The organism is Chlamydophila parapsittaci, from assembly GCF_006385615.1.
Lineage (GTDB): Bacteria > Chlamydiota > Chlamydiia > Chlamydiales > Chlamydiaceae > Chlamydia > Chlamydia psittaci.
The window spans coordinates 230,686-288,356 of sequence record NZ_CP041038.1 but is presented as its reverse complement, the minus strand read 5'-3'; the positions used below and the strand labels follow the sequence as shown (position 1 = coordinate 288,356).

The following is a 57,671-nucleotide window of genomic DNA, read 5'->3' as shown; positions in this document are numbered from 1 at the left end:
ATGAGGATCTGCATAGCATTTTCTATAGTTTTTACAGATCCTTTTTCTAGAAATCCTTCCCAATAAGGGTAGACAGTTTGCCAAGCTTCACTTTCAGAGAAGCCGAGTTGTTGAAATCCTTCTATTGTTTTCTGGAGCCACACTGTTTGTGTTAGTGCTTCAGCTCCTTCTAGTAACGTGTCATCAAGATCAAATATTAACCAGAAATCCTGATCATCATACAGGATATCACCAGCAATCTCGTGAATAGATTTTACCTCTACATAACGCGTGGTTTCTGTACAGTCACTAAGCGTAGGAAAAAGAAAAAAGAAAAATAGCCAGTACTTTTGCATGGGAGGAAGAATAAAAAATTTCGAGAAGCATAAAGCAAAATAGAAATTTTTTACATAGCGTTAATAATATTTTCTACGCTCAGACGGAATTGTTCTCTATTCTCTTGAGAGAGTTTATCTGGGAACCATAAGGAAAATTGCAGGAGAGCTTGCTCAGCAAACATTTCATAGCCGTAAAGAATCTGACAACCTCGCTCCTTAGCTTTTTTCGTATAGAGGGATTCTTTAGGTAGTGTGTTAATATCGATAATCACAGGAGGGTAGATTTCAGGTATTTCTACATCGGGAGGCAGACATAAAATGAGAATATCGATGTTGTGGTTTTCTGATAAGGCATTTAGGGGAAAAGCTTGACCATGACATAGCACAGAGAGTTTTTCAGCGTGAGTTTTCGTACGGTTGAAAATGCTGATCTGCGCTCCTGAATCAGCGAATGTAGTGGCTATGGCTTTTGCTGAACCTCCAGATCCCACTATACCCACATGCTTGTTTTGTAAAAGGATGTTCTTGCGTTTTAAAAGGTTTAATAGCCCTAAGCCATCTGTGTTGTATCCTGCGATCTTATTATCACGGAAAACTAAGGTGTTGCAAGACTGACACTGTTGTACAGAGGGATCAAGAATATCGATATATTCAAGAACATCGGTTTTAAAAGGCATAGTCACACTCAGACCACCAAAAGGAAGATCACGAGTTAGAGAGAAAAATTCGTTAAGTTCATAGGGGGTGAGTAGAATTTTTATGTAGCTCATGTTGAGCTGTAGCTCTGAAAATAATTTATTATGGGAAAGATGACTGATGCTACGGTCTACCGGGTTACCAATCAGACCATAGATACGGGATTCTGAAGAGAGATTCGTATAGTTGTAGGCGAGTAAATCTTCTATAGAGAGCTGTCCTTGGGCTACTTTGGGAGCATTGATTCCAGAGGCATAATTAATGGCATTTTTCATTAATGGTGAAAGAATGCGTGAGGCTATACCTGCATTTCCCATACAAAGTAGTGTAGTATTTTCGGGAAGGTGTTGTTTTATTTGTATGCAGCGGAGGGTGTCTATAGACTTCGTTGATGTAATAGCAATTTTATAATGATGTGCTTGTCGCCTAAGCATTTCATTACAGAGATTAGGAATGTGTTCGGAAGTGTCGCTATGATAAGAGAGAATAATTTTTATGTTAAGATAATTCTTTTGGATTTTTGCTAAAGCTTCTTTGGGGAAGTCTTTATCAATATCCAGGTACTCCGGCTGTAACTCTGCAAGTTGTATAGTGCGTTCTATCCATGCTATTTCAGAAAGGCTTGGGTTCTTCCTTAACGTGAGAATAGGTTTTTTTGCTAGGGCTATGAGATGTTTGAGTTCATCTGAAGACAGAGATAAAAGATAATCAATGCGCAACTCTATACTATCGACTAGAGGTAAGGAGTGTAAAAGTTGCTGTTCAGCTTCAGCAAAAGTAGGCCCACTAATTGTTGCACATAGCATAGCATTCACTTTTTAGAGTTTTATAAAGGATATCCATTTTTGGTACTGTACAATAGATCCCATTACATGAAGCTGCCCTGCCCAAATGTTCTATCATAACCATCCTGATGGCTTTTTTGGAGAGATTTTTTTTGTCGTAGCCAAGAGCATGGATGATATTTTCAGGATTGTAAAATTCATTATGAAGATGTTGAGGAATAAGATTGCGTAGTTCCTCAAGAGTTGTAGGCAAATGGAAGCGTTTATATAGATGGTGTAATTGCTCTAGCAGAGAAAGATTTTTCATAATTCCTGATTCTAGGGAAATTTTTGTTTCTATCATCATGCCTACGCTTACCGCCAATCCGTGGGGGAGATGGCCTTGGGATAATGTTTCTATAGCGTGTGCAATTGTATGACCGAAATTGAGTATTTTTCTTAGATGTTTATCATGAGGGTCTTTAGCAACGATGGCAGCTTTAACGAGGCAGTTTCTTTTGATAAATTCACTAAGAATTTCCCGAGAGGAGAACAGCATCTCACTGTGATTCTGAAGAAAATCTAAGATATAAGCATCAGCGATACATCCGTGTTTTATGGCTTCGGAAATTCCGTAGAACCACTCTTTCTTAGGTAATGTTGATAAGAACTCAGGACATACCCAGACATCTTTCGGGAGATAGAAAGTCCCCAAGCGATTTTTGAATCCACGTAGATTAATCCCATTTTTTCCTCCTATACAAGCATCTATCATTGCCGTCATTGTTGTGGGGACTAAGAATAGTGGAACACCCCTGCAATATGTAGAGGCGAGAAATCCTGCCATATCCAAAACTATACCGCCCCCAATACCTATAATGGTAGAACCTAGAGGAACATCTTGATCTACAAGTTGATTTTGCAGAGAAATGAAAACTTCCCATGTTTTATTTATCTCTCCGGAAGGAAAGGACAAAGGAACTACCTTATAGCCTAAAGAACGTATAAAATCTAAAACAGGAGGAAGAATTGCTTCTGCAACTTGAAAATCGGTAACGATAACAACGGGATAATTTGTAGATATAGAAGAAAATAACTTTTTATTGAAGAAGTTCCCCACAAGCTTGATATTATGAGGATCGGAAACAAAGTTTTTGATCATAATCTCGCACATCGTTGTTGTAATAATAAATCAGCTAAGACAAGATTTACCATAGCTTCTACAACACCTACAGCTCTTATAGCAACACAGGGATCATTACGACTGCCTTTTTGCGTAGTATAGCTCGCAGGCTCCCCAGTTTTCGTTACTGTGCAACAGGGTTTTTTAATAGAAGATGTAGGTTTAAATACTACCCGACCATTGAGGGGCATTCCTACAGTAATCCCTCCTAATGATCCGCCGCAGTTATTCGATGCCATGGAAATTATCCCGTCTTCGATAATAATAGGATCAATATATTCCGATCCATACCTATCAGCAGAAGCGAATCCTAACCCTATTTCAAATCCTTTAGCTGCTGGAATGCTCATCAGCGCAGAAGCTAACATGGCTTGTACTTTACTGAATACTGGCTCGCCAAGGCTCTCATGAATAGGAGAAGTAATAAAAGATACCACGCCCCCTAACGAGTCTTGTTTATTTTGTAGGTCGGTTATTGTTTGAAAGATAGAGTCATGGTTTAGAGGAGAAAGAAAGGGGGAGTTGTAAATGCTTTGCGCGAATTCTGTAGAATATTTTGGATATTCCTCAATAGATGCCTGTCCTAATTTAGATAAGAAAGCTAAACAATGAATATCATAATGAGCAAGAAATTTTGCTGCGATTACACCGGCAGCCACGCGGCATGCAGTTTCTCTTGCGGATGACCTTCCTCCTCCTAGAGGGTCTACAATGCCATATTTTTTCTCATAAGCAAATTGTCCATGTCCTGGACGGTAGCGATCGTTTTGTTCGTAATATGGATCGCTTTTTACATCAGTATTAAAAATTTGTAGAGCAATGGGTGTCCCTGTTGTCTTGCCTTGATAGATCCCAGAAAGAATATGAACAATATCTGCTTCTTTACGTGGAGATGTTCCTGGCCGCCCTGGGCATCTGCGCGACATAGCAGGAACAAAATCTTCAGGGGAAAGTTGTAGCCCTGCAGGGCACCCGTCGACGACAACCCCAATACAAGACCCATGAGATTCTCCCCATGTCGTTAGAGAAAATAAAGAACCAAAGCGATTTCTCATTGATTTAGTAAGGTATTCAAAGATTCACACGCAGATAATAATGAACGTTCATCTAAAAGATCTACCTCGTCAAGAGGGAAGTGATAATCACAGATGCGTTGCATACGCTCTATACGTTGTTGTAAGATTTCTTCCATATTTGGAGCTTGTTTTAATCTTTCAGGAAGACCACGTTTTAAGAGCCTTTCACAAATCTGAGCTATAGGAAGGGATAGGTAAACCAGCAGTCCTCTATTTTTAATTATATCACATGCTTCTTGATGCATGATGGTTCCTCCGCCTAAAGCAGTGACACTATTATCTAGAGAGATAGAACGGAGAGCTTCAATTTCTAATTTTGTAAACTCTTGTTCTCCAACAGCTTGGAATATTTCGCAGGCCGAGGAATGTAGCTTGTTGCCGTAGTTCATGACAATTAAATCATCAACATCGAAGAAAGATGTCGAAAAATATTTAGCGAGAGCCTTGCCGAACAATGTCTTGCCCACTGTGGGCAGGCCGCAGAGAAATATATTCATGATGTTCCTGGACGTTTGCATGCAGAGAATTTAGAATCTGGATGAAATTTGGGAAAGTTTTTTCTACGCAACCAGTATCATAGATGATACTCTCCCCAGAAGCATGCATCGCTGCTATAGAGAGGGCCATAGCAATTCGATGATCGTTATGAGAATGCATGGAAGCTCCATATAATGGGCTGGGATTGATTAGTAAACCATCGTGACACGGTTGGATACAAGCTCCCATTTTCTGTAGTTCTTGAGTGATTGCAATGATGCGGTCGCTTTCTTTATCTTTAGCGCCTCGAGCATTATATAGATATGAGGAGGAGGTAGCAAAACAGCAGAGAACAGCAAGAATAGGAAGAGCATCAATAAAAAGATCCATATCAATATTTCCTCCCGAAAATGTGGAAGGGAAAATAATCATGGTGTTGTTTTCAAAAGTAATATTGGCTCCAAGTTTCTTAAGAAGGAAGAAGAGTTCCTTATCTCCTTGGATATCGTCGATATTGAGATTTTCTAGGTAGGTGGGATGAGGGGATTGAGAAAGTAGGGCAGCAGCTGCAAGGAACGCTGCGGTGCTAAAATCTCCCCCCACAGTATAGGAAAATGCTTGGGGGCGAGCGTTCCCTTCAAACGAGTAAGTATCCTCAGATTGCACATAGGGAATAGCGAGGAAATCCAGCCACCACAATGTAAGAGCAAACCAAGGGCGTTCTTTAGGATTGATGATAGTAAATGAAAAAGGTCCTTCTGCTAAAGAACATGCTATAGCAAGAGCAGAGGCGTATTGGGAGTCATCACCTAGAACTTCTGTATATCCGGAAGAAATTGGCCCTAAGACAGAGAAAGGTAGAGAATAGGGATCTCCTTCATAGGAAAAGGTAGCTCCAAAATTTTCTAGAGCTCGGACCAAGGGAGCGATGGGACGCCGTTGTAATTGTGAAGATCCTGTAATTGTGATCTTCTCAGAAAAAATCGCGGCAAGTGCTGTAAAGAAACGAAAAACAATTCCCGAACTTCCTGCATTGATGGAGGTGTCTCTAGGAAGTGTTAGCTGGGAGGTTCCCGTAATTTCAAGATGTGTAGATTTTCTAAGAATTTTTGCTCCTAGCTGCTCGCAAGCTTGGATCATAGCTTCTGAGTCTGGAGAGGCGAGAGCATTATGTATTATGGAAGTCCCTTGTGCTACCGAAGCCCAAAAGATAGCTCGTAGAGTATGAGACTTCGACGGAGGAACGGAAACTCTTCCAGATATAGAGGAGGGAGAAATCTTATAAGCAAGCATTTTGGCTAACTTATTTTTGCTTTCCAAAAAGCTTGCCTGAACACTAATTTCTCGTCCAAGAAAATATTATTCATTCTAGAAGACTAAACTCTACACGTTTTCTCTATGAGTTTCTCTAAGTGAGTGACTAACTGCAAGCATAGCGTGCTTTCAATTTTGCAAGCATATGAAAGAAGGTCTTTTGCGTGTGGTAATGTTGCTAATTCTGATTCCATTTCTTCTAGGTGTTCTTGTTCTTCCAAGATAATGGATTTTATAGTGACCTTGCTCCCTGCCTGTTTTAAAATATCATGGTAGATAGGGTAGAGCTCAGCAGCGCGCATTTCTATAGCGGAGGTGACAAGTACGTAGGCTGTGGTCTTCAATGTTTGTCCAGAAAGGTGGTAATGGTTTTTCAGTATTTTACATGTGCGCACATCTAGAAGATCTAGGTAATACTTAACACCATAAGAACCGAGCATTTTGTCTAGAGAATAATCAAGGAAAGGTTGATCTGAGACTCTCGAGATTTGCGTTTTTAGATAAAACGCATGACGGAATTCTTCTGCAGCGTGTTTTAATACTTCTTTTTTTACTTGTGTAGGGTGCTCACTAATTGAGATCTTTTTTGCCCCACAGTTTTCTAAAAACGATAGTGTATTGACCCACTTGCTATGTAACTCGTTATCCGCAACGATATTTTTAAGGATAGATGACCAACGTGATGCATATGATACAAAGGTTGTTATTGTACTCGTAAGCATAGAATCTCCTGGAGGTAATGATAAATTCGCTGCAGATCTTCCTCATGGATACAGTAGGGAGGAAGGACATAAATAGTATTTCCTAAAGGGCGTAGAATGAGGTGATTGTCTATAAAGAAGTTATAAAGGGTATCACGTAAATTAGAGAAATATCCTAAAGATTTGGTTGGATAATCTACAGCGAGTACCGTTCCTAAGACATCACAGCGTTGCCATTGTGATCCGTATTGTGATTGGAATTGCTTATGGCAAGTCTCTATCATTTCACGTTGTTGTTTGCACTGCGGGGATAATGTGAGATCCAGAGATGCTAAAGCTGCAGCACACCCTAAGGGATTCCCTGTATAGGTATGGCCATGTAGAAAAGATAATCTACGATCTTTAGCTACAAAAGCTTGGTAAATTTCTTCGCGCACTACAGTAACAGCAAGAGGAAGAAATCCACCTGTTAACCCCTTAGAAAGACAGAGGATATCTGGGTTCGTTTGCATGTACTCTGAAGCAAACAATGGTCCTGTGCGTCCGAATCCTGTAAGAATTTCATCGGCTATGCAAAACACATCATAGTGTTTGGCGAGTGCTAAAATGGCATCTAATCCTTCAGGATTGTGCACACGCATGCCTCCTGTGCCTTGTAAGATCGGCTCGTAAATAAATCCTGCAATTTCTCCTGTGGAAAATAGAGCTTGTGCTTGCTGTAAAGAGATATCTTCTTTTCCATAATAGGGAGGGTCGATAGTATCCACAGGGAAAAATAGAGATTGAAAAGGCTGATTAATATCGGCCGGGCCTGCTATGGACATAGCTCCGAAAGTATCTCCATGGTAGCCATGTTTCAAAGATACAAAACGAGTTTTTGGTCTTCCTTGATTATAAAAATATTGCAGAGTGATTTTTAAAGCGATTTCTATAGAACAGGCACCATTATCAGAGAAGAAACAACGTTCTAAACCGTCTGGAAGTAGTTCCGTAAGCCTTTGAGAAAGCTCTTCAGCGGGACTATGTGTGATATTAGAAAAAATTACATGCTCAAGTTGGTATGCTTGTTCTGAGATTTTTTGCGCAATATAGGGATGAGCGTGACCGTGAAGATTACACCACCATGAAGAAATGGCGTCCAGATAAGCAGTGCCCGATTCTGTATAGAGATAAGCACCTTCTCCACGTACAATGTGGATAGGCTCGTGATCTAAACCAGGTTGAGCAAAGGGATGCCATATTTTAGATTTTTTTTTCTCATTCTTTAGATCTGTAAACATCACTGTATTTCTCTATATTTCCAGGTTTCTCTCCATAGATTTGCGTAGTTTTGTACTACAGCTTTGGAAATAGTCTTTTCATAATTCAAACGTCCCAAAAAAGGCAGACCGGTCATATTAAGCAACCAGTCCTCTTCTTCCTTAGAGTATTGATTGAGAATGATTCCTAAGATGCTGAGGTTTCTGGCTTGCATAGCCTCAACGGTTAAACACGTGTGATTGATACTTCCTAAATAGGCTTTGCTAACAAGTACCCAATGGCATGGCCATTTCGCAAAAACATCACCCTGTAAAGAATTATACGTGCAGGGAGAGAGGAATCCTCCTGAAGTTTCAATAATGAGAGAAGAATCTGTTTTGGGAAGAGTGATAGTTTCTTCATTCATAGGGATATTATCGATTTGAGCTGCTTGGTGGGCTGCTAGGGAATGAGTAAATCGGTAAGATTCTGGGTGGCAGCGAGCTCCTGAGAGTTCATGAACTACGGCACTGTCAGACTGGTTTAGGGAGCCAGATTGTATGGGCTTCCAATATTCTGCTTGAAATAGGGTAGTTAAGATGGCACTAACCAAAGTCTTACCAACTTCTGTGTCAATTCCTGCTATGATAATATGCATAAGCTTTCTTGGACTTCATATAATTTATTCAAGAATTCTGAGATTTCACTTTTGGTATTAAACGAGTGAAGACAGATCCGTAATAATTCTTCTTTTTGTTTTACAGTTGGACTGACAATAGGGCGGACATCAAATCCAGAATCCTGAAGTATTTTTGCTGCTGCGCGTACTTGAGTGCTTCCTGGTATACATAAGGGCTGAATAGGCGTATTGCCATTGTCTTTAAAAATCGGCAACTGCATGTCTTGTGCTTTTTCTCGGAAATAAGAGATCAGTTGTTGGAGATTTTCTCTAAGGGCATTCGCTTTTTCGTTATATTGATAGGCCAATTGGATCAATGCAAACGCATGGGGAGGTAAAGCCGTGGTATAAATAAAAGGACGGGAGAAATTAATGAGGTAGTCTTTAAGAATAGCTTTCCCTGCAACGGCTGCACCGTGAATCCCTAAAGCTTTTCCAAAAGTATATACGGTTGCAGATACGTCATTTTGAAGACCTAAAGAAGCTACGTATCCCTCTCCTAGTTTCCCAAAAACTCCTAGAGCATGTGCTTCATCAACGATAAGATGAGCAGAGTATTTTTTACATAAAGCACAGATAGCTTTTAGGGGAGATACTGAACCATGAAGCGAATATACAGATTCCACGCAAACAAAGGTTTGTCCACGGTGCGGTTGTGATAAACGCTTTTCTAAATGTTGAATGTCATTATGACGGAAGGGGATCCCTTGGGCTTGCGCAAGGCGAATGCCATCGTGGATAGAAGCATGGATATAGATATCGTAGATTACACGGTCTTCTTTAGAAACCAATGCTGAAATTAATCCGAGATTTGCCATGTATCCAGAATTAAAAACTAAAGCGCTTTCCATATGGTGATAGGCAGCAATGTCGTGTTCTACACGATCTGCTAGGAGCGATTGTCCTGTGAGGAGACGCGATCCTGTAGAACCCAGGGAATGCATACCGTCCCATGCATGAGAAAATCTTTGTTTCAACTCTAAAGATCTAGCAAAGCCAAGATAATCATTAGACGTGAAATCTATAGAAGCAGAGACAGTTTTTAATGTTCGGTGAATCTTTCTATATTTTTGTTTTTCTAATCTTTGTTCTAACAGGTTACAGATTGGCATGGTCGCCCTCTTTTCGTTGAAAATGACGGACGATGACGCATGCCAAGTAATTTTAGCATGGCAGTGTCTTCATCCATATCGTTGTTATCTACAGTGAGGAGTTTCTCACCATAGAAAATCGAATTTGCTCCAGCAATGAAACATAGAGTTTGTTGTTCAACAGAAAGGAAAGCACGTCCTGCAGCCAGGCGTACCATAGAGTGGGGAAACACAATGCGTGCTGTAGCTATCGTACGTAAGATTTCCCAAAAAGATATCGGTTTCTGATCGTATAGGGGAGTCCCTTCTATCGGCCAAAGCACATTGATAGGCACCGATTCTGGCATGCGTTCTCTACATGCTAGATTATGAAGAAGCTCGATACGATCTTCGACAGTTTCTCCCATACCAACAATCCCGCCACAACAGACCTGAATTCCAGATTTTTCCACGATATCCAAAGTGCGTAAACGATCTTCATATTTGCGTGTGGTAATGATTGTCTTGTAAAAACCTTCAGAAGAATCTAAGTTGTGATTATAAGCATAGAGACCGGCCTCAGAGAGCTTTTTAGCTTGGTCTGGGGTGAGCATACCAAGAGTACAACATACCTCAGCGCCCATATCGGTAATGCCTTTGACCATTTCTAAAGTACGATCAAATTGATGGTTATCTTTTACCTCTCTCCAAGCAGCTCCAAGGCACACACGAGTCGCTCCAGAATTGATCGCATGTTTTGCCTTACCCAAGACTTCTGTGATTTTCATCATTGGTTCTGGTTTGACATTTGTTTGGTAACGTGAAGACTGTGCGCAATAAGCGCAATCTTCAGTACAACCACCTGTTTTTATCGAAACAAGATAACATGTCTGTAATTCGGAATGAGGAAAATTACTTCTTAATATAGCGTTCGCCCTATGGATTAATTCAAAAACAGGAGTGTTATATACTTCTTTAATTGCTTCTAATGACCATAATGCAGAGCGTGCTTCCATAAGTAATGCTTTCCTGGAAAAAGGTTGACAATGTAGACAAAGGGGAGAATTGTTAACACAGAATCCCTAGAAAGTCAATAACAACGGATTTGTGAAAGTCTATAGGAATGAATAAGATACGCTGATTTGTTTTGTTGAAAAATGGGATGAATTTGTTCAACAGAAAATGGAAGGATACGGTTGGGGATACCCGCCTATCACTCTATGGGATTTAGATGGATTGCATCAGTTTAAAGTGGGAAAACTTTAGTTAGTTCAGAGAGGAGGTAAACCCCCCATCCAAAAGTAGATTGACCCCTGAAATAAAAGAGGAGGATGATGTGAGGAGAAACTCTATAGTTTTTGCTAGCTCTTCAGATTCGCAATGACGACGTAAGGGGATTTCTTCAGTCTCCTTAGTATATTCTTCCATATAGCTAGATTGATTTACTCTAGCTTTTTCTTGAATTCTACCTTTATGAAAAGGAGTGAGTACAACTCCTGGAGAGATAACGTTTACACGAATTCCTTTAGGGCCTAATTCATAAGCAAGAGCTTTAGCATACGTTGTCCACATACGACGAATAACACAGGATAGACCGTAAGCGGGTAAGCGCTGTATAGATGTCGTTCCTCCTATGATTACAATAGAACTTTGAGAACTCATATAGGGGAGTGTAGCTTGAATTAGAGCTGTCTGTGCTATAAAGGTTGTTTGTAATGTGGATTCCCAAGATTCTGGGGATTGTAAAACGCTTCCCCAAATAGGGCGCGGTGTTAAAATGATCAGCCCCTGAATAGGGCGATTGAGTTCTTTAAGAGTTTTTTTATAATCTGCAAGATATCCGGGGAAAGAATAGTCTATAGCTAGAGTTGAAGAATTGGGGTTTTGTTCGTGTAGTTTTCGCAGCTTATCGTGTTGTCTTCCTATAAGGAGTAGATAGTAATCTCGTTCGTGAAGATATAAGGTAACTGCTGAACCTAGTTGTCCTGAAGCTCCTGTCAGTACAACACATGGATGGTTTTCCTCTGTTGTTGCTAACGCAAAAGTTGAGGAAAACAACGTTAGAATGATTATAGTGTACTGGATGAGTTTTCTGCTTGGTTGCATGTAATTCCTAGAAAGTTACGAGTATAATCAGAAGCTCGAGTTATTGGGCGTTGGGGAATAGTTTCTAAGAATTCCTGCAAGACATGCTGAGCTTGTGAGTATCCCATGACGGGAGGCACATAGTCAGGATTGTCTAAGTATTTATCAAGGAATAGAGAAAGCCAAATTCCGCAAGACGAACTGTCTTGTTGTATAGGGGTTTTTATAACTTTTCTGACAACAAATGGAGAAAATGCTCCATTGGCATCGGGATGAACATTTCCTAATCTAGTAGCTATAGAGTTTAATGCAGGGTCAATTATACGATTATCTATAAAGTTCGCTAGACTATCAAAGAAAACAACCTCTCTTCTGTCTAAGTTGACGATAACTAGTGTCCAATGAGATATCCCCGCAAAACCTCTTTGTGCTGTTGATAACATCAGGGAGTCCATTTCCTCAGCATTATGCGCGCTGGGATGGTGCCATAATGGGTAAGCGTAGATTCGGAAATTTTGACAACCGCTTTCCATTAAATGAGGATAGTCTTGGTAATTGCCTTGGTGGTGACACTGAGTATGGTCAGGGCGGTCTAGAATACTTTGAGTAGAGGAGTCATACATATGTAGGTCTCTTAACACCGTGCGTTCTATAGAAAAACAGGTTGACGGTGTATAAAGAGAGGATACGAATAGATTTGAATACTGCTCAGAAAGCCTGATCAGATGAGTTGAGATTTCTAAATGATCCCAGCTGCTAAATACAATACGCGGTTTTGAACCAAATACAGACGTGTCATACAGGTAGGGTGAGTAATAATACTCTGCATCATCTTCCCAAGAACAATGGATATCAAAGTCCAAGAGATTCTGTGTAGACATAAAACATAGAATCAACCCTAGAGTGATAATAATAGATATAGAAGCGAGTATAACTCTAGCGAATTTACTTAAAAATGAAGCGTTATCAAAGGAGCCTGGGCCAGTAATAGGCGTTTTTTTACGCATAAAACCAACCGTTCTTTCTCCGGAAGAATAAGGATTATACGGTGTATAAACAGACCTTTGATAGGTAGTTGGCGGAGAAAGAAGAAAGTTAGCCATAAAACTGTTTTTTTATTTTTTTGCAACCATTGTAGTTTTTTAAAGAAAAAAAAATCATTTAATTTTTTATTGACTACTTACTAACTTCTTATTATTTTACATTATCTTTGCAGATACATACGATTTTCTTACCCCAAGATAAAAGATGGGCGTGGTGAGAATGTTAAAGAAAACTTTATAAAGATAAGAGCACATCATGATTTGTAGGGTTTTTGTAAAGGGGAGATGCATTCCTAGGTAAATGACGCCAAAATCTACAATGAATGTGTCCATCATTTGAGAGAGCAGGGTGGAGGTATTGTTACGTAGCCAAGCAGGGGTATTAGGAAAGCGTTGTTTGAGGAAGCTAAAGGAGAGAATCTCTAGCTGCTGAGAGACTGAAAAAGAGACAAAGGACGCTATAAATACTATCGGGCTAATATCAAAAAGGGTATGCCATGCATGCTCGACATCTGGAGAAGATGCGGGAAGAAAAGAGATCATATGAAGGAATATCAATGAGAATATGTTGCCAGCAAATGCAGACAAAACCATACGCCGGGTTTTCTCAGGGCCAAAGACCTCATTAACAATATTAGAGATTACAAAGGTTGCGGGATAGAGTATCAGCCCTCCAGGGATCGTGAAGTAGGAGGTAATCACAAGCCTAGAAGCTGCTACGAGATTGGATAGAATCAAAATCAATGAAAATGTAAGCGATAGGTTAAACAGTACCCTATCTTTATGAAGAGACATGTTCATTCAAAAAATAGATAATATCTTGATAGTACATATCGTGTGGACCAAAGACAATAAAATCAAGACGTCCTTGCTCTAGAAATAGGTGCATTTTTTCTGCAATGTCACTTAATTCGCTAAAATCACGAATGAGGAAGAAAGTGGTTTGTAGGGATTTTGGATCGCAGGGACGTTGTATAATGTGTTCGGTTTTAAACGGAGAAACGAATACGTTGTTGTTAAAGGTATAGGATAACTGATCCGTGGAGCTTAATATAGCAGCTCCGTAGGCTTTTCTCTCTCCCTGTTTTTCAATAAGGCCATTTTCTACTGTAAACCAGAAACACCGCGAGATTGCTAGAACATTGCTGTTAAGTATGCGTGGCTGGTCTTCTATAGAATAGTTTTCTTTTACTCGTTTTACAGCTTTTATAAAGAGCTTCCCCATAGAAGAGAAAAATTTTACGAATTCCTGATGCAATAGCCATGGAACGTGGCAAAATAAATCGTGAATGAGGTCAGGAAGAGTTGAAAAACTTTCATTCTCCATTTTGCGTATGTGCTTAGCTATGGGAAACCGTTGCTGACTTAACTCAAATAAATAGTCGTGTGGTGAGAGATAATCTTTTGTCGAGAATAATGTAAACCCTGTTCTTGACAGGATAGTATGGTGAATGTGATCAATATCTATCGCTGATCCTGCAGTTAGATTTAGAGCATCCAAGTACTCAAAAAACACTTGAGGACAATAAGCTTTCCATAAAGCAAGTCGAGAATTTAACAGTGCATCTGAATAACTTTCAGAATTGGAAAGTATTGCAGCGATGTGATGAGTCATGAATAAATAGAAGTTTATAATTTAGTATCTATTTAAAAAAGCTTTCTACTTGTATAGACTATTACGGATTATAAAGAATAATTCGTGTTAAAAGAATCAAAGAGATTTAAATTCTAGGGTCCTTTAGGATTTTTGTCGAGGGAAAGCTCATCCCTTTTAGGGATATAAAAAGTCGTGTTTTTTCTATATTTTTAGAAGGTTGTATGCGTGTTGGTATCATCGGATGTTCGGGAAGAATGGGAACGTTATTGAGTTCTTTGTTGAGGTCATCCAACCGTTTTATTTTAGGCCCAGGGTTTTCTAGACAGAGCTCGTATTCTTTAGACTCCGTTATAGAAAGTAATGACGTTCTTGTAGACTTTTCTTCCTCATCTCTTTCAGAGGAACTCCTTATTGCTTTGCTTTCTAACCCTAAACCCCTGATTTTTGCGACGACAAAGCCTGAGCCCTCTTGCTCTGTAGATGAGAAATTACAACGTTTATCTGCTTATGTTCCTGTTGTTGTCTGCCCAAACACAAGTCTAGGAGCATATGTGCAAAAGCGTTTGGTAGCTCTACTTGCTCAGGTATTTGATGATAAGTATGATATCCGCATTTCTGAAGTGCATCATCGGGGAAAAAAGGATCCAGTTTCTGGAACGGCTAAAGAATTAGCCTCTATTCTTCGCCATACTAAGCAAGAGGCCTGGAAACAGGAATATAGTATCGGGTCTCATTGTCATGGTGTAAAAAATATTGAACTGCATGCATCGCGTGTAGGGAATATTGCTGGCGAACATGAAGTCGCTTTTATTAGTGATCAAGAACAAATCGTTATACACCATAAGGTCTTTTCTCGAGCAGTGTTTGCAGAGGGAGCTTTAAGAATTTTAGATTGGTTAATTGATGAGTCTCCGCCCCCTGGATGTTATGGACCTGAAGTAGGGCTAAAGGTTTCTATCTGAACGAACAGTTCTTGCTTAAAAAACAAAACGGTTATTACAATGCGGCCTCTAAGATTCTTTGATTTTTGAATAAGAAGCACGTGTTTTGTACCATCACCAACCTAAACTTCATGGCAGTTTATTGGCCTGCTTTTTTATTCGTAATCAAGGATGATATAGTATGATTTCAGGAGGCAACACATGCGTGTGGCTGTTTTGGGAGCTACTGGACTTGTTGGACAAAAGTTTGTAGCTCTCTTGCATAAATGGTTTCCTTGGCATATTTGTGAAGTTGTTGCCTCCGAGACAAAATGTGGTCAAACTTATGGTTCTGTATGTGTGTGGCAAGAATCGTTAGGTCCTATGCCAGAAAGCATGAGATACGTACCTGTTCGTAGGATTGAAGAAGTCGAATCAGATGTTATCGTGTCTTTTTTGCCAGAGATTGTAGCAGAATCATTAGAGTCCTACTGTTTGTCTAAGGGGAAGTTGATCTTTTCTAATGCATCAGCTTATAGGATGCACCCTGCTGTTCCCATAGTTATCCCTGAGGTAAATCCGGAGCATTTTCAACTTGTGAATAAGCAACCTTTTCCAGGAAGAATCATAACAAACTCTAATTGCTGTGTTTCAGGTATTGCCTTAGCCTTAGCTCCCTTAGTGGAGTTGGGCATAGGTCATGTACATATTGTGACTTTGCAGTCGGTGAGTGGAGCGGGGTATCCTGGGATTGCTTCTATGGATATTTTAGGAAATACTATTCCCCACATAGTCAAGGAAGAGGAAAAGATCCCAAGAGAAACGTTAAAGATTTTAGGAAGGAGTGAAGAACCCGCAGATTTTCCTATAACGGTTACTGTACACCGTGTTCCTGTAGTTTATGGACATACATTGACCTTGCACGTGACTTTTCATCATCCTGTAGCTATAGAAGACATTCTTCATATTTATCACCGTAAGAATGCAGAATTTCCCGAAACGTATAAACTTTACGATTCTCCTTGGCATCCACAGGCAAGAAAAGATCTCACTGATGATGATATGCGTGTGCATATAGGTCCCGTTACTTATGGAGGAGATGCCCGAACAATAAAGATGAATGTATTGATACATAATCTTGTTCGAGGTGCTGCGGGAGCTTTATTGATGAATATGCAGAACTACTGTTTTCAGAATGCTGGAGAGTATGCATGCCCCCAGTAGTTTATAAATTTGGTGGGACGAGTTTAGGAACTGCGGAAAGTATCAGAAAGGTTTATGATATTGTTCATAAGAATACGCCGTGGTTTATTGTTGTCAGTGCTGTAGCCGGTATTACGGATCTTCTAGATATGTTTTGTTCTGTTTCTAGTGAATACCGGGAACAGATCATTTTGGATATAGCAAACAAACATAATGAAATTATTCATGATCTACAACTCACATTCTCTATATCTCCCTGGATAGAGAAGTTACACAGTTGTCTGGATAAGGAAAAAATATCACTGCGTGATCGCGCAGAAATTCTTGCTATAGGAGAGGATATATCCGCCTCTCTCTTCCATGCTTTTTGCTGTAGTAATGATTTGTCTTTAGAGTTTTTGGAAGCTAGAACCGTGATCTTAACAGACGGTGAGTATAGTCGAGCCACTCCTGACATCGTGCGTATGCGTGACAATTGGCATGCTCTCGATCTTCGGAGTGATGTTTGTTACATTACCCAGGGATTCATAGGAGCAAATGCTTCTGGGGAAACAACCCTCTTAGGTAGAGGGGGGAGTGATTATTCTGGAGCTCTAATTGCAGAAATGAGTCACGCTAAGGAAGTGCGTATTTATACAGATGTGAACGGTATTTATACCATGGATCCTAGAATTATTGAAGATGCTCAACTTATTCCTGAGTTGAGTTTTGAAGAAATGCAGAATCTTGCCACATTTGGCGCTAAGATCCTTTACCCACCGATGCTTTCTCCTTGTGTGCGCTCTGGTATCCCTATTTTTGTAACCTCAACTTTTGATTTATCTAAAGGGGGTACGTGGATCTATGCTATGGATAAAATGATGAGTCATGAGCCTCGCGTAAAAGCCTTGTCTTTACGTCAGCATCAGCGCTTATGGTCGATAGACTGCAGCGGTTCAAGTACTGTGGGCTTGGATAAGATTTTATCTATACTAGACATCCATCATGTTCTTCCTGGATTAATCACTTCTCAAGATAGCACGGTATCCTTTACAACTGATGATGATGACGTTTCCGATGATGTTGTTCGAGAGCTTTATGATAAGTTATCGAACATCGGCACAGTGCATGTGCTCTATGATCTAGCATTAATCACAATGATCGGTTCCGGATTAGCTTCAACAAAAGTTGTGACAACTGTGACGGAAAAATTACGACATTATCCTTCCCCAATCTTTTGCTGTTGCCAAAGCTGTATGGCATTAAGCTTAGTTGTTCCTGAAAATCTTGCAGGAAATGTTGTAGAACAACTCCATAATGATTATGTTAAGCAGAAGTTTTCTGTAGTATAACCGCTGATTACTATGAAATTACTCACGGCTTCTGTCACGCCTTTCTTACCTGACCATTCTATAGATTTTGTAAGCTTTGAAAATCTCTTGCGTTTGCAAGAGAGAGAAAGCCATGGTGTTGTTCTTCTTGGGAGTACAGGAGAAAGCCTATCCATGACAGCAAAGGAAAAAGAATCCTTAGTTTCCTATGCATGTTCTTTAAACTTGAGGGTTCCCATAATTGTTGGTGTGCCAGGGACATCACTACACGAAGCTGCCGAGTGGATCCATACATGTCAGTCGTATCCTATTTACGGTTTTCTAATCACCACCCCTATTTATACTAAGCCCGGTGTACATGGTCAGACTCTTTGGTTTGAATCTCTGTTAAACAAAACAAACAAACCTGCAATTCTATACAACATTCCTTCTAGATCAGGAACAACATTATATTTCGACACAGTACGAGCTCTTGCTACGCACCCTTTTTTCTATGGTTTGAAAGACTCCGGAGGGTCGATTAAAAATTGCCTAGAATACGCGCAGATTAGTTCTGACATAGTTCTTTATTGTGGTGACGATGGCTTATGGCCACAAATGTATGAGTGCGGGGCACAGGGGTTAATTTCCGTTCTATCCAATATCTGGCCAAAAGAGGCACGTGAGTGTGTTGAGGATCCTCGTAACAAGGATCGTGCGGACTTATGGAGAGAAGTTTCTTCTTGGCTGAGTCAAACGACTAACCCTATTGCTATTAAAGCACTACTTGCTTATGAGCAGGTTATTGCACATAACACTTTGCGCTTGCCTTTGTCTATTCAAGACTTACAATGTGCTGAATCTATACCGCGCATTATACAAAAAATGTCGCAATGGAAATACTCAAGTGCTCACGTATAGCTCTTAGTGAAAAAGCACTCATTTTCAATGATTTATATAGCAAAATCATAGCCCTTTCTTGTTGATTTTAAATGACTTGTGTTGCATTTTCTTTCTGCTTGCTAGTGCTTTTCCTCTAAACTGATTACAGATGCATCGATACACTAAAGTTCCTCTACTCCCTATTCAATCTGTGCAACGGATATGCCCGCTGAAAATCGAGCATAGTCTGGTAATTTGCAAATCAGATTTCTTGAATTTCATTTTAGAAATGCTCAAGTTGGATCGACTGCATAAGTTGTTATTTAGAATAGGACTCATGCGGATGTTTACTTTCGTTTATCACGCTATGCTGATGTTTATCACAGTGGTATATATATCGATTTCTTGTGTTCTACATGTTTTATGTATGTGTAGTCCCCTAGAGGCAAAATAGTAAAAGCAGAGAAAATATATTAATTTAGAAATATGTTAAGAAGCTGTCCTTAATCGTTTTACCTATAAGGTAGATTGATTCATTCATATCCGTGTTAAATTCTGTAGTCTTATTTGTAATAAACTTCGGGTTGGCTTTTTCGTTTTTTGTTTCCTATGTTGCACGTGAGTTTGAGTGAATTAGTTCAGATTAAAGAAGAATAAGAGTAAGTATGATTAAAAGATTGTTTATTTATAGTTTAGTCTTCGCGTTTTCTCCTATAGTATCCTACAGTAATACAATCGCTGAAGATGCAGAGATTGTTGTGAAAGAGTCTGTTGGACATCAGAACTCTAGTATAGAGAGTTGTTTTGATTCTATGACAGATGAGGATAGAGAAACTCTAGCAAGCCAGCTCGATTCTTTATTTCAAGTATTGGTAGAAGAGAGCCAAGATCTCTACCGCGATCTCGTTCTTAAATGTAAAAATGAGAATATCGAATTAGAAAATAGTAAACAGGCTGTAGAACTAATAAAAGAATTGCCCTCAGGTAAGAGAATTCTACAAGCATGTAACGATATTTTTTCCTCCTTACGTATGCCTGCTGATGATTTGAATAGTGAGAACTTTTCGTTTGATGCTTTACTACAAAAGCTCGATGAGATAGCTCATGTTTGGCACGCCTATCGACATTCTAAAGATGTGGAATATGCTTACAAAGATCTCGAAATGCGAGAAAAAGAACTAGAATTTAAAAAAGATCTCCTCTCTTGGCAGAAAGAGAAAACAGATAGAGAACTTGCATGGAAACGCGAAAGATATGCGAGAGAGATTTTAACGCATAAAAGATAACGCATACCACAGTTTACTAAATTTATAAGAGTTTTTGGATTTCTGTTCGGATACTTTTTATTTTGTGGATAAAGACATTTGTTAAAAAGCTCTAAAAAATTTAGTTGGAATAGATCAAAACCTCGGGCTAATTTTTTTCACAGATGCGAATTACTATAACATCACACTTATAAGTTCCTTTGTCTTAATTACCTCTTAAAAATGCGGTTCTATGTGTACAGAAGACTACAACATAGACATAGCCGCATTTCTAGGTTTGATTTACAGAATAAAGTGCAAATCTCAGCACAAACGAAAGCTGGAGAAGAGGCCTATTTTTTTCTCCGCACGTAAGCTTATGAATACCTATTACTCTATATTGTAGTTGAATGTTTTTATGGTTGTGACTGTCAATCTTGAGAGCAGTTCGAGTTTAGAAAATATCAGTTTAGGAGATTATCACCCACCTTCTATTAATATTGAGGCATCATTGTCTCAACAGACTTCTGAACGCGTAAATTGTTTCATTCACGGAGGATGTGGATCTGATGTAAGGGAACATGCAGAAGTTTTTGAAGCAGTGAGTATTTTTGATCCGAATGCAGAGATACCAAGAGCTCATGAGGTTTGTGTTACCTACGTTAATGGGAGTGCCCAAACTTTAGTAGAAGCTCAAGGCGAGTCCTTGTACCTTAGTGAGGTCCGAGGTGAGCCTGTACGTCTGTTGTATAATTCTGGATGGGGGGGGGGGGTTTGCTCCCGATTATTACGAAGACCTGTTGTTTCATGTTCTAGTCCCCTATGTCAGGCATTGCTCGAATGCTTGAAACACTTCTTCTCTCATCCTAACAACCAGCATAGACATCACACAATTATATTTTACGGTGATGGGGGGGCTATAGTTGATGAGGTGTTGCGTCACACGCCTTATGGTGAGCGGGTTAAGGTAATTGGGATTGCCCCTACGACATATGTTACAGGAGGTAACGCAGCCCATTTTAGAGTGTCAGGAGATGTGACTACTCTGTTTGACTCGGCAGGATTTGCACGTTCTAACGTTACAACTCTTGCTTACTCTTCAGGAGCTGAGGGATTGTTTTTCCCAAGTGTGCGTTGTCCTAGCTATATTTGGGCGTTACGTCTATCACACCATTCTTCTTCTGGTGAATCGAGCTCAGAAAGTATGTCGCCACTTGCTTCTCATCAGATTTCTTTGGTGGAAATAGGTCATGGTCACGGGGCCTTTGACAGATTATCCGAGTTATTGCGATTGGGAGACACATCTGCTGAGGCAGAGTTTAATTTCGCTCCACGATCCAGTAGCGATATTCTTTTATCGAGTATATTCTGTATATTTAGAGTTTGTGGTTTACTGCAAGAGTATATCATCATTTCTGTGACATACGCTCCTGATGTTTACGTTTCTTACGTAATCATTTTTGGCTATACTTTGAATCTCTTGCGTTACTTTCTTTTGTTGTTGACCAATCCTCATGCTGTTCGCCATACGTATAGGTTATTACGTCTTATGGCTCATGCATTAACACCTCTGATTTTCCTAATCACTGTTTTGGATAATCTCAATTGTATAAGAAGGTACGGCAATCCATTTCCGATTTTGCGAGCGGTATTTGTTGTAGCATCTACATTAAGTGGTAGTGTTATCTTTATGGAGTTATTAAGAAATTGCTTCCGAGGATTGCGAGGACGTATCCAAACTACTATTTTACAAAGATTGACAGGTGCTCCTCAGGAATCGCAAGTCGTTGTGCGCTCTGTAGATGGGGGCAGAATCGGTGCTGTGCAGGCGATTATGGGGGTAGCCCATGGAATATTTTTATCTACTGCTGTTGGGATCCTTAATAGTATAGTTATGCAGGTCCCTAGCACATTAGGAAGAAGTAATACAACAGATGCAAATGACACGGGATTGTATTCTACTCATTTACACAATGCTTCTTTAGCGTGGCAGACAGGAGATGTTTTAGCAGTATCACAGACAATAAGCTTATTTATATGCTTGATTGTGTTTATCGCAAATATCTATGTCTTGGTGGGTTTGGTAAGCAGCAATCGACGCCGGTAAAAAACAAAAGCTGTATAGTCTTTTTTTTAAAGTTAAGATAGACTGTGTTTTGCAAAATCTAAAGAAGATGATAGTTATGGCGACAGCAATTCCCACAGGTTTCTGTTTGCAAAATCAGGAACTGATCAATCTATGGGACGAGTTTCCTTTGGCTGAGAGAGTATGCGTAATACTTTCTATTGTGTCTGTTATTTTCGGTGTAATTTGTAGTATAATCGGTATGGTACTTAGTTCCATCACCACAGGTGTCATAGGTTTTAGTCTCTATATTATTAGTATCTTTTTACTTTTGCGTGGAGTGGTGATTTACAATCATTTTTCTCTGAACTACTTAGTCTATGGCTCATTAGATAAAAATTATCGTTCAAGTGAAGTTTGGGGGAATATCTACGACAGTCCCCATCGACTTGTCTATGATTAAAATATCGGGTTGTAAATTAGCAAATCAGTTTTTTCAGACAGGTGTTTCTGTTTTCTAGCCACCTTCGAATGAGTGAGGGGTCACGATTTTTTTCACCTTCCCTAACACCGTTAACAGCTAATATGCAGTTAGAGAAAAGGATCATTAAGTAAATCTGACCCCTATTTTTCTGATAGATAATCCGCAGTTTTTCTCAGCGCTATAATCATATCGAATTCAGTAGTCTAGGAATGGGAGTGAGTCTGTTTTCAGTGTAAAGGGAAGGCGATAAATACTATGGATACCATCGGTAGATATTTGAGCGCGGAGTTGGCGACGGAGTCAACGGCGGAGCATCTGTTAAGGGGGAGGAGTTCACGTCAAATGAGCGGTCATTTTCATCATCATGGAGAGGAGGGGATGCGTGTTGTGGGTAGAATCCTGGTGCGGGAGTTAATGGCGGAGCGTCTGTTAAGGAGGAGGAGTTCACATCAGATGTGCGGTCATGTTCATCGTCATGGATAGGAGTGGATACGTATTGTGGAGAGAAGCCTGGCGCGGGAGTTAATGGTGGAGCTTCTGTTAGAGGGGAGGAGTCGATGTCAAATGTATAGTCATCTTCACCGTGAGGGGAAGGTGTTAAGTATTGTGGGGAGGAGCCTGGTGTCGGAGTTAATGGTGGAGCATCTGTTAAGGGGGAGGGATTAAGAATAGACGAAGATATTGCGAGTAGCCTTTCAGCTGTATGTGGTGTTATCGCTTCGCCTTCTTCTCCTGCAAAATCATCGAAGTTGTCTTCTTGAACATTAGATGAACTTAGTTGATCTAACTTTGATTGACGCCATGGATCGCTGTTTTTGCTTGCTACAGAGAATTCCAGGGGTTTGGTTTCTGAAACTCCTGCCTCGTCTTTGTTTGATGGTATTTTCCCTAAGACTTGTTCTCGGAAGATATTTGATGCAAGGGTTATGACGTTCTTCTCATCTTCTGAAAAGATAGCTTCGGGTTTTACGTCTCTAGCATAGGGGTGTGCATTTCTTGCGACCAAGGAAATCAGGAGAATTATTTGCACTAATACACTATCAGCGACGTAGATTGCCTCGCCGTTATTCAAAGTCTCTTTTTCAAGTAGTATATTTTTGAAACGGCTATGTCTGAATATAGCTCCCAGGGTATATGCTACACTTGAAGCAAGAATGCTACCTTGATTTTCGTCGAGTAAAAAGCTTCCTCTACTTGGGGCGGTTGTTCTATAACAACGAATTGTTCTAGCATAATTCAAACATTTCGTATAGCAAAATGGAGATTTATAGCCATCTGGGGTTTTTATCCAAATTTTTTGAGCATCCTTAGGGTTTGTATCTGTCGGAGCTACATGCCAAAGGTCTAAAACTGCTCCACACCTATCTTCAAAAATATTATATTGTCGAACTTTCTGTGCTATAAATAGCATGTCTCTTGTTCTTTTTTCGACACGAATAGCTTGTCTATCTGACTCTTCTATTGAAGTAGGGCAGAATCGTTGCATTTTTTGTTTTGTTGCTCCCGGTATTATTGGAAGGCGACGTTTTATACCGGAACGTACATCCGTTTTTAACAAAGAAAGCGCTGTACAAGCGGTACCGTGGATTGTAGAGTATTCCTTTACATCAAAATAAAAATTATCGGCACTACTTCTAACAAGTGGTCCCTGAGGAGGGTAGTTTTGTTGGCCAAGTGTCGCCGTTACTTCTCTACTACAAGATGCCTCGCCAAGTATTTGCACACGTGAGGAGCTTGTAGGATTAGCTAAATAGCACGTGCTTGCTGGAGGCTTGTGCTTTTCTAAAAAGCCTTCGATCTTTCGGGATAATTTAATAATTTTTTTGGACCAGGATCTAAAGTATTTTGATTTTGTTGTGAAACTGCTGTCTGCAGTCCTGGTGTATTACAGGATGAACTTAAAGATAACATATAGACTACTCCCAAAGAAAACTCAATAGGACACCTAAGAATGTCTCTTAGTTATTAAAAATACTTTTTATGATTGATTTTTAAAATAATTCGAAACCATTTTAATATAAATTATAATTAAATATCATCGTTTTATTATTAATATAATTTGAACTGGTTAATTTTTCTTTTCTTATTAATTATGTGTTTGCGAATTGAAAAATTGACAAGAGAGAAGGGAAGCTTCAAAATAACTACGCCACCGTATCGATTAGAATTAGGAGAAGAATATGGGTTATAGCTTAGCTACAAAGTCTCATCTGTTAAGAATTTTGAACAGTCCAATAGTCAAAATATTGGAGGGATCTCTTTTCCTCGCCTTATTAGCGAAGATTGCCCTACCCCTACCCTTTACCCCTATTCTCGTCACTTTTCAGACATTAGGGATTTTCTGTATAGGTATTGCATACTCTCCAAGGATGGCTGTCGGTAGTGTGCTCTCTTATCTTGTTGCAGGGATGTTTTTGCCAGTATTTTATGGTTCGGGATGTGGCTTAACCGCGTTTTTCGGTCCAACAGCAGGATATCTTTACGCTTTTCCTATCGCTGCTCTATTTATCTCCTCGCTCTATCGTCGGTTTAAATCTCCCAGTGGATACGTCTTGGCTTCTATTCTTACTATCGCAGCCCTGATAATACTAGTAATGGGATCTCTCTGGCTTGCCTACTATTTTTATATGATGTCGCTCACGGAATCCATAGATGTTGTAAAGGGCTTCCAACTAGGCGCTATGCCATTTATTGTCGGAGAAGCCTTAAAAATCCTGCTCGTAGTTAAAGGCAAATCGGCAGTGCAGTTCTTTCAGAAGCACTATTTTTAATTAAAATTTTTTAACATTGCTTCCGCTTGTCCTTCAGAGGGTAGATAGTGACTCTAAGATTATTGAAGTCGCTTGGTTAAATCTGGAAAATAGTTTAACTAAGTAGGCTTCTGCTAAGAGTCATTTACAATCATTCCTATTGTAATGCCTGCGCATGAGCGCATGGTTATCCCGTTCCCTAGAAGCTCGCCTAAAGTCATACCATGAGGTTTGTTGCGAGCCTCTAGAAAATACCAAGCTGTTCATTGGCTTTAAAATCAGTTTCTTTACATTTTAGAAGCTGAGCGACAGTACCTTCATAAGTCAAATACCATGATGAAGCTACTACTCTGTTGCTTAATGATGAGATTTCAGAAAGGTTGAAATAAAGACGATTGTTGATAGGAAAGAGAGCTTGGGGCAGACAGGATTCGAACCTGTGACCAACGGGTTATGAGTCCGTGGCTCTAACCGCTGAGCTACTGCCCCGTGATTAAGAGAACGGATATTAACATATAAGCTTCTGACAAGCAAGTGATATCCATCTCTAATCTGAAGATTTGAGATACTGCACAGAAATTTGTTTCATCCGCATATACAAAGACTCACCTCCATTCACTCTTCCGAAAGATAGGTATTGGCTGAGTTGATCAAAAAATACTGGCTTACAGGTGAGTACGGTCACCGGAGTTTCCCCAGAATACACTTCAGCAAATAATGCTGCTATTCCAGAAGAAATCAAAGCTTCCGTATGCGTAAAAAAGAATAAACGTCCTTCTTGATATACTTCATAAAGATATAAATCACTCTGACAACCCAATACAAGGTTCTCCCTTGAAATTTTACTTTTGTCAAAGTGTTTAGGTTGTGATCCGAAATCTAAAAGAGTGTTATACAACATGTCTTTATGAAATTTTTCGGGAAACAGAGTTTGTAAAATGCGGTGCTGTTTTTTCAAGCATCCAGCATGTTGTAGGGGACATACGGAGGGATTCAAAACTACTCCTCAACAACACGATTAGGCTCTTGTCTTAGATGGGTTAGAGTTTGTGATAGAGCTAAAATTCTTTGATTCGCAGAAGCGATAACATAATCAGGATCACTAAAATGTAGGTGATCACTAAATTGTGTTTTAGGTGCATCAAATACGTATGGTAATGGCATATTCATTTGTAGTTGCAGGGTATGCAACGTATTGGTCATTTGAGGATTATTTTGTTGGGCGACAATTTCAGAAATTTGCTTCTGAATGATCATTTGATTTTTAATTAATTGGTACTGATTAATCGCTTTCTGAATGTGCGCCACCTTTTTATCAAAAGCTTGCCGATCAGCGACATAATTGTCGTCATCGCCTAAGCGGAGACCGTAGGAAATGAGAATACTGATTTGGTTGCCTATGCATGCACCAATCGTAAATCCAACAGCTTCAGGAATAGCGTAAATTAGCGAAGAAATAGAAGCAATGATTGTTGCTAAAAGAATTTGGCGCGTTCCATTGGGATCAAGCTGCTGTAACCCATAATTCATCAAATTCCACAGGCTGTTTGTATTTTTATACTTATTTTTCCTATCCAAAACATTGGCGGTAAAAATACCAAAAAGAACACCAACACCTAAGCCTATACCCAGCCAAATGGTCAATGTTACCGCCATAGTATGATGACAGGCCAATATTAATGCCCAAGCAAGGATATACAATAAAATATATTTCCAGTTATCCCTTAAAAACGTACTAATTTTTTCCCCTACAGATCGAGCATGGTCCATACATGTTTTTGGAGCTGGTCGGTAAGGGAGAATATTCATCAGAGAGAGGGGAGGGCGAGAAGATGTAGTTATTCCCCTAAGTTCGCTATTAGGTGGCTGTGGGTTCTCTATATTCGTATTCACAGATTCACTATCGGATCCACTGTGATCTTGCATGGCTGCCATGCTCTCCAAACCATTAGGATGAGGAGTGCTAAAAGTAACAGAAGATATCATTCTATTTTATTAAAAATAACTAAACTGACGCATTGTAAAGTAAATTGATTTTAATTGTAAATGTTGTAGTAAATTTTCCCACTTATTCCTAAAGCAATCAATAATTTTTTATGATATTTAGGCTATCTATGAAAGGGATTTGACTTTTTCTACATACCGAATATAATGCTGCTGCATTTATGGATAGAGCGGAAAGGGATAAGCTCTATTCTTTAAAAAGACCAAATCTGCCCGTCTGGCCAGTCTTTAATTGAGATGCCTTTGGCCGAGAGGATTTTGTTTAAGGATAATTAATACATGGCAAAAAAAGAAGACACTATCGTGCTTGAGGGTAGAGTGCAAGAGCTCCTTCCCGGGATGCATTTCAAAATATTACTAGAGAATGGCATGCCGGTCACTGCTCATTTATGCGGTAAAATGCGTATGAGCAATATTCGTTTGCTTGTTGGAGATCGAGTCACTGTTGAAATGTCAGCCTATGACCTAACGAAAGCTAGAGTTGTATACAGGCATCGTTAATTGTTTTCTATTGATGTTTTAAAATAAGTGACATAGACTAGGCAATTCTCTGAGCCGTTATGAAACGTGAAGTATAGGCCCAGATAGCTCAGTGGTAGAGCACTTGCATGGTAAGCAAGCGGTCGTAGGTTCAATTCCTATTCTGGGCAGAAGTAATGGTTGGAGTAAAACTAATTTAATGAGGATTCTGAAATGTCAAAAGAAACTTTTCAACGTACTAAACCCCATATCAACATAGGGACCATTGGACACGTTGACCACGGTAAAACTACGCTAACAGCTGCAATCACACGCGCACTGTCAGCAGAGGGGTTAGCTAATTTTTGTGATTACAGTTCTATTGACAATACTCCTGAAGAAAAAGCTAGAGGAATTACTATCAACGCTTCTCACGTTGAATATGAAACCCCTAACCGTCACTATGCTCACGTAGACTGTCCTGGTCACGCCGACTATGTTAAAAACATGATTACAGGTGCTGCTCAGATGGACGGAGCAATTCTCGTTGTTTCCGCTACTGACGGTGCTATGCCCCAAACAAAGGAGCATATTCTGTTGGCAAGACAGGTAGGGGTTCCTTACATTGTTGTTTTCCTTAACAAAATCGATGTGATTTCTCAAGAGGATGCCGAGCTTGTAGACTTGGTCGAAATGGAATTATCCGAGCTTTTAGAAGAAAAAGGTTACAAAGGCTGCCCTATCATCCGCGGTTCTGCTTTGAAAGCTTTAGAAGGCGATGCAAGCTATGTTGAAAAGATTCGCGAGCTAATGCAAGCAGTAGATGATAATATCCCTACCCCAGAACGTGAAGTTGATAAACCTTTCTTAATGCCTATCGAAGACGTATTTTCTATTTCTGGTCGTGGTACAGTAGTAACAGGCCGTATCGAAAGAGGAGTCGTTAAGGTTGGTGATAAGGTACAAATTGTTGGTTTGAGAGATACTCGCGAAACAATTGTTACCGGTGTGGAAATGTTCAGAAAAGAACTTCCAGAAGGTCAAGCAGGAGAAAACGTAGGTCTACTTCTTAGAGGTATTGGGAAAAATGATGTTGAGCGCGGTATGGTTATTTGCCAACCTAACAGCGTAAAATCCCATACACAATTTAAAGGTACTGTTTACATCTTGCAAAAAGAAGAAGGTGGACGTCATAAGCCTTTCTTCACTGGATATAGACCTCAGTTCTTCTTCCGGACAACAGATGTAACAGGTGTTGTAACTCTTCCTGAGGGTGTAGAGATGGTTATGCCAGGCGATAACGTTGAATTCGATGTTCAATTGATTAGCCCTGTAGCCCTAGAAGAAGGTATGAGATTTGCTATTCGTGAAGGTGGTCGTACAATCGGTGCTGGAACGATTTCAAAAATTATTGCCTAAACCAGGTGATTTTATAAGCATGATTAAGATGATAAATCTTAATCATGCTTTTTTGGGTGTGTAGCTTAGCTGGTAGAGCAGTGGCCTCCAAAGCCGCCGGTCGGGGGTTCGACTCCCTTCGCACCCGTATAGACTTAATTTTTGATCTAGAAATTTGCTTATGAAACAACGCAATCACCAAGAGACACTCTCTAAGAAAATCGCTAAAGCTAAAAAGCAAGCTGGTGCTGGCTTTCTAGATGAAATTAAAAAAATTGAATGGGTCAGTAAACGAGATCTAAAACGATACGTTAAGATCGTAATCGCTAGTATTTTTGGCTTAGGCTTTTCTATATATTGTGTAGATTTGGTGTTTCGTAAGCTACTTACATTGTTAAGTGGTATAACAAGCTTTTTGTTTGGTTAGTTGCATGTTTAAATGGTATGTCGTTCAAGTTTTTACGGCTCAAGAGAAAAAAGTAAAAAAAGCTTTAGAAGATTTTAAAGAATCTTCCGGAATGACGGATTTTATACAAGAAATTGTCTTGCCTATAGAAAACGTGATGGAAGTAAAGAAGGGTGAGCACAAAGTCGTTGAGAAGTTCATCTGGCCGGGGTACCTGTTAATTAAAATGCATTTGACCGACGAGTCTTGGTTATATGTAAAAAATAATCCAGGTGTTGTTGAATTTTTAGGTGGGGGAGTACCTCTAGCTTTATCCGAAGATGAAGTGAGAAATATTTTAAAAGACATTGAAGAGAAAAAAGCTGGTGTTGTGCAAAAACACAAGTTCGATGTTGGCTCCAGAGTTAAAATTAATGATGGTGTTTTTGTAAACTTTATCGGTGTTGTTTCTGAAGTGTTCCATGATAAAGGGCGTCTTAGTGTCATGGTATCCATCTTTGGAAGGGAAACTCGTGTTGATGATTTAGAGTTTTGGCAAGTGGAAGAGGTGGCCCTAGAACAAGAAAGTGAATAAGAGTAAGAAAATCTGTGTATTCTTATTCTCCATCTTCTTATAATTTTAGTTTTTCGTTTCTTCCTCTTTATTCATAGAGGGACGTCAAGATAGAGTAAGGTTTAGTATGTCGAATAAAAAGGTGATTAAGTTAATTAAACTACAAATTCCTGGTGGTAAAGCCAACCCAGCTCCTCCAATAGGACCAGCTTTAGGTGCTGCTGGTGTAAATATTATGGGTTTTTGTAAAGAGTTTAATGCTGCAACACAAGATCGTCCTGGAGACCTGTTGCCAGTAGTTATTACTGTTTATTCGGATAAAACTTTCACTTTCATAACCAAACAACCTCCCGTATCTTCTTTGATCAAAAAGGCATTAAATCTAGAATCTGGGTCTAAAATTCCTAACAGGAATAAAGTTGGAAAATTGACCCAAGCACAAGTTACAGCTATTGCCGAACAAAAAATGAAAGATATGGACGTCGTTCTTCTTGAATCTGCAAAGCGTATGGTAGAAGGAACTGCCCGAAGTATGGGTATAGACGTCGAGTAAATTGTAATAGGGCTGCATAATTATGACAAAACATGGAAAACGTATACAAGGCATCTTAAAAAGCTATGATTTTTCAAAGTCATATTCTCTGCAAGAAGCTATAGATATTTTAAAACAATGCCCCACAGTGCGCTTTGATCAAACTGTCGATGTATCTATTAAATTAGGCATAGATCCAAAGAAAAGCGATCAACAAATTCGAGGGTCTGTTTCCTTGCCCAACGGTACAGGAAAAACTTTAAAAATTCTTGTGTTTGCTGCTGGAGAAAAAGCTAAGGAAGCTTTAGACGCTGGAGCTGATTTTGTAGGTAGTGACGATCTCGTTGAAAAAATTAAAGGCGGCTGGGTTGACTTTGATGTCGCAGTGGCTACTCCAGATATGATGCGTGAAGTTGGGAAGTTGGGAAAGGTTCTAGGACCAAGAAACCTTATGCCTACACCTAAGGCTGGAACAGTAACCATGGACGTTACTAAAACTATTGCCGAGTTGCGTAAAGGGAAAATTGAATTTAAAGCAGACCGCGCTGGGGTATGTAATGCTGGTGTAGGTAAGCTGTCATTTGATGGACACCTTCTTAAGGAAAACATCGAAGCTCTATGCTCTGCTTTAATTAAAGCTAAGCCGCCTGCAGCGAAGGGGCAATATCTGGTATCATTTACAGTTTCCTCTACTATGGGGCCTGGTATTTCTGTCGATACTAGAGAGTTAATGGCGTCTTAATTCAAGAGGGAAAATGAAAGAAGAAAAGAAATTACTCCTTCAAGAGGTAGAAGAGAAGATCTCCGCATCCCAAGGTTTTATTTTATTGAGATATCTTGGATTTACGGCAGCACACTCTAGAGAGTTTCGTAATTCACTCTCCGGAGTTTCTGCAGAATTTGAAGTATTAAAAAAGAGAATTTTTTTCAAAGCTATACAAAGCGCTGGTTTTGATATAGATTCTTCGGATACAAGCGGACACCTAGGTGTAGTCTTTGCTTATGATGATGCTGTTTCTGCAGCAAAACAAGTATTAGATTTTAATAAACAACATAACGATTCACTAGTTTTTCTTGCCGGACGAATTGATAGCGCTAACTTGTCAGGTAAAGAAGTAGAGGCTGTTGCCAAATTGCCTTCAATGAAAGAACTGAGACAGCAAATTGTTGGACTATTAGCTGCTCCGATGTCTCAGGTCGTTGGAATTATGGGCTCAGCTCTTTCTGGTGTTATTTCCTGCATCGACCAGAAAACGCAAAAAAACTAAGAAGAATGTTAAAACTCTCAAATTAAGTAAGGGTGACAAAAGTGACGACACAAAGTTTGGAAACTTTAGTAGAGACATTAAGCAGTTTAACAGTATTAGAACTGTCCGCTTTAAAAAAATTATTAGAAGAAAAATGGGATGTCACTGCCGCTGCTCCTGTGATGGCAGTTGCTGCTGGTGCTGGTGCTGCTGGTGCTGAAGCTGCTCCTGCTGAGTCTATAGAATTTGCAGTGACTTTAGAGGAAGTTCCTGCAGATAAAAAAATAGGCGTTTTAAAAGTAGTACGAGAAGTTACAGGATTAGCTTTAAAAGAAGCTAAAGAAATGACAGAAGGCTTGCCTAAAGTTGTTAAAGAAAAGACTTCTAAGTCTGATGCTGAGGATACAGTTAAGAAATTACAAGAAGCTGGAGCAAAAGCTTCCTTTAAAGGCTTGTAATTTATAGGAAAGAAAAATCCTTACAGATTTTTCTTTTCTTTTTTTATCATGTATACAATTGTAGTACTCCCTTAATACGGCATACGTAGGCTTGTTTAAGGGAAGTCTTTTGGCATCACAATAGTCTTAGGAGAGCTCGCATGTTCAAATGCCCGGAGCGGGTTAGCGTCAAAAAAAAGGAAGATATCTTAGATCTTCCAAATCTTATTGAAATTCAAATTAAGTCATATAAGCAATTTCTTCAGATTGGTAAGCTTGCAGAAGAGCGCGATAATATCGGCTTAGAAGAGGTTTTCAGAGAGATTTTTCCAATTAAATCTTATAACGAAGCTACCATTTTAGAGTATCTATCTTATAACTTAGGTGTGCCGAAATATTCTCCCGACGAGTGTATCCGTCGCGGGATCACCTATAGTGTTACTTTAAAAGTTCGCTTCCGTTTGACTGATGAAACAGGAATTAAAGAAGAAGAAGTCTATATGGGCACTATACCCATTATGACAGATAAAGGAACCTTTATTATTAACGGGGCTGAAAGGGTTGTTGTTTCTCAAGTACACCGTTCTCCAGGGATTAATTTCGAACAGGAAAAACATTCTAAAGGAAATATTTTGTTTTCTTTCAGAATTATTCCTTATCGAGGTAGTTGGCTAGAGGCTATTTTTGATATAAATGATTTAATTTATATCCATATTGATAGAAAGAAACGTCGCCGCAAGATTTTAGCTATAACGTTTATCCGTGCCCTAGGGTATTCATCTGACGCTGATATTATTGAAGAGTTTTTCCAAATAGAAGAACATTCTTTAAAAAGTGAAAAAGATTTTTCTTTCTTAGTTGGTAAAATCTTAGCTGATAATGTTTTAGATGAAGCTTCTTCTTTGGTTTACGGAAAGGCTGGAGAAAAACTTAGCACAGCTATGTTAAAACGTATGCTCGATGCTAATATCTCGACTTTAAAAATAGCTGTAGAGGCTGATGAAAATCACCCTATCATCAAAATGTTGGCCAAAGATCCAACAGACTCTTATGAAGCTGCTTTAAAGGATTTCTATAGAAGATTGCGCCCCGGTGAGCCTGCGACCTTAGCAAATGCTCGTTCTACAATTATGCGTCTGTTCTTTGATCCTAAACGCTATAACTTAGGAAGAGTAGGTCGTTATAAATTAAATAGAAAACTTGGATTCCCCATGGATGAAGAGTCCTTAGCACAAGTGACCTTAAGAAAAGAAGATGTTATTGGTGCTCTGAAGTATCTTATCCGTTTAAAAATGGGTGATGAAAAAGCTTCGATTGATGATATCGACCATTTAGCTAACCGTCGTGTACGCTCTGTAGGAGAACTTATCCAAAACCAATGCCGCTCCGGATTGGCTAGAATGGAAAAAATTATCCGAGAGAGAATGAATTTATTTGATTTCTCTTCTGATACATTGATTCCAGGAAAAATTATCTCTGCAAAAGGTCTCGCTAGCGTTCTAAAGGACTTTTTCGGTCGTTCTCAGCTTTCTCAATTCATGGATCAAACGAACCCTGTGGCCGAATTAACACATAAGCGGCGTTTGTCAGCTTTGGGGCCTGGAGGTTTGAATAGAGAAAGAGCTGGATTTGAAGTTCGTGACGTGCATGCGAGCCATTACGGACGTATATGTCCAATTGAGACTCCAGAAGGACCAAACATTGGTTTGATTACTTCTCTATCTTCCTTTGCAAAAATTAACGAATTCGGATTCATTGAAACTCCTTATCGTATCGTTAGAGATGGGGTAGTTACTGATGAAATCGAATACATGACTGCTGATGTCGAAGAAGAATGTGTGATTGCTCAGGCTTCAGCGAATTTAGATGAATATAATATGTTTGTCGATCCTGTATGCTGGGCAAGATATCGTGGAGAGGCTTTCGAAGCAGACACAAGTACCGTTACGCATATGGACGTTTCTCCAAAGCAATTGGTATCGATTGTTACAGGTTTAATTCCATTTTTAGAGCATGACGATGCTAACCGTGCTCTTATGGGATCAAACATGCAACGTCAAGCTGTTCCTTTATTGAAAACTGAAGCTCCTATTGTTGGAACAGGTTTAGAAGCACGTGCTGCTAAAGATTCCGGTGCTATTGTTGTTGCTGAAGAAGACGGAGTCGTAGAATATGTTGACGGTTATAAAGTAGTTATTGCAGCTAAACATAACCCAACACTTAAACGCACTTACGATCTTAAAAAGTTCTTAAGATCAAACTCTGGTACCTGCATTAATCAACGGCCTTTATGTAGTGTGGGAGATGTTGTAGTCAAAGGTGATGTTATAGCTGATGGTCCTGCTACAGATAAGGGAGAACTTGCTTTAGGAAAGAACATCTTGGTTGCCTTCATGCCTTGGTATGGATATAACTTCGAAGATGCGATTATCATTTCTGAAAAGTTGATTAAGCAAGACGCTTATACCTCAATTTATATTGAAGAGTTTGAATTAACAGCTAGAGACACAAAATTAGGAAAAGAAGAGATTACTCGTGACATTCCTAACGTTTCTGAAGAAGTCTTGGCTAACTTAGGTGAAGATGGAATTATTCGTATTGGAGCTGAAGTAAAGCCTGGCGACATTCTTGTTGGTAAAATTACTCCAAAATCAGAAACAGAATTAGCTCCTGAAGAACGTTTATTACGAGCAATCTTCGGAGAGAAAGCTGCTGATGTTAAAGACGCTTCTTTGACTGTACCTCCAGGAACAGAGGGAGTTGTCATGGACGTGAAAGTCTTCAGTAGAAAAGATAGACTTTCTAAGAGTGATGACGAGCTTGTAGAAGAAGCTGTTCATTTGAAAGACCTACAGAAAGGTTATAAGAATCAGATTTCAGTATTAAAAACAGAGTATCGTGAAAAATTAGGAGCCCTATTGTTAAATGAAAAAGCTCCAGCTTCGATTATACATCGTCGTACCGCCGATATTCTGGTTCAAGAAGGTACTGTATTTGATCAAGAGACAATCGAATTGCTTGAGCAAGAGTCTTTGGTCGATCTCCTTATGCCTCCTTGCGATATGTATGATGTTTTAAAATCACTACTTTCTGATTACGAGACATCCTTGCAACGTTTGGAAGTCAATTATAAAACAGAAGTTGAACATATTCGTGAAGGTGATGCTGATCTTGATCACGGTGTGATCCGCCAGGTTAAGGTATATGTTGCTTCAAAAAGAAAGCTGCAGGTTGGAGATAAAATGGCTGGACGTCACGGAAACAAAGGAGTTGTTTCTAAGATTGTTCCTGAAGCTGATATGCCATACCTTGCTAACGGCGAAACTGTACAGATGATCTTAAACCCCCTTGGTGTGCCTTCTAGGATGAACTTAGGTCAGGTATTGGAAACTCATCTTGGTTACGCTGCAAAAACTGCCGGTATTCATGTAAAAACTCCAGTATTTGAAGGTTTCCCAGAATCTCGTATCTGGGACATGATGATAGAACAAGGTTTGCCTGCAGATGGTAAGTCTTACTTGTATGATGGAAAGACTGGAGAGAGATTCGACAATACTGTGGTAATCGGATACATTTACATGTTGAAGCTAAGCCACTTAATTGCAGATAAAATTCACGCCAGATCCATTGGTCCTTACTCCTTGGTCACTCAGCAACCTCTCGGGGGTAAAGCTCAAATGGGAGGTCAAAGATTCGGAGAGATGGAAGTTTGGGCTTTAGAAGCTTATGGGGTAGCTCATATGCTCCAAGAGATTCTTACAGTTAAATCGGATGACGTTACTGGTCGAACAAGGATTTATGAATCCATTGTTAAAGGAGAAAACCTCCTGAAGTCAGGAACGCCAGAGTCGTTTAATGTTTTAATTAAGGAAATGCAAGGTCTAGGACTTGATGTTCGTCCTATGGTAGTAGATGCTTAAAAAATCACTTATTGGAGAAAAACAATAATGTTTGGAGAAGGTTCTCGAGACAATGTCTCTCTATCTAAAGAGGGGCTATTTGATAAATTAGAAATTGGAATTGCCTCAGATATTACTATTCGCGATAAGTGGTCTTGTGGGGAAATCAAGAAGCCTGAAACAATCAATTACCGTACGTTTAAACCTGAAAAAGGTGGACTATTTTGCGAAAAGATTTTTGGTCCCACAAAGGATTGGGAATGCTGTTGTGGTAAATACAAGAAGATTAAGCATAAAGGTATTGTTTGTGATCGCTGCGGAGTAGAGGTTACTCTTTCTAAGGTTCGTCGTGAACGTATGGCTCATATTGAGCTGGCTGTGCCTATCGTACATATATGGTTTTTTAAGACTACACCATCAAGAATAGGTAACGTCTTAGGAATGACCGCTTCTGATCTTGAAAGGATTATTTATTACGAAGAATATGTAGTTATCGATCCAGGTAAGACAGATTTAAATAAAAAGCAGCTTTTAAATGATGCTCAGTATCGAGAAGTCATCGAGAAGTGGGGAAAAGATTCTTTCGTAGCCAAAATGGGCGGAGAGGCTATCTATGATTTATTGAAATCAGAAGATCTTCAAAGTCTATTAAAAGAGCTTAAGGATCGTTTGCGAAAAACCAAATCTCAGCAAGCCAGAATGAAACTTGCTAAGCGATTAAAAATTATCGAAGGTTTTGTCTCTTCTTCGAATCACGCTGAGTGGATGGTTTTAAAAAGTGTTCCTGTCGTTCCACCCGATCTACGTCCTTTAGTTCCATTAGATGGTGGAAGGTTTGCAACTTCTGATTTAAATGATCTATACCGTCGTGTAATTAACCGAAATAATCGTTTAAAAGCTATTTTAAGGCTAAAAACTCCTGAAGTGATCGTACGTAATGAAAAACGTATGTTACAGGAAGCCGTGGATGCTCTATTTGATAACGGTCGTCATGGACACCCTGTCATGGGAGCGGGGAATCGTCCATTAAAATCCCTTTCTGAAATGCTAAAAGGGAAAAATGGACGCTTCCGACAAAATCTTTTAGGTAAGCGTGTTGATTATTCTGGACGTTCTGTCATTATCGTAGGTCCTGAATTGAAGTTTAATCAATGCGGTTTGCCTAAAGAAATGGCTCTTGAGTTGTTTGAACCATTCATTATTAAAAGATTAAAAGATCAGGGTAGTGTCTATACTATTCGTTCTGCTAAGAAAATGATTCAACGTGGAGCTCCGGAAGTTTGGGATGTTCTAGAAGAAATTATTAAAGGCCATCCAGTATTGCTTAACCGAGCCCCCACACTCCACCGTTTAGGGATACAGGCGTTTGAACCTGTATTAATCGAAGGTAAAGCGATTCGTGTGCATCCCCTAGTCTGCGCAGCATTTAACGCGGACTTCGATGGAGACCAAATGGCTGTTCACGTGCCGCTGTCTATAGAAGCACAATTAGAAGCCAAAGTTTTGATGATGGCTCCTGATAACATCTTCTTGCCGTCTTCTGGAAAGCCTGTCGCTACACCTTCTAAGGATATGACCTTAGGTATTTACTATCTGATGGCAGACCCGACATATTTCCCGGAAGAGCATGGAGGAAAAGTCAAAATCTTTAGAGATGTTACGGAAGTCTTGCGAGCATTGTATTCTGGCGGATTCCTAGATGAGCATACAAATGGTCGTCGCGATGAAACAGGCCGTGGTATTCATATTCACGAGAAAATTAAAGTACGCATCGATGGTCAGGTTATTGAAACTACTCCAGGAAGAGTTCTGTTTAATAGAATTGTTCCTAAAGAGTTAGGGTTCCAAAACTATAGCATGCCAAGTAAGCGTATCAGTGAATTGATTTTACAATGCTATAAAAAAGTAGGGCTTGAGGCTACTGTACGCTTCTTAGATGATCTTAAAGATTTAGGATTTATCCAAGCGACGAAAGCTGCGATCTCTATGGGATTGAAAGATGTAAAAATTCCTGAGATTAAAAGTGAAATTCTTAAAGAAGCTTATGACAAGGTTGCCATTGTTAAGAAACAATATGATGATGGTATTATCACCGATGGTGAACGTCATTCTAAAACTATTAGTATTTGGACAGAGGTTTCAGAACTCTTGTCAGACGCTCTTTATGTTGAAATTAGTAAGCAAACTAAAAGTAAACACAACCCTCTGTTCTTGATGATAGATTCAGGAGCTCGAGGTAATAAGTCTCAGTTGAAGCAGTTAGGAGCTCTACGAGGTTTAATGGCTAAGCCAAACGGTGCGATTATCGAATCTCCGATTACCTCGAACTTCCGCGAAGGATTAACCGTTCTTGAGTATTCCATTTCTTCTCACGGTGCTAGAAAAGGTTTAGCTGATACTGCATTGAAGACAGCTGACTCTGGATATTTAACTCGAAGACTTGTTGACGTAGCACAAGATGTCATCATTACGGAAAAAGATTGCGGAACATTGAATCATATCGAAATTACTGCAATTCGACAGGGTTCAGAAGAGCTTCTACCTTTAAAAGATCGTATTTATGGTCGTACGGTATCAGAAGATATCTATCAACCCGGTGATAAAAGTAAGCTTCTAGCTAAGAATGGAGATGTGATTACATCTGCTCAGGCTGAACTTATTGATGATGCTGGAATTGAAAGTATTAAAATCCGCTCTACACTTACTTGTGAAAGTCGTCGTGGTGTTTGTGCTAAGTGTTATGGGTTAAACCTTGCTAATGGTCGTCTGATTGGTTTAGGAGAAGCTGTGGGTATTATAGCTGCTCAATCCATTGGTGAACCTGGAACACAGCTAACGATGAGAACGTTCCACCTTGGAGGTATCGCAGCTACATCTTCAACTCCAGAAATTGTTACAGATTGTGACGGTATCCTAGTATACATGGATCTACGTGTGGTTGTGGGTCAAGATGGAAATCACTTAGTCTTGAATAAGAAAGGTGCTATCCATGTTGTCCGTGATGAAGGACGTAGTTTAGAAGAGTACAAGAAACTTCTAAGCACCAAGTCTATAGAAAGTTTAGAGACTTATCCGGTAGAACTCGGTGTTAAGATTTTAGTAGGTGATGGGGAGAAGGTAACTGCAGGCCAAAGAATTGCTGAGGTCGAATTACATAATATTCCAATTATCTGTGATAAGCCTGGTTTTGTAAAATACGAAGACTTAGTAGAGGGTATTTCTACAGAGAAAGTAGTTAATAAGAACACAGGTTTAGTCGAGCTTATTGTTAAACAGCATCGTGGAGAACTGCATCCTCAAATTGCTATTTATTCTGATCCCGGTTTGACGGAATTGGTTGGAACATACGCTATTCCTTCTGGAGCGATTGTTTCTGTCGAAGAAAATCAAAAAGTCGACCCTGGTATGTTATTAGCAAGATTACCTCGAGGGGCAATTAAGACTAAGGATATTACTGGAGGTCTACCTAGGGTTGCTGAATTAGTTGAAGCTCGTAAGCCTGAAGACGCTGCAGATATTGCAAAGATTGATGGTGTTGTAGACTTTAAAGGAATTCAGAAAAATAAACGTATTCTTGTTGTTCGTGACGAAATAACAGGAATGGAAGAAGAACATCTGATTCCTTTGACCAAGCACTTGATTGTTCAACGTGGAGATCATGTGATGAAGGGACAGCAGCTAACAGATGGTTTGGTTGTTCCACATGAAATCCTAGAAATTTGTGGCGTTCGCGAATTGCAAAAGTACTTAGTCAATGAGGTTCAAGAAGTTTATCGTTTACAGGGTGTAGACATCAATGATAAGCATGTAGAAATCATTGTTCGTCAAATGTTGCAGAAGGTTCGCATTACTGATCCAGGTGATACTACTTTACTCTTCGGAGAAGAAGTAAATAAAAAAGAATTCTACGAAGAGAATAAACGTACAGAAGAGGAAGGTGGAAAACCAGCACAAGCTGTTCCAGTATTATTGGGAATTACCAAAGCTTCGTTGGGTACAGAATCCTTTATTTCTGCCGCATCCTTCCAAGATACGACTCGGGTATTAACTGATGCTGCGTGTAGTAGTAAAACTGACTACCTGTTAGGATTCAAAGAGAATGTCATTATGGGGCATATGATTCCTGGAGGTACAGGGTTTGATACACACAAGCGTATTAAGCAGTACTTAGAAAAGGAACAAGAGGAACTTGTCTTTGACTTTGTAAGCGAATCTGAATGCGCTTGTTAGCTAGGCTTTAATGATCAAAAGAGGAGGTTAAGGTTAGACCTATAACCTCCTTGATAGTAATATTTTTTTTTGGTAGTCTCAGCAAAAGACGAATAGTGATAACAGGGTGTGTATGTCCAGTCAATTCGAGCAACTCAAACTCTTGAGCGTTCTTGTTTGCGACACTGGTGATCCAGAGTTAGTTAAGTCTTCAGAGTCTCAAGATGCAACGACGAATCCGTCTCTTATTCTCAAAGTTGCGCAAGAACCCAAGTATCAAGAATTGCTAACAGAAGCTATTGCTTGGGGAATTCGACAGAATGGTGATGACGTTCAAACCCTCACTTTTGTTTTAGACAAGATACAGGTAAATTTTGGTCTAGAAATTTTAAAATACATTCCGGGTAGAGTTTCTTTAGAAATAGATGCTCGTCTTTCGTTCAATACAGAAGCTATGGTACAACGAGCTATTTTCTTAAGCGAGTTGTTCGCAGCCTCTGGAGGAGATAAAAAGCGTCTTTTGGTTAAGATCCCAGGTACTTGCGAGGGTATACAAGCAGTAGAATTATTAGAGAAACAAGGTATTGCTTGTAATGTCACCCTTGTTTTTAACTTAATTCAAGCTATCGCTGCTGCAAAAGCAAAAGCCACTTTAATTTCGCCATTTGTTGGGCGTATTTATGATTGGTGGATAGCTGCTTACGGAGATGATGGGTACTCTATAGATGCGGATCCTGGTGTGGCTTCTGTATCGAATATCTATACATATTATAAGAAGTTTGATATCACTACACAAATTATGGCTGCTTCTTTCCGTTCTAAAGAGCAAGTATTAGCCTTGGCCGGATGTGATTTATTAACAGTTTCTCCTAAATTGTTAGACGAACTAAAGAAGGATCAGTCTCCGGTTGCAAGAAAGTTAGATCCAGCGGAAGCTAAGAAACTCGATGTTCAGCCTGTTGAATTAACAGAAAGCATATTCCGTTTCTTAATGAATGAAGATGCTATGGCTACTGAGAAACTCGCTGAGGGAATCCGTATATTCTCTGGTGATACCCAGATTCTTGAAGCCGCTGTTACAGAATTTATTAAGCAAATAGCCGCACAAGATGTGTAAGAAAAACTGCCTTAAAGTTTCAACAATACTGTAAGGCAAATTAAAGAAGATAAGATGAACCATAACTCGTTACTTGTTTTTTCCTGTCCCTGCTGTTGCGAAGGAGAAGTTTCTTTTTCGGTATTTAGCTTGGAGGAAGTCTTAGCCTGTAGTTGTTGTTCTTCTACATATACTTTCGACCCAGCAATGCGTAACTCTATTCGTCAATTTGCTGCGTTATGTCTAAGGATTTACGAGGCCTCTCCTATACTAGGAAATGCTGCGGTTTCTGTATCCGTCAAAGATCATGCTGTGGAAATACCCTTCCAGCTACTCTTTTCTAGATTCCCCGTGGTGTTTAATTTAACTCTTGAAGGGAAACAGATCGCTATTCGTTTTATTTTTGATGCTCTTAAAAGGGAAGTTTTACATAAAGAAAAAGCATCTTTAGTCTAAGTAGTTTTGGAACTTTATTCTATTTCTTCTTGTAAGGCTTTAAGAGCCTCTCTAAGGATAGTATCCCCAGAAGTAGCTTCTTTTTCTGAAAGCTTAAAGGAAGACACCGTCTTTAAGAAAATCAAAGATACATTAGGATAGTCATCTAAGGTAGCGGTGCTTGTAAAAATATAGGCCTTGTGGTTGATGACAGCAACGCCTTGAAGGCAGAAAACCCTGCCCCACGAAGAATTCTTTTCTGTTTTGATAATTGTGAATTCTCCATGAAGAGATTGAATATGAGTGAATACAGAAGATTCTAGTGTCATGTCATTGGCTTTGTGATAAGCAAGTATCTCTTCAATGTATTCAGGTTGATTCTTAGATATAATTTCTTGAGAAATGTTGATCGTGGGTGTTAACGAACCTGTCCCTTGGCCAATAAATACGACATCAAGTTTTTCAGGCAGTTGTGTTTTATCATTTATGCACTGCCAGTTATTCGGGATGCGAATAGTATACTCATCTGTAGAGTAGGTAACCCAAGAAATTGATGATTTTTCTTTCGTTTGTTGTGTTGTTCTTCGACTTTTATGCGCTCTTTTTGCAACGTAGTGAGAAGCTGTTGCATTAGAAATACTAGATTGTGATTTTTTCAACGCTCTTCGTTGAGAAACGCTCGAGGGACGTCTCTGGGCAGGTTTTGCTGTACTTTGTGTTTGAGGATTTGCGCTTATTGTAAGAGACAAACTAGTAAACAGAAAAGAAACAAGAGCGTGAAGTTTCATGGAAATCTTTTATTTAATTTTATTTAAATGATCAAATGCTATAATCTGTTGGGTTAGTTGGATTATAATTGAATTTTTTTTTAAGATAAACTCTGTTTTCTTAACGGTAGCAATGATATGGCAGATCTCGGTGCAGAAGATAAGTTAAAGCAAATCTGCGATGCTCTACGAATAGAAACTTTAAAGCCTGCGGAAGATGAAGCAGACGCTATTGTGCGTAATGCAAAGGAACAGGCAAAAAGGATAATAGACGAGGCTCAAGAAGAAGCCAGTCGCATTATTGCTTCGGCTAAAGAAGAAGCCGATCACAAACTAAAACAAGGAGAATCTGCTTTAGCACAAGCAGGTAAGCGTTCCTTAGAAAGTTTAAAACAAGCTGTAGAAAATAAAGTTTTTAAAGAGTCCTTAGCGGAGTGGCTAGACAATACTTTAGCTGATCCCGAGGTTTCCGCTAAACTTGTTGCAGCGTTGATACAGGCGATAGAAGACAAAGGCATTTCCGGGGATCTTACAGCCTATATCGGTAAACACGTGGCAACAAGATCCGTTAATGAATTCCTAGGGAAAACCGTTCTGGCGAAACTTAAAGGTAAAGGAGTAGCAATCGGGAAGTTTGTCGGTGGTGTTCAATTAAGAGTGGAAGATAAGAACTGGGTTTTAGATCTTAGTTCAGATACCTTACTTGATCTTTTGATGCGTTATTTGCAAAAAGATTTTCGTGAAATGATATTTCAGGGTTCCTAGTTTTTTCTCATAAATAGGATCCTAACCAATTTTAGAGTTATTGCCATGACTCAATATTATTTTTTATCATCGTTTTTTCTTCCTCAGCTTCCTGAGTCTCACCCTGTTTATTCTTTTGATGATCTTGATGCTCTTCTACATTTAAACTTGTCTGAAGAAGATCTAGGGTATTATGTTATCTTAAAACGTTTCTTCGATTTTGAAAATTTTGCATTTTTCTGGTCAGGGAAGCCATTGCCTCATTCTTATGGTGTAGTAACACAAGAGAATGTTGAAAGTATGGTCAATCTCCAACAATGGTCTGATGATTGTGAATTTGAGGATTTTTTCAAGGATTTCTTGTTGCAATATAAGACTTCTCAAGAACGTGTGGAGAACTTTTCCTCGTTAGTTAGGGAATTTCTATCTTTTTATCAACAAAGCTCTTCTGAGTTTCTTCGTACGTATTTTACTTTTAAGCAAAACTTACGTGTGATTTTAGCAGGCTTTCGTTCTCGGGTTATGAAGCTTGATGTTTCTTATGTATTAAGAGATGAAGATAGTTCTAATCCTGTCGTGCTTCAAGTGTTGATGCAAAAAGATGCACCTAATTATGAATTACCCGAAGAATTCTCAGATTTGAGTGATGTGCTACAAGACTATGGACGTTTACCTCATACATTGAATCGTACATTATCTTTGTACGAATTTCATAAGATTGAAGAGATGTACCGAGACAAATATTTTGATGCAAATGCAGTTTTGGCAAGGGTTACTGCGTATTTATTTGCTATTCGCAATAGCATGGTAGATTTAGAGAAAGGCAAAAACATTATTAATTCTATGGAAAAGGCAATCACATGGTAACAACTTCGGGACAAACGACTCAGGGATATGTTATAGAGGCCTATGGCAATTTATTGCGTGTACGTTTTGATGGGCACGTACGCCAAGGTGAAGTTGCTTACGTTAATGTTAATGATGCGTGGCTAAAAGCTGAAGTTATTGAGGTTGTCGGTCAAGAGGTTAAGATCCAAGTCTTTGAAGACACGCAAGATGTTTGTCGAGGAGCTTTGGTCACTTTCTCTGGACACTTACTAGAAGCAGAATTAGGGCCAGGATTATTACAAGGGATTTTTGACGGATTGCAAAATCGTCTGCAGGTGTTGGCAGAGAGTAGCTTTTTCTTAAAAAGAGGAGAATATGTCAATGCTCTTTGTAAGAACACATTGTGGGCATACACTCCCAAAGCTGTTGTTGGAGATGTTCTTGTTCGTGGAGATGCTCTAGGGTTTGTTAAAGAAGGGTACTTTGATCATAAAATTATGGTACCGTTTTCTTGTTTCAAAGAGGTAACGATTACCTGGGTAATCTCAGAAGGTGAATATAGTGTTGACACCGTAGTTGCTAAAGCTCGAGATGCTGATGGCCAAGAATATAGTTTTACTATGGTTCAGAAATGGCCGATTAAGCAAGCCTTTATTCAAGGAGATAAAGTTCCTTGCCATGAAATTATGGACGTGGGTGTTAGGATTTTAGATACCCAAATTCCTGTATTGAAAGGGGGAACATTCTGTACTCCTGGTCCTTTCGGGGCAGGGAAAACTGTTCTGCAGCACCATTTATCTAAATATGCTGCTGTGGATATTGTTATTCTCTGTGCTTGTGGAGAGCGTGCTGGTGAGGTAGTCGAGGTATTACAAGAGTTTCCTCATCTTACAGATCCACATACTGGAAAATCTTTAATGCATAGGACATGCATTATTTGTAATACATCCTCAATGCCTGTGGCTGCTAGGGAATCCTCTATCTATTTAGGTATTACTATAGCTGAATATTATAGGCAAATGGGTCTGCACGTACTTCTACTAGCAGATTCAACATCACGATGGGCTCAAGCTTTAAGAGAAATTTCCGGAAGATTAGAAGAAATTCCTGGGGAAGAGGCTTTCCCAGCTTACCTGGCATCGAGAATAGCCGCGTTTTACGAACGCGGTGGTGCTGTACGTATGAAAGATGGTTCCGAAGGTTCTCTAACGATATGTGGAGCTGTATCTCCTGCGGGAGGAAATTTTGAAGAACCTGTAACTCAGGCTACTTTATCAGTAGTGGGTGCCTTTTGTGGTCTTTCTAAGGCTCGTGCTGATGCGAGACGTTATCCTTCAATTGACCCTATGATCTCATGGTCAAAATACTTAGATCAAGTTGGAGAGATACTAGAAGATAAGGTCCAAGGGTGGGGAGAAGCAGTAAAAAAAGCTAATTACTTCCTTCGTGAAGGATCCGAAATTGGCAAACGCATGGAAGTGGTTGGGGAAGAAGGAATCCCCATGGAAGATATGGAAATTTACTTAAAATCTGAGTTATATGATTTCTGCTATCTTCAACAAAATGCTTTTGATCCCGTGGATTGTTATTGTCCTTTTGATCGGCAAATTGAGTTATTTTCATTAATGAGTCGTATTTTTGATGCGAGATTTAATTTCGATAGCCCCGACAATGCGAGAAGTTTTTTCCTTGAATTGCAAAGTAAAATCAAAACCTTAAATGGACAGAAGTTTCTTTCTGATGAGTATAAGGAAGGGATGGAAGTCATTCTTAGGTTGTTAGAGACGAAGATGGTACAAACAGCGTAAGAGGTTATGCAGACAATATATACAAAAATTACCGATATCAAAGGAAACTTGATAACCGTAGAAGCTGAGGGAGCACGTTTAGGCGAATTAGCAGAAATAGAGAGAGTAGATGGAAGGTCTTCGTATGCCTCGGTTTTGCGTTTCGATGCTAAGAAAGTGACTCTACAAGTCTTTGGAGGGACTTCTGGGCTGTCAACAGGAGACCGAGTGGTGTTTTTAGGACGCTCTATGGAGGTGACTTACGGAGACTCTTTAATAGGTAGGCGTTTGAACGGGGTAGGTAAACCTATTGACGGTGAGGGAGAATGTTTTGGTGATCCGATTGAAATATCAACGCCTACATTCAATCCTGTTTGCCGTGTTGTTCCTAGGGATATGGTGCGCACCAATATTCCTATGATTGATGTATTCAATTGCTTAGTGAAATCACAAAAAATTCCTATTTTCTCGTCTTCAGGTGAGAATCACAACGCCTTATTGATGCGTATAGCAGCACAAACAGATGCGGATATCGTAATTATTGGAGGCATGGGATTAACCTTTGTTGATTATAGCTTTTTTGTTGAGGAGTCTAAAAGGTTAGGTTTTGCTGATAAAAGTGTAATGTTTATTCATAAGGCTGTAGATGCTCCTGTAGAGTGTGTATTGATTCCTGATATGGCCTTAGCATGTGCTGAAAAATTTGCCGTAGATCAAAATAAAAATGTTTTAGTCTTACTTACAGATATGACGGCATTTGCAGATGCTTTAAAAGAAATTGCTATTACCATGGACCAAATTCCTGCAAACCGCGGGTATCCTGGATCTTTGTATTCTGATCTTGCTTTACGCTATGAAAAGGCTGTGGACATAGCCCAGGGTGGATCGATTACCTTAATTAGTGTAACTACGATGCCCGGTGATGATATTACGCATCCTGTTCCTGATAATACAGGATTCATTACGGAAGGGCAATTTTACCTGAAAAATAATCGTATTGATCCTTTCGGTTCCTTATCTCGTTTGAAACAATTGGTTATTGGTAAGGTGACCAGAGAAGATCACGGAGATCTAGCAAATTCATTAATACGGCTTTATGCTGATTCTAGAAAAGCTAATGAAAGAATGTCCATGGGCTTTAAGTTATCCAATTGGGATAAAAAGTTATTGGCATTTGCGGAGCTTTTTGAAACACGATTGATGAGTTTAGAAGTAAATATTCCTTTAGAAGAAGCTTTGGATATTGGGTGGAAAATTCTTGCTCAAAGTTTCCATTCCGAAGAAGTAGGAATAAAGGAACAGTTGATCAATAAGTATTGGCCCAAGTCATGTCTTCACAGGTAAAGTTAACAAAGAACGCCTATCGTTTAGAAAAGGTAAAACTTTCTCGTCTGGAAACATATTTACCAACGTTAAAATTAAAGAAAGCCTTGTTACAAGTAGAAGTAACCAATGCTATTCGAGAGGCCAGTGAAAGTATACGCGCATATGAAGAATCTAGAGAAAGCATATACGCCTTTGCTGAGCTCTATAGTGTTCCTCTCTATGTTGACGCTATAGTAAATAGCTTTAAGATCGAAAAAGTAGCAAAAGAATATGAAAACATCGCAGGCGTCGAAGTTCCTGTAATAAAGAATATCGTTCTAACGGAATCTTCTTATTCTGTTTTAGATACCCCGATCTGGGTAGACACTCTTGTCGCTTACACCAGAGAGTTTGTAGTTAATAAAGTACGCTCTGAAGTGGCTGTAGAAAAGCAAAGAATTTTAGAAGACGAGTTAAGAAATGTCTCTATTCGTGTAAATCTTTTTGAGAAAAAGCTGATTCCAGAGACAACACGTATGATTAAGAAAATAGCAATTTTCTTGAGTGATCGTAGTATTACAGATGTTGGCCAAGTAAAGATGGCTAAGAAAAAGATACAGCAGCGTAAGGAGGAATCCGAATGCGCGTAAATGTAGATAAGTATCTTTTTATTGGAAGAAATAGCTCAGAATTTCTTACTGCTTGCAGGGAACTCGGAGTTGTCGAGTTTATTTCCGATAAGAGATTCGTTACTTCAGAAAAAATGCGGCGTTTTTCTGAGTGTCTGAAAATTCTAAATAGTTTGAAAAGAGAATATCCTACATCAGATTTGTCGTTGTCAAAATCTGAAGACTTAACCGTTGAACAGATATTAGATGAGGTATTTTCTCTACACCAAGAAATCCTTACTTTCACGGAAAATACAAAAGCTTTAAGGAAAGAGATTCTTAGAGTGAAACCTCTAGGCGTATTTTCTTCTAGTGATATTGCTGAATTCACAAGGAAAACAGGATTAACCATAAGGTTTTTCTATCGCAAACATGTTGAAGGGCAAGAGCTAGAAGTTGATCAAGCGAATGTTTTCTACTTATCTACGGCGTATAATTTCGATTATTATGCTGTAATTGGTGTAGTCGGCTTATCAAAAGACCAATTTACAGAGATTGATGCTCCACACTCTGTTAATGAGTTGCAATCGCAAGAAGCTGTCCTTTTAAGGACTATTCATCATAAAAAATCAAGAATATGTGAGCTTTATGCTTATCGTCAGGATATTCTTGAAGGACTTTGCAATTATACCAATGATCAGCAACTCAAACATGCCGAAGATAGTGTTGAAGAGCTTTTCGATGGTAGGATGTTCGCTATTTCGGGGTGGGTAATCTCTGATCGTCTGACAGAATTAGAGAAACTCTGCGAAGAATTTGATGTCTGTCTATACAAGGTAGCCCCAAATCCAGATGAGATTGTTCCTACCTATTTAGAAAATCATGGTTTGGGACGCATTGGGGAAGATCTGGTGAATATTTATGATACACCAGCATCTTCGGATAAAGACCCTTCGTTATGGGTATTTGTCTCCTTCTTTTTCTTCTTCTCTATGATTGTCAATGATGGTGGTTACGGACTTGTTTTTCTAGCAACCTCGTTGTTCATAACATTTAAGGCACGTCGTGCGCTTAAAGGTTCCAAGTCATTAGCGCGTTTCCTGAAGATGTTTTCTATTTTAGGATTAGGATGTATTTGTTGGGGATTTGCTACCACTTCCTTTTTTGGCATTTCTATCAGTCCTTCAAATCCTTTGCGAGAGTACTCGCTTACGCATGTATTAGCATTGAAAAAGGCAGAATATTATTTAGAGAAGCATCCTAAGGGATATAAAGAGTTAGTTAATGAACATCCTTTATTGAAAGATAAGCAGACCCCAAAAGAGTTTCTCCTTGCTACTGAAACCGTTAATGGCGACGTAGGTAAACGTGCTGTTGTCTATGATAAGTTTACAGACAATATTCTCATGGAATTAGCTTTATTTGTCGGATTGATTCATATGGCTCTGGGCATGTTGCGTTATATACGTCAGCGCTATTCAGGGCTTGGATGGATCATTTTTATGTGCGGTGCCTATCTTTATCTTCCTTTATATTTACAGTCTGTATCTTTAATTCATTACCTATTCCATGTCCCTTATGATTTTGGAGGGGTTCTAGGTTATTACGGCATATTTGTAGGTATAGGTCTTGCAGTCTCCGGAGCAGTGTTGCAACGTGGTATTGGTGGTATAGATGAGATTACAGCGATTATTCAGGTATTCTCAGATGTTTTATCTTATTTGCGTATATACGCATTAGGCTTGGCAGGTGCCATGGTAGGAACCACAATAGTACAGATTAGCAATCGGTTTTCGCCTGCTATAGCTTTCATTATTATTTTGTTTGGTCATTCAGTGAACATATTACTTTCTATTATGGGGGGAGTGATTCACGGTCTAAGATTAAACTTTATTGAGTGGTATCACTATAGTTTTGATGGGGGAGGCAAGCTCCTACATCCCTTAAAGAAAGTAGTATGTCATAAGGTTGTGGATTCCTAGGGATAGGTTTAGGTAATAATTCTATGGTTTGGTAGAATTCGGGACCTTTGGAAAAATGAAGTTATAAGCAAGACAATTAAAGAATTCATTCTCGGGTTTTCTTGTAGTATTATTATGAGGTATAGAGGTACATAATGATTGATTTATCGGTTGTTGGTCCTGTTTTTGCCATGGGCTTAGCAATGATAGGCAGTGCCATTGGTTGTGGTATGGCAGGGGTGGCTTCGCATGCTGTGATGTCTCGAATTGACGAGGGACATGGAAAGATTATAGGCTTGTCTGCAATGCCTTCTTCGCAATCTATCTATGGATTGATTTTTATGCTTTTGCTTAGAGATGGTATAAAAGATGGCAAAGTTGGTGCTATAGCAGGGATTGCTGTAGGGCTTTCTGTAGGGATCGCACTATTAATATCGGCTGTAATGCAGGGGAAATGTTGTGTAAGTGCTATCCAAGCTTATGCACGCTCTTCAGCTATTTATGGTAAATCTTTTGCATCTATTGGGATAGTTGAATCGTTTGCACTCTTTGCTTTTGTTTTTGCGTTACTATTGTTCTAGAAGCTTATGGGTTCTTCTATTCCCTCTGGGATCTATACTGTGTTTGTCCGGATGTTCGCAGCCGTGCCTGTCCTCGTTCACGGAATTTATAGATAATGATTACACAGCTGCAGCACATCTGGGTATAGAACAAACCTGTCTGCGTGAAACATTGGGCCAGCAGATTGTTGTTACCTGGAGTTTACCTTATCGGATGCAGTATATCCTTCCAGCGACTTTGCATCTTTGGGTTTACTATGGTGATGGGAAAATAGAAAAATTGACGTATGAAGTACGTCAGCTTTCTGGTTACCGTATTTACTGTCTAAAGGGTGAAGATTTCAAAGAGCGCCAGGGAATTGTTTCTTACAAGGTTTCTTTATCTAGTAGGGATAAGGAAATTGTCAGTAGGCGACATCATCTTTGGATGGAAGTGATTTCTATGGATGCTTCTTAGGCCGACAAATTTTAACATGACATCTAAAATATTATAATGATTTGGATAGAGAATTATGGAAGAGGATGCATTTCCTAAAGCTTATGATCCTAAAGGATTAGAAGAGAAATTATATGCTTTTTGGGAAGAGTCTAACATGTTTGTGGCACAAGCGGCGAGTGACAAGCCTCCCTATGCTATTATTATGCCGCCACCGAATGTTACCGGCATTTTGCATATGGGGCATGCCCTTGTAAATACTCTTCAAGATGTTCTTATTCGTTATAAGCGTATGTCAGGGTTTGAGGTATGTTGGGTTCCAGGTACCGATCATGCCGGTATCGCTACTCAGACAGTCGTGGAAAGGCACTTATATTCCTCCTTAGGGAAGCGTCGTGTGGATTTCTCTAGAGAAGAATTTCTCGAACATGTGTGGCAGTGGAAAGAAAAAAGTGAAGGCGTCATTCTTTCTCAATTACGTCAGTTAGGATGTTCTTGCGATTGGTCGCGCTTGCGTTTTACCATGGAACCTCTAGCCAATCGTGCTGTGAAAAAAGCATTTAAAATCCTTTTTGATAAAGGACATATTTATAGGGGGAATTATCTTGTTAACTGGGACCCTGTTTTACAGACAGCACTTGCTGATGATGAAGTAGAGTATGAGGAAAAAGACGGTTGGCTTTACTACATTCGTTATCGCGTAGTGGATAGTTCTGAAGACATTGTCGTAGCAACAACACGTCCTGAAACATTGTTAGGCGATACAGCGATTGCTATTTCTCCTGATGATGAGCGTTACAGCCATCTATTAGGAGCTAAGGTGCATTTACCTTTTGTGGATCGCGAGATTCCTATTATTGCAGATATGTCTGTAGATCCCTCATTCGGTACTGGAGCTGTCAAGATTACACCTGCTCATGATAAAGATGATTATCGCACCGGAATTAATCATAACCTCCCTATGGTAAATATTCTTACTCCTACCGGAGAAATTAACGAGAATGGAGGGATATTTGCAGGCTTAAGTAAAGAAAAAGCTCGAGAAAGTATCATTACTGCTTTAGAGACTATGGGGTTATTTGTTAAGAAAGAACCCTATAAGCTTAGAGTGGGTGTCTCGTATCGTTCAGGTGCCGTTATCGAGCCATATTTATCAAAACAATGGTTTGTTTCTGTAGATAGCTTCCGCGACTCATTGCGAGAGTTTATATCTAGTGATGCAATAAAGATTTTCCCCCCAGAATTTACAAAAAACTATCTCTCTTGGGTGAATAACCTCCGAGATTGGTGCATTAGCCGGCAATTGTGGTGGGGACACCGTATCCCTGTATGGTATCATAAAAGCGATGCGAATCGTATGTTATGCTACGACGGTGAAGGCATTCCTGAAGAGGTAGCTAAAGATCCTGAATCTTGGGATCAAGATCCTGATGTATTAGATACTTGGTTTTCTTCTGGATTGTGGCCATTAACCTGTTTAGGTTGGCCCGATAACGAATCCGGGGATTTAGAAAAGTTTTACCCCACAGCAGTTCTTATTACCGGGCATGATATCCTATTTTTCTGGGTGACGCGCATGGTATTGCTTTGCAGCGCTATGGTTGGAGAAAAGCCTTTTAGCGATGTTTTTTTACATGGATTGATTTTTGGGAAATCGTACAAGCGTTATAACGATCTCGGAGAATGGACATACATTACCGGAGAAGAAAAATATGCTTATGACATGGGGAAAGCCCTTCCTAAAGATGTTATAGCAAAATGGGAAAAGCTTTCTAAGTCTAAAGGTAATGTTATTGATCCTTTGGAGATGATAGCTAAGTACGGTGCTGATGCCGTTCGTATGGCGTTGTGTTCATGCGCGAATCGTGGTGAGCAAATCGATCTTGACTATCGTTTATTTGAGGAATACAAGAACTTCGCGAATAAAATATGGAATGGCGCAAGATTTATCTTTGGTCATATTTCTAATTTGACAAGTGAGGATCTTGCTCGTGGTATAGATACAACTCTTTTAGGATTAGAAGATTATTATATTCTTGATGGGTTCAATCGTTTGTTAAAAGAGTTACATTCTGCGTATCAAAATTACGCATTCGATAAGATGACCACGATGGCATATGAATTCTTCAGGAATAATTTTTGTTCCACATATATAGAGATTATCAAGCCAACTTTATACGGTAAGCAGGGAAGCAAGGAAGATCGACTAACAAAACAGAAATTGTTAGCTGTTTTACTAGTCAATATTTTAGGTGTTTTACATCCTATAGCACCTTTTGTTACTGAAACACTCTTTCTAAAGTTAAAAGAAGTTATAGGAGAAGTTAAGGACGAATGTTCTGATGCTATTACAGCACATGCTTTAGCTATGTTGCGCGCAGATTCTTATGTAGTCGCTCCTTATCCTCAACCCATAAATATCGTTATTCCTGAGCATCTTCATGAATCTTTTGCTCTTGCAGAAAGGCTCGTGTACACAGTTAGGAATATTCGTGGAGAGATGCAATTAGATTCTAGGGCTTCTTTAGAAGCGTTTGTTATTTGCCCTGAAGGAACATCTATAGAGACTTATGTGCCTATGGTGTGCGCTCTTGGTGGTATATCTTCTATAGAAAATCTTACAGAAGAACCTAAAGATCGTGTATATAGCTTAGGGGTAGTTGAGGGTATTCGTCTTGGGGTATTTGTTCCCGTAGAACATATTGCTAAAGAAAAAACACGCCTAGAAAAAGAGAAAACACGTTTGGAGAATGCTATCGAAAGTGCCTCACGTTTATTGAGTAGTGAGAGTTTCCGTACGAAAGCTAATCCAGATCTTGTATGTGCTAAGGAAGAAGCTTTAAAAAATAATCGTATCGAATTACAAAGTATTCTTGATAAGCTAGCATCGTTTTCTTAGAACTAAAGGACTAAGCACTTTTGCAGCATTACGATATTATCAGAATGATTGGTAAAGGGGGAATGGGTGAGGTTTATTTAGCCTATGATCCTGTCTGTTCGCGTAAGGTTGCACTGAAAAGAATCCGCAAAGATCTTTCTGATAATGAGTTATTAAAGAAGCGTTTTCTTAGGGAAGCTAAAATTGCTGCGGATCTTGTGCATCCGGGGGTTGTTCCTGTTTTTACGATTTGTAGTGACAGTGACCTTGTTTACTACACTATGCCGTATATAGAAGGTTATACTCTTAAGAGTTTGCTCAAAAGTGTTTGGCAATGCGATTCTCTTCCTAAGGATCTTGCGGAACAGACATCGGTAGGGACCTTTCTTTCTATCTTTCATAAAATTTGTTCTACTATAGAATATGTGCACTCTCGAGGGATTCTCCATAGAGATCTTAAACCTGACAATATTTTACTCGGGCTATTTAGTGAGGTTGTGATTTTAGATTGGGGAGCAGCCCTATCTAAGGAAATGAAAGAAGATTTTCTTTTAGATCTTGATATTCCTATGCCGGGATCTATGTTTTCCAATATGACGGTGCCTGGTAAGATTGTAGGTACTCCGGATTATATGGCTCCTGAACGTCTGCGAGGAGCTCCAGCTTCAGAAAGTACGGATATCTATGCTTTAGGGGTAATTCTTTATCAGATGTTGACGTTGTCTTTCCCTTATCGTAATAAAAAAGGGAAGAAAATTAGTATCCCTAACCACATTATTTCTCCTGAAGAGGCAGCTCCTCATCGAGAAATTCCTTCTTTTCTTTCCCAAGTGGTTATGCGAGCTTTAGCGACAGACCCTAAAGAACGCTATCCATCTGTGCAGGCATTAAAAGCTGATATAGAACAGCATTTACAAGGTAGCCCGAAATGGACGCCTAAGATAGCCCTGCATACTCAGGACGCAGAATGTTGGAAATTCCACGAATCTATTTTACTATCTAAATACTTCCCTATGTTCGAGGTGTCCCCAGCATTATGGTATAGCTTGGCGATTTCTAAGATAGAAAGCTTTTCTGAAGTACGTTTGGAATATACGTTATTACGCAAAGGATTAGAAGGAGGGTTTGGAATTTTATTGCCTCCTTCTGAAAACGTAGATCATGGGGATTTCTACCGAGGTTATGGTTTCTGGTTACATATTAAGAAGAATATTCTTTCAGTTTCTCTAGTGAGAAACGGCTTAGAGATACAGAAAACCTCTGGAAATATAGATATAAATAAAGAGAAGTTTTTTATAGCTTTTGAAAAGCAAAACCATCGGTTATCTTTGCATATCGATCATGCAGTCTGGATGATTCATATGGATTATCTCCCTGGACGTGGAGGACGTATTGGAGTCATTATTCAAGATATAGCCGACGTTTGTGGAAATATCGTTGTTTTAGAAAGTAGTGGATCACTTCAAGTCAGTTGTTTAGCAGTTCCTGATGCCTTTCTTAATGAGAAGCTTTATGATCGTGCTATTACGTTTTACCGAAGGATCGTCGAATCTTTCCCTGGTCGTAAGGAGGGATACGAAGCACAATTTCGTATAGGCATTGCTGTATTAGAAAAAGCTGCTGAAGAAGGCGATAAAGAAGGGTTCTCCCAAGCACTTAGAGAGTTTGCTGTTTTACATGATAGTGTTGCAGCACCATTAGAATACCTCGGTAAAGCTTTAGTATACCAACGTCTCGGAGAATATAACGAAGAGGTAAAAAGTCTATTATTAGCATTGAAGCGTTATAGTCAGCGTCCAGAAATTTCTCGAGTTCGCGATCATGTTGTCTATCGTTTGCATGAAGCTTTATACAGTAATCATCGCGTCTCCTTAGTTTTTATGCTGCTGGCTCTTCATGTTGCTCCTGAATCCATAAATTCCTCAGAGGAAGAGCATTTCTTGAAAAATTTACAAGGGAAAATTCAAGACACTTTGTTTTGTAGTTTGGATATTTCCCCTATAGATTTCCGTTCATCGAAAATGGAATTGCTATTGAGCTATTGGTCAGGATTTACCCCTTTTCTCCCAGGCTTATTCCAAAGATCTTGGGATTTAAAAGATTACCGCGCCCTTGCAGACATTTTTTATACCGCAGCGGATTTAGGAGATCGAGAATTTATCGATGTCTATGGGAACATTTTACGCGAGAATATCCAGGCAACAACATTTACTGAAGATGTCGTAGAAATTCTTCCTCATCAGCTTGTACATTTCCTTTCAGCATTAGAAGCCATTTTCCTTCACGCACCTGTAGAAAAGGTTTTTTCAGATATCGAAATCTTAGATCCTGTTTTGATTATTTACTTGTTCGATTTATTTGCTAAAGACGTGTTAATTCATGGTAAGGGTGAGCTGATCCTTGATGCTCTCCGTTTACTGGAAACATATGTTTCTCCTCAGCAGCGGTATACCTATCTTTTGCCTTATGAAATACTTGCCTACCTTTGGATGAAAGAGGAGCAAAAAGTATACGAGCTCTTATCTGATAATTATGACGAGTCTTTCTGGATAGAGGACAGTCATTGTGCTTTTGTTCTTTATGGTTATTGGTTAGCGCTCACTGAAGAGAGTTCTTTAGCTTATTTACATCTTTCGGGATGTAGAGAAGATGGTGTAGCTCCAAAAGCATTACTAGGATTATTTTGTAGTCCTTTAGGAATTTGTGAAAACCAATTGAGTTATCAAGAAAGAAGAAATTTACTCTTGCAAAAGTTCATCTTTTTCCATTGTTTAGGAGATGATGTGGAGCGTGACAATTGTCGCGTTGCCTATGATCTTCTTGTGAAAGAGCGTCTTTTATAACCCACACATGTACGTTTTCAATACAGAGGATTCTGAAGCTAAGATATCTTTTGGTCTTCCTGTAAAGATCAGTTTCCCTCCATATTTCCCAGAGCCAGGCCCCAATTCTATGATATAATCTGCTTGTTTCAGCAAATGCACATCATGATCAACATAAATAATCGAATGTCCTTGAGATATCAGGGTACGGAATAGTCTTTGTAGTTGGCATTTCTGATTTCTATCTAAGGAGGCCGCTATCTCATCGAGTAGGAATAGTGTTGGTTCTTTTGGAGGTAAGTAGAGAAATTTCGCTATTTTCACAGAGATCTTTTCACTAAGCGATAGAGAAGAGAGGTTTTGGCCTAAAGGTAAATAGCCCAGTCCTGCCCGTATAAGCGCTTGTAAAGGAGCTTGAATCCTTTGAAGAAAAGGAAAGAGTATAGGGAGTTCTTCAATAGGAGTTTGTAGTAATTTCCCAAAGTGCTTCCCTTCATAAACAGCTTCTTGAGCTAGGGGTTGGATTCGGTATCCTGAGCACGTTGGACATACGCGTTTCTCTAATGCATAGAAAGCCCGGTCGATTAGATGATAACCTAATCCTAAACAATCTGCACACTGTCCTTGCTTAGTATTTGTACTGAACATACTTGATGTAATGCTTAAGGCTTTAGCCTGGGTGAGCGATGCATAGAAGTTTCTTAAACTTGGAGCAATATCAAAATACGTACTGATATCCGAACGTTGTGAAGAAGAAAGAGGATGAGAATCTAACAATATTACATGAGAAAATAGCTCATAACCATTGTGTATAAGCTTTTGAGCCTGTTTATAAAAACCTTCAGTTAGCAATGAGGTCTTTCCTGATCCCGATACTCCAGCAATCGCAACCAAGCTGCGGAGAGGAGCTTGTACACTGAGATCCGTGATGTTATGAACCGTGAGACGTACATCTAAAGTATGTTTAAAGGGAGTTTGAGGATACTCCTCATTTTCTAGAGATACGGATGTATCAGTTGTGAGGTACCCTCCCTGAGGTCCAGATCCTGGTCCTAAATGAATTGTATGCTCTGCGTAATGCTTTAATACATTGCTGCGGTCTGTAGCAATAACGGTATTGTTGTTAGCAATGAGCTCTTTAATCAGTTGTACTAGAGTGGGAACATCCTTAGGATGGAGACCTGATAAAGGATCTTCAAGAAGATAAATGATGTCCGTAAGG

At 39.4% G+C, this 57,671-nt stretch carries 49 protein-coding genes, 3 tRNA genes and 1 pseudogene (2 of these 53 only partly in view); 32 read left to right on the top strand and 21 right to left on the bottom strand.

The window, feature by feature from the left end:
* The 15 genes from FI836_RS01215 to FI836_RS01145 form a co-directional block, all read right to left on the bottom strand.
* On the bottom strand, window positions 1-335 hold the beginning of the coding sequence (locus FI836_RS01215; protein WP_013462709.1) for a DUF2608 domain-containing protein. 460 nt of this gene lie to the left of the window's left edge; 335 of the gene's 795 nt are visible here — the first part of the coding sequence; it begins with the start codon at window positions 333-335; its stop codon lies beyond the left edge, outside the window.
* Window positions 336-385: 50 nt separating this feature from the next.
* Entirely contained in the window at window positions 386-1,819 is a 1,434-nt protein-coding gene (locus FI836_RS01210) for a bifunctional 3-dehydroquinate dehydratase/shikimate dehydrogenase (protein WP_014943948.1), read from the bottom strand.
* On the bottom strand, window positions 1,800-2,939 hold the full coding sequence (gene aroB / locus FI836_RS01205) for a 3-dehydroquinate synthase (protein ID WP_006343389.1): 1,140 nt from the start codon (window positions 2,937-2,939) through the stop codon (window positions 1,800-1,802). Before aroB ends, FI836_RS01210 begins: the two co-directional genes overlap by 20 nt.
* Window positions 2,936-4,015 carry a chorismate synthase gene (gene aroC / locus FI836_RS01200; RefSeq protein WP_014943947.1) on the bottom strand — a complete coding sequence of 360 codons (1,080 nt, stop codon included), beginning with the start codon at window positions 4,013-4,015 and terminating at the stop codon, window positions 2,936-2,938. The genes aroB and aroC overlap by 4 nt, the downstream gene beginning before the upstream one ends.
* Window positions 4,012-4,533, bottom strand: a complete 522-nt coding sequence (locus FI836_RS01195; RefSeq protein WP_013462708.1) for a shikimate kinase — start codon at window positions 4,531-4,533, stop codon at window positions 4,012-4,014. The genes aroC and FI836_RS01195 overlap by 4 nt, the downstream gene beginning before the upstream one ends.
* On the bottom strand, window positions 4,469-5,806 hold the full coding sequence (gene aroA, locus FI836_RS01190) for a 3-phosphoshikimate 1-carboxyvinyltransferase (RefSeq protein WP_014943946.1): 1,338 nt from the start codon (window positions 5,804-5,806) through the stop codon (window positions 4,469-4,471). The genes FI836_RS01195 and aroA overlap by 65 nt, the downstream gene beginning before the upstream one ends.
* Before the next feature lie 83 nt (window positions 5,807-5,889).
* Window positions 5,890-6,549: a hypothetical protein gene (locus tag FI836_RS01185; RefSeq protein WP_014943945.1), complete on the bottom strand. Its 660-nt coding sequence runs from the start codon at window positions 6,547-6,549 to the stop codon at window positions 5,890-5,892.
* Window positions 6,531-7,808: an adenosylmethionine--8-amino-7-oxononanoate transaminase gene (gene bioA, locus FI836_RS01180; RefSeq protein ID WP_013462707.1), complete on the bottom strand. Its 1,278-nt coding sequence runs from the start codon at window positions 7,806-7,808 to the stop codon at window positions 6,531-6,533. The genes FI836_RS01185 and bioA overlap by 19 nt, the downstream gene beginning before the upstream one ends.
* Entirely contained in the window at window positions 7,808-8,425 is a 618-nt protein-coding gene (gene bioD, locus FI836_RS01175; protein ID WP_014943944.1) for a dethiobiotin synthase, read from the bottom strand. Before bioD ends, bioA begins: the two co-directional genes overlap by 1 nt.
* Window positions 8,410-9,558 carry an aminotransferase class I/II-fold pyridoxal phosphate-dependent enzyme gene (locus FI836_RS01170; protein WP_014943943.1) on the bottom strand — a complete coding sequence of 383 codons (1,149 nt, stop codon included), beginning with the start codon at window positions 9,556-9,558 and terminating at the stop codon, window positions 8,410-8,412. Before FI836_RS01170 ends, bioD begins: the two co-directional genes overlap by 16 nt.
* Window positions 9,537-10,532, bottom strand: a complete 996-nt coding sequence (gene bioB / locus FI836_RS01165; protein ID WP_014943942.1) for a biotin synthase BioB — start codon at window positions 10,530-10,532, stop codon at window positions 9,537-9,539. The genes FI836_RS01170 and bioB overlap by 22 nt, the downstream gene beginning before the upstream one ends.
* 250 nt (window positions 10,533-10,782) lie before the next feature.
* Window positions 10,783-11,622, bottom strand: coding sequence for an SDR family oxidoreductase (locus FI836_RS01160; RefSeq protein WP_014943941.1), 840 nt, complete (start codon window positions 11,620-11,622; stop codon window positions 10,783-10,785).
* The gene (locus FI836_RS01155) at window positions 11,586-12,704 is read right to left on the bottom strand and encodes a Ulp1 family isopeptidase (RefSeq protein WP_014943940.1); all 1,119 of its coding nucleotides are present in this window, start codon (window positions 12,702-12,704) and stop codon (window positions 11,586-11,588) included. Before FI836_RS01155 ends, FI836_RS01160 begins: the two co-directional genes overlap by 37 nt.
* Window positions 12,705-12,800: 96 nt before the next feature.
* On the bottom strand, window positions 12,801-13,439 hold the full coding sequence (locus tag FI836_RS01150) for a queuosine precursor transporter (RefSeq protein WP_016981608.1): 639 nt from the start codon (window positions 13,437-13,439) through the stop codon (window positions 12,801-12,803).
* Window positions 13,426-14,259, bottom strand: a complete 834-nt coding sequence (locus tag FI836_RS01145; RefSeq protein WP_014943938.1) for a phenylalanine 4-monooxygenase — start codon at window positions 14,257-14,259, stop codon at window positions 13,426-13,428. Before FI836_RS01145 ends, FI836_RS01150 begins: the two co-directional genes overlap by 14 nt.
* A 203-nt stretch (window positions 14,260-14,462) precedes the next feature.
* On the opposite strand from FI836_RS01145, the gene FI836_RS01140 reads away from it, so the two are divergent.
* From FI836_RS01140 to FI836_RS01105, 7 genes are all read left to right on the top strand, one after another.
* Window positions 14,463-15,203, top strand: coding sequence for a 4-hydroxy-tetrahydrodipicolinate reductase (locus tag FI836_RS01140; RefSeq protein ID WP_014943937.1), 741 nt, complete (start codon window positions 14,463-14,465; stop codon window positions 15,201-15,203).
* Between the two features lie 180 nt (window positions 15,204-15,383).
* A complete protein-coding gene (gene asd, locus FI836_RS01135; RefSeq protein WP_014943936.1) occupies window positions 15,384-16,385 on the top strand; it encodes an aspartate-semialdehyde dehydrogenase in 1,002 nt (333 codons plus the stop codon).
* Window positions 16,373-17,695 carry an aspartate kinase gene (locus FI836_RS01130; protein WP_014943935.1) on the top strand — a complete coding sequence of 441 codons (1,323 nt, stop codon included), beginning with the start codon at window positions 16,373-16,375 and terminating at the stop codon, window positions 17,693-17,695. Before asd ends, FI836_RS01130 begins: the two co-directional genes overlap by 13 nt.
* Window positions 17,696-17,707: 12 nt before the next feature.
* Window positions 17,708-18,574, top strand: a complete 867-nt coding sequence (gene dapA, locus FI836_RS01125) for a 4-hydroxy-tetrahydrodipicolinate synthase (protein WP_014943934.1) — start codon at window positions 17,708-17,710, stop codon at window positions 18,572-18,574.
* Between the two features lie 626 nt (window positions 18,575-19,200).
* Window positions 19,201-19,821, top strand: a complete 621-nt coding sequence (locus FI836_RS01115; RefSeq protein ID WP_014943933.1) for a hypothetical protein — start codon at window positions 19,201-19,203, stop codon at window positions 19,819-19,821.
* A gap of 376 nt (window positions 19,822-20,197) precedes the next feature.
* Window positions 20,198-21,886, top strand: a complete 1,689-nt coding sequence (locus tag FI836_RS01110; RefSeq protein ID WP_139934558.1) for a DUF687 domain-containing protein — start codon at window positions 20,198-20,200, stop codon at window positions 21,884-21,886.
* Window positions 21,887-21,962: 76 nt separating this feature from the next.
* Window positions 21,963-22,307, top strand: a complete 345-nt coding sequence (locus FI836_RS01105) for a hypothetical protein (RefSeq protein WP_014943930.1) — start codon at window positions 21,963-21,965, stop codon at window positions 22,305-22,307.
* A 274-nt stretch (window positions 22,308-22,581) separates the two neighbouring features.
* Here the strand turns inward: FI836_RS01105 and FI836_RS01100 are convergent.
* Window positions 22,582-24,239: pseudogene (locus FI836_RS01100) on the bottom strand (hypothetical protein).
* A gap of 269 nt (window positions 24,240-24,508) precedes the next feature.
* Here FI836_RS01100 and FI836_RS01095 point away from each other — a divergent pair.
* A complete protein-coding gene (locus FI836_RS01095; protein WP_006343368.1) occupies window positions 24,509-25,099 on the top strand; it encodes a biotin transporter BioY in 591 nt (196 codons plus the stop codon).
* A gap of 395 nt (window positions 25,100-25,494) precedes the next feature.
* On the opposite strand, the gene FI836_RS01090 is transcribed toward FI836_RS01095, so the two are convergent.
* The 3 genes from FI836_RS01090 to FI836_RS01080 all read right to left on the bottom strand — a co-directional run bounded on the left by FI836_RS01090 (window position 25,495) and on the right by FI836_RS01080 (window position 27,064).
* A tRNA-Ile gene (locus tag FI836_RS01090) sits at window positions 25,495-25,567 on the bottom strand.
* Window positions 25,568-25,625: 58 nt separating this feature from the next.
* Complete coding sequence (locus FI836_RS01085; protein WP_006343367.1) at window positions 25,626-26,075, bottom strand: SufE family protein; 450 nt, start codon at window positions 26,073-26,075, stop codon at window positions 25,626-25,628.
* Window positions 26,076-26,077: 2 nt separating this feature from the next.
* Entirely contained in the window at window positions 26,078-27,064 is a 987-nt protein-coding gene (locus FI836_RS01080; RefSeq protein ID WP_014943927.1) for a membrane protein, read from the bottom strand.
* Between the two features lie 297 nt (window positions 27,065-27,361).
* Between FI836_RS01080 and infA the strand changes: the two genes are divergently transcribed.
* The 14 genes from infA to FI836_RS01010 all read left to right on the top strand — a co-directional run bounded on the left by infA (window position 27,362) and on the right by FI836_RS01010 (window position 41,774).
* A complete protein-coding gene (gene infA, locus FI836_RS01075; RefSeq protein WP_006343365.1) occupies window positions 27,362-27,583 on the top strand; it encodes a translation initiation factor IF-1 in 222 nt (73 codons plus the stop codon).
* 77 nt (window positions 27,584-27,660) lie between these two features.
* Window positions 27,661-27,732: transfer RNA gene (locus tag FI836_RS01070), tRNA-Thr, on the top strand.
* 43 nt (window positions 27,733-27,775) lie between these two features.
* Window positions 27,776-28,960: an elongation factor Tu gene (tuf, locus tag FI836_RS01065; protein WP_014943926.1), complete on the top strand. Its 1,185-nt coding sequence runs from the start codon at window positions 27,776-27,778 to the stop codon at window positions 28,958-28,960.
* 54 nt (window positions 28,961-29,014) lie between these two features.
* Window positions 29,015-29,087, top strand: a tRNA-Trp gene (locus FI836_RS01060).
* Window positions 29,088-29,120: 33 nt separating this feature from the next.
* On the top strand, window positions 29,121-29,366 hold the full coding sequence (secE, locus tag FI836_RS01055; protein ID WP_006343363.1) for a preprotein translocase subunit SecE: 246 nt from the start codon (window positions 29,121-29,123) through the stop codon (window positions 29,364-29,366).
* Between the two features lie 4 nt (window positions 29,367-29,370).
* On the top strand, window positions 29,371-29,919 hold the full coding sequence (nusG, locus tag FI836_RS01050) for a transcription termination/antitermination protein NusG (RefSeq protein WP_014943925.1): 549 nt from the start codon (window positions 29,371-29,373) through the stop codon (window positions 29,917-29,919).
* Window positions 29,920-30,025: 106 nt separating this feature from the next.
* A complete protein-coding gene (rplK, locus tag FI836_RS01045) occupies window positions 30,026-30,451 on the top strand; it encodes a 50S ribosomal protein L11 (RefSeq protein ID WP_006343361.1) in 426 nt (141 codons plus the stop codon).
* Window positions 30,452-30,473: 22 nt separating this feature from the next.
* The gene (rplA, locus tag FI836_RS01040) at window positions 30,474-31,172 is read left to right on the top strand and encodes a 50S ribosomal protein L1 (protein ID WP_014943924.1); all 699 of its coding nucleotides are present in this window, start codon (window positions 30,474-30,476) and stop codon (window positions 31,170-31,172) included.
* A 13-nt stretch (window positions 31,173-31,185) separates the two neighbouring features.
* Window positions 31,186-31,698: a 50S ribosomal protein L10 gene (gene rplJ / locus FI836_RS01035; RefSeq protein WP_014943923.1), complete on the top strand. Its 513-nt coding sequence runs from the start codon at window positions 31,186-31,188 to the stop codon at window positions 31,696-31,698.
* A 41-nt stretch (window positions 31,699-31,739) separates the two neighbouring features.
* On the top strand, window positions 31,740-32,135 hold the full coding sequence (gene rplL, locus FI836_RS01030; protein ID WP_014943922.1) for a 50S ribosomal protein L7/L12: 396 nt from the start codon (window positions 31,740-31,742) through the stop codon (window positions 32,133-32,135).
* 140 nt (window positions 32,136-32,275) lie between these two features.
* Window positions 32,276-36,034 (top strand): DNA-directed RNA polymerase subunit beta, encoded by a 3,759-nt coding sequence (gene rpoB, locus FI836_RS01025; protein ID WP_014943921.1) that lies wholly within the window; start codon window positions 32,276-32,278, stop codon window positions 36,032-36,034.
* A 27-nt stretch (window positions 36,035-36,061) separates the two neighbouring features.
* A complete protein-coding gene (rpoC, locus tag FI836_RS01020; RefSeq protein ID WP_014944566.1) occupies window positions 36,062-40,243 on the top strand; it encodes a DNA-directed RNA polymerase subunit beta' in 4,182 nt (1,393 codons plus the stop codon).
* 112 nt (window positions 40,244-40,355) lie between these two features.
* Entirely contained in the window at window positions 40,356-41,339 is a 984-nt protein-coding gene (gene tal / locus FI836_RS01015) for a transaldolase (protein WP_139934557.1), read from the top strand.
* A gap of 54 nt (window positions 41,340-41,393) precedes the next feature.
* On the top strand, window positions 41,394-41,774 hold the full coding sequence (locus FI836_RS01010) for a hypothetical protein (protein ID WP_006343354.1): 381 nt from the start codon (window positions 41,394-41,396) through the stop codon (window positions 41,772-41,774).
* A 14-nt stretch (window positions 41,775-41,788) separates the two neighbouring features.
* Here FI836_RS01010 and FI836_RS01005 read toward each other — a convergent pair whose 3' ends face one another.
* A complete protein-coding gene (locus FI836_RS01005; RefSeq protein ID WP_006343353.1) occupies window positions 41,789-42,541 on the bottom strand; it encodes a hypothetical protein in 753 nt (250 codons plus the stop codon).
* Between the two features lie 117 nt (window positions 42,542-42,658).
* Between FI836_RS01005 and FI836_RS01000 the strand changes: the two genes are divergently transcribed.
* The 10 genes from FI836_RS01000 (at window position 42,659) to pknD (ending at window position 56,470) form a co-directional block, all read left to right on the top strand.
* Window positions 42,659-43,285, top strand: a complete 627-nt coding sequence (locus FI836_RS01000; protein WP_006343352.1) for a V-type ATP synthase subunit E — start codon at window positions 42,659-42,661, stop codon at window positions 43,283-43,285.
* 45 nt (window positions 43,286-43,330) lie between these two features.
* Window positions 43,331-44,131, top strand: coding sequence for a DUF2764 family protein (locus FI836_RS00995; RefSeq protein WP_006343351.1), 801 nt, complete (start codon window positions 43,331-43,333; stop codon window positions 44,129-44,131).
* Complete coding sequence (locus tag FI836_RS00990) at window positions 44,125-45,900, top strand: V-type ATP synthase subunit A (protein ID WP_006343350.1); 1,776 nt, start codon at window positions 44,125-44,127, stop codon at window positions 45,898-45,900. Before FI836_RS00995 ends, FI836_RS00990 begins: the two co-directional genes overlap by 7 nt.
* Window positions 45,901-45,906: 6 nt before the next feature.
* Window positions 45,907-47,223, top strand: a complete 1,317-nt coding sequence (locus tag FI836_RS00985) for a V-type ATP synthase subunit B (RefSeq protein WP_006343349.1) — start codon at window positions 45,907-45,909, stop codon at window positions 47,221-47,223.
* Window positions 47,208-47,834: a V-type ATP synthase subunit D gene (locus FI836_RS00980; RefSeq protein WP_006343348.1), complete on the top strand. Its 627-nt coding sequence runs from the start codon at window positions 47,208-47,210 to the stop codon at window positions 47,832-47,834. The genes FI836_RS00985 and FI836_RS00980 overlap by 16 nt, the downstream gene beginning before the upstream one ends.
* On the top strand, window positions 47,825-49,774 hold the full coding sequence (locus FI836_RS00975) for a V-type ATP synthase subunit I (protein WP_014943918.1): 1,950 nt from the start codon (window positions 47,825-47,827) through the stop codon (window positions 49,772-49,774). Before FI836_RS00980 ends, FI836_RS00975 begins: the two co-directional genes overlap by 10 nt.
* Before the next feature lie 134 nt (window positions 49,775-49,908).
* Window positions 49,909-50,334, top strand: a complete 426-nt coding sequence (locus tag FI836_RS00970; protein ID WP_006343346.1) for an ATP synthase subunit C — start codon at window positions 49,909-49,911, stop codon at window positions 50,332-50,334.
* Entirely contained in the window at window positions 50,294-50,770 is a 477-nt protein-coding gene (locus tag FI836_RS00965) for a hypothetical protein (RefSeq protein ID WP_013462702.1), read from the top strand. The genes FI836_RS00970 and FI836_RS00965 overlap by 41 nt, the downstream gene beginning before the upstream one ends.
* Window positions 50,771-50,825: 55 nt before the next feature.
* A complete protein-coding gene (locus tag FI836_RS00960; RefSeq protein ID WP_014943917.1) occupies window positions 50,826-53,648 on the top strand; it encodes a valine--tRNA ligase in 2,823 nt (940 codons plus the stop codon).
* Window positions 53,649-53,668: 20 nt separating this feature from the next.
* Window positions 53,669-56,470 (top strand): serine/threonine-protein kinase PknD, encoded by a 2,802-nt coding sequence (gene pknD / locus FI836_RS00955; protein WP_014943916.1) that lies wholly within the window; start codon window positions 53,669-53,671, stop codon window positions 56,468-56,470.
* Here pknD and uvrA read toward each other — a convergent pair.
* Window positions 56,465-57,671, bottom strand: the 3' end of a protein-coding gene (gene uvrA / locus FI836_RS00950) for an excinuclease ABC subunit UvrA (RefSeq protein WP_014944565.1). The gene runs 4,214 nt beyond the window's last position; 1,207 of the gene's 5,421 nt are visible here — the last part of the coding sequence; its start codon lies beyond the right edge, outside the window — the gene reads right to left on this strand; the stop codon is at window positions 56,465-56,467. The two genes, pknD and uvrA, sit on opposite strands and share 6 nt — an antisense overlap.

Excerpts from the sequence above, each read along its gene's own strand:
- FI836_RS01000 (WP_006343352.1), top strand. The coding sequence starts at position 42,659 with ATGGCAGATCTCGGTGCAGAAGATAAGTTAAAGCAAATCTGCGATGCT.
- bioB (WP_014943942.1), bottom strand. The coding sequence starts at position 10,532 with ATGGAAGCACGCTCTGCATTATGGTCATTAGAAGCAATTAAAGAAGTA.
- tuf (WP_014943926.1), top strand. The coding sequence starts at position 27,776 with ATGTCAAAAGAAACTTTTCAACGTACTAAACCCCATATCAACATAGGG.
- FI836_RS01140 (WP_014943937.1), top strand. The coding sequence starts at position 14,463 with ATGCGTGTTGGTATCATCGGATGTTCGGGAAGAATGGGAACGTTATTG.
- rpoC (WP_014944566.1), top strand. The coding sequence starts at position 36,062 with ATGTTTGGAGAAGGTTCTCGAGACAATGTCTCTCTATCTAAAGAGGGG.
- FI836_RS01110 (WP_139934558.1), top strand. The coding sequence starts at position 20,198 with ATGGTTGTGACTGTCAATCTTGAGAGCAGTTCGAGTTTAGAAAATATC.
- FI836_RS01160 (WP_014943941.1), bottom strand. The coding sequence starts at position 11,622 with ATGCAACCAAGCAGAAAACTCATCCAGTACACTATAATCATTCTAACG.
- infA (WP_006343365.1), top strand. The coding sequence starts at position 27,362 with ATGGCAAAAAAAGAAGACACTATCGTGCTTGAGGGTAGAGTGCAAGAG.
- FI836_RS01130 (WP_014943935.1), top strand. The coding sequence starts at position 16,373 with ATGCCCCCAGTAGTTTATAAATTTGGTGGGACGAGTTTAGGAACTGCG.
- rplJ (WP_014943923.1), top strand. The coding sequence starts at position 31,186 with ATGAAAGAAGAAAAGAAATTACTCCTTCAAGAGGTAGAAGAGAAGATC.
- FI836_RS00970 (WP_006343346.1), top strand. The coding sequence starts at position 49,909 with ATGATTGATTTATCGGTTGTTGGTCCTGTTTTTGCCATGGGCTTAGCA.
- secE (WP_006343363.1), top strand. The coding sequence starts at position 29,121 with ATGAAACAACGCAATCACCAAGAGACACTCTCTAAGAAAATCGCTAAA.
- asd (WP_014943936.1), top strand. The coding sequence starts at position 15,384 with ATGCGTGTGGCTGTTTTGGGAGCTACTGGACTTGTTGGACAAAAGTTT.
- bioD (WP_014943944.1), bottom strand. The coding sequence starts at position 8,425 with ATGCATATTATCATAGCAGGAATTGACACAGAAGTTGGTAAGACTTTG.
- FI836_RS01105 (WP_014943930.1), top strand. The coding sequence starts at position 21,963 with ATGGCGACAGCAATTCCCACAGGTTTCTGTTTGCAAAATCAGGAACTG.
- FI836_RS01195 (WP_013462708.1), bottom strand. The coding sequence starts at position 4,533 with ATGAATATATTTCTCTGCGGCCTGCCCACAGTGGGCAAGACATTGTTC.
- FI836_RS00990 (WP_006343350.1), top strand. The coding sequence starts at position 44,125 with ATGGTAACAACTTCGGGACAAACGACTCAGGGATATGTTATAGAGGCC.
- nusG (WP_014943925.1), top strand. The coding sequence starts at position 29,371 with ATGTTTAAATGGTATGTCGTTCAAGTTTTTACGGCTCAAGAGAAAAAA.
- FI836_RS01080 (WP_014943927.1), bottom strand. The coding sequence starts at position 27,064 with ATGATATCTTCTGTTACTTTTAGCACTCCTCATCCTAATGGTTTGGAG.
- rpoB (WP_014943921.1), top strand. The coding sequence starts at position 32,276 with ATGTTCAAATGCCCGGAGCGGGTTAGCGTCAAAAAAAAGGAAGATATC.
- FI836_RS01095 (WP_006343368.1), top strand. The coding sequence starts at position 24,509 with ATGGGTTATAGCTTAGCTACAAAGTCTCATCTGTTAAGAATTTTGAAC.
- aroB (WP_006343389.1), bottom strand. The coding sequence starts at position 2,939 with ATGATCAAAAACTTTGTTTCCGATCCTCATAATATCAAGCTTGTGGGG.
- tal (WP_139934557.1), top strand. The coding sequence starts at position 40,356 with ATGTCCAGTCAATTCGAGCAACTCAAACTCTTGAGCGTTCTTGTTTGC.
- FI836_RS01170 (WP_014943943.1), bottom strand. The coding sequence starts at position 9,558 with ATGCCAATCTGTAACCTGTTAGAACAAAGATTAGAAAAACAAAAATAT.
- rplA (WP_014943924.1), top strand. The coding sequence starts at position 30,474 with ATGACAAAACATGGAAAACGTATACAAGGCATCTTAAAAAGCTATGAT.
- FI836_RS01150 (WP_016981608.1), bottom strand. The coding sequence starts at position 13,439 with ATGTCTCTTCATAAAGATAGGGTACTGTTTAACCTATCGCTTACATTT.
- rplK (WP_006343361.1), top strand. The coding sequence starts at position 30,026 with ATGTCGAATAAAAAGGTGATTAAGTTAATTAAACTACAAATTCCTGGT.
- FI836_RS01010 (WP_006343354.1), top strand. The coding sequence starts at position 41,394 with ATGAACCATAACTCGTTACTTGTTTTTTCCTGTCCCTGCTGTTGCGAA.
- FI836_RS00980 (WP_006343348.1), top strand. The coding sequence starts at position 47,208 with ATGTCTTCACAGGTAAAGTTAACAAAGAACGCCTATCGTTTAGAAAAG.
- aroC (WP_014943947.1), bottom strand. The coding sequence starts at position 4,015 with ATGAGAAATCGCTTTGGTTCTTTATTTTCTCTAACGACATGGGGAGAA.
- FI836_RS00985 (WP_006343349.1), top strand. The coding sequence starts at position 45,907 with ATGCAGACAATATATACAAAAATTACCGATATCAAAGGAAACTTGATA.
- bioA (WP_013462707.1), bottom strand. The coding sequence starts at position 7,808 with ATGTTTACAGATCTAAAGAATGAGAAAAAAAAATCTAAAATATGGCAT.
- FI836_RS01115 (WP_014943933.1), top strand. The coding sequence starts at position 19,201 with ATGATTAAAAGATTGTTTATTTATAGTTTAGTCTTCGCGTTTTCTCCT.
- aroA (WP_014943946.1), bottom strand. The coding sequence starts at position 5,806 with ATGCTTGCTTATAAGATTTCTCCCTCCTCTATATCTGGAAGAGTTTCC.
- FI836_RS01185 (WP_014943945.1), bottom strand. The coding sequence starts at position 6,549 with ATGCTTACGAGTACAATAACAACCTTTGTATCATATGCATCACGTTGG.
- FI836_RS00995 (WP_006343351.1), top strand. The coding sequence starts at position 43,331 with ATGACTCAATATTATTTTTTATCATCGTTTTTTCTTCCTCAGCTTCCT.
- FI836_RS01210 (WP_014943948.1), bottom strand. The coding sequence starts at position 1,819 with ATGCTATGTGCAACAATTAGTGGGCCTACTTTTGCTGAAGCTGAACAG.
- FI836_RS00975 (WP_014943918.1), top strand. The coding sequence starts at position 47,825 with ATGCGCGTAAATGTAGATAAGTATCTTTTTATTGGAAGAAATAGCTCA.
- FI836_RS00960 (WP_014943917.1), top strand. The coding sequence starts at position 50,826 with ATGGAAGAGGATGCATTTCCTAAAGCTTATGATCCTAAAGGATTAGAA.
- dapA (WP_014943934.1), top strand. The coding sequence starts at position 17,708 with ATGAAATTACTCACGGCTTCTGTCACGCCTTTCTTACCTGACCATTCT.
- FI836_RS01005 (WP_006343353.1), bottom strand. The coding sequence starts at position 42,541 with ATGAAACTTCACGCTCTTGTTTCTTTTCTGTTTACTAGTTTGTCTCTT.
- FI836_RS01145 (WP_014943938.1), bottom strand. The coding sequence starts at position 14,259 with ATGACTCATCACATCGCTGCAATACTTTCCAATTCTGAAAGTTATTCA.
- FI836_RS01155 (WP_014943940.1), bottom strand. The coding sequence starts at position 12,704 with ATGGCTAACTTTCTTCTTTCTCCGCCAACTACCTATCAAAGGTCTGTT.